Source organism: Nocardia sp. TBRC8007 (assembly GCF_056629435.1).
Genome location: NZ_JBWSOR010000029.1, coordinates 1 through 55,641 on the forward strand (window position 1 = coordinate 1; position 55,641 = coordinate 55,641).

The window sequence follows — 55,641 nt, forward strand, 5'->3', positions numbered from 1 at the left end:
AAGGATCTCGATCGCGGCCAGCGGCAGCACCGGATCCGCGGTGACCTGCGCCAAACATGCTGTGATCGCACCGACGAAACACCGCAGATCATCCATGCAATACAACTGGCTGTCGGCTTCGGCCAGGATCTGCAGATCACTTCCCGAATCCAGGTCGTACGTGATCGCGACAGTCATATCCGCTGCCGGTAACAGCAGAGGACGAAAATCCGCCCACCCACCCGGAAACGACAACACCGGCAGAAACGGCATGATGTTCACAGCCAGACCTGTCACCGCCGGATCCCCACCCACCTGCCCGATATCCCGCCGGATATCAGAAGCATCGTATTTGGCATGCCGTAACACCGACCCGATCTCCTCCCCCACCCGAGAAGCGAAATCATCGAACGCCGACCACGGATCCAATGAAATCCGCAACAGCAAGTTGTTCACCAGCAAACACGGCGTCCACCGCGCCGTGCCCATCCGATTCGCGACCGGAAACTGCACATAGAAATCGCGATTCGATGAAAACGCCCCCGCCGTCACACCGACCGCCGCGGTAAACAGAGCCGGTAACCGCACACCCGTCCTCTCGGCGACTGCCGCCAGACATCGCAACTCACCGACACTCAAAACGGTGCCGTGATGGATCACCCTGTTGCCCCCACCCTGCCCCCGCCCTGGCAGCCGCAACGGCTCTACCGCCGCATCCACATACCCACCCCAGAAATCCCGATCGCGGGCGAACCGCTCCGACTCCCGGTAACGCAACGAACTCTCGTACACGGCCTCGACATCGAGATATCCCGGAGCCGCAGCCTGCTCACCTGACACCGCAGCCGCATACAACTGCAACACCCGATTCCCGAGAATCCCGATACTGGCACCGTCGAAGAGAACATGATGCGCCACAAAATGCAGAAACGCCCGCCGCGCCGACAATCGGATCACATGGACACCGAACAACCGATCCCGCTCTAGATCGAACTGCGTCCGCGACAACTCGTCCATCAGAACATGGGCACGCTCGACCCCGTCAGCCACCCCTTCCAGATCCACCACTACCGGAACCCACTCACCGAACTCTCCCGCCACCAGACGCGGACCATCGGCACCGGCGACCACATTGACTGAGGCTGCCGGTGCCTCCGCCAGCGCCTGACGCGCAGCTTCGCCCAGCAGTCCGAGATCGATCACACTCTCGCAGCGAATATCGAGATAACCCGCCATGTTGAACGGCAGATCGGGATCCAATTGCTGTGACAACCACACCCCGAGCTGATTCGCCGTCAACGGGCAGGAGAAAGAATAAACCTGATCTGCCACAATGAAATACCTCGGTGAGAAGAATTCATCAATAATCCGGATCGACGTGCTGATTCAATTCATAACCACTGAACATTCATAACGACTGAACAGGACCGAGGGGAAATATGAAATCCATAAATTTCCCGCTCGCCGATATCACCATGACACCCGATGCCGCGCAACGCTCGAATGTGAAACCAGTAGAGTTGCATACGGAAATATTCCACTGCCATTTATCTAGAACAATCGAAGCTCTGGCAGCAACAACCTGAAGCGACATGGTAATTCAGCACATTGTTCACGAACCGTAGGCCATAGACCGAATTCCACGCTATTTACTTTTGCGACTCCAGGATATTACGAATGCTTTATTTTTCAAGGTACCATCCAAAGACCGACATTTCCTGATAGAACCCTGATAAAAGCAGAAACTGAGATGATCTCAGCGAGTTGTCGTGTCGCTGGCAGGGCAGGGTGCCGTCAAAGTCAGTTGCAGCAGCACATCTGGATCTGCCAACGCTCACCGACGGCGGCTACGACGGTTCCGGCATCGGCGTGCACACCCCGATCAAGCAACCCACCGACGGCCGAGCCCTCGACCCGGACAACTGTACCTGCAACGCGCTGCTGCGCGGGCTGCGCTGCCTGGGCGAACGCGGATTCGCGATCCGCACCGGCCGCCGGCGCGCCCTGCGCCACTTCACCACCAGCCCCGAGAAGATCGGCGACATCGTCAAGGCCGCACTCGTCCTCACCCATTTCGAATACAAACGGGTCGCACGAAACTTGCTGAGATCACTTCACTGTCCGCCACGCCGGCCAGCAGCATCACCGATCACAAATTCCGGCTGGAGTACCAACCCCACCAGACAACCCCGCTACCCTGGAAGCGAGACCCGCCATCGGGAAATTCTGTGACGGTAGGTCGTAGGAATTATACGACGGTCTGCACTTAGCGAGAAAGGTCCTGCCGAGATGGGATTGAGAGCACTTGCCGTGGCGCCACCAGGGCTTCCATATGGTGCTCTCGGCGAGCGAACGCTCAAAAGTAAGGATCCAGCCAGCCTGTATAATGCTTGTCGAATTGCGGGAAAACTGGCCGCCGAAGGAGTCGGCGCCTGGGGGTATTCCAACTGGAATGTTTCGCGAGTCGACCGGCGCGACTATATGTTCCTGATGAATAGCATGTCGGAGGATCGCTCCAGATACGAGAAACTATTACAGGAGGTCCGACCGAATCTCCTGCTAATGGGTGCAATGACAATGTGCCTGCCGGGGGCAATCGAGTGCGCGAGGATCACGCGGGAGATTCTTGGCCGAAACGTCTGCATCGTACTCGGCGGCCGGCATGCCAGCGAGACTATACGGAGGGTGCCTCGGACGGATCGCTGCTACCATCACACCTCGTCGCCGGTAGCGTTGATGGAGAACAGACATGTCGACCCACTCTTCGATATCGTGGTATCAGGAGAGGGTGAGTACATCATCCCTTGGCTGGGTGAACAAATAGACAAGCTCGAGCGGAACGGCCAGGCCTCGACCAGTGTGGTGGACCTACTACCTGAAGCCTCGACTGTAGAAGGCCGGTGGGTGATGTCCGCAATAGTGGACGGAAATACCCGCGACTGGATCGGCACTACGCCTATCTCTGATCGTGACGGACTGCCTTCTCCCGTCTCCATATTCGGTGCCGGCGGCGCATTCGACGTCTTTCCGGGGACTGTGACAGGACATCTATTCAGCGATAGCGGAAATGGATGTGTCTTCGATTGCGACTTTTGTAGCGAAGGCCGAACAATTACCGGAGGGCTGAAATCGGCCGCAACCTCCGCGCAACGGCTTTTCCGGCAAATGAGTGACATGGTTGCCGTTGCTGAAGAAGACCACGGAATAAGCGCATCCGGATTCGTTGAGGATTCCACACTGCTCGGCGGAAACAAGACGCAGCTCAGAAAGCTGGCAAAGCTGCTCTCCGATGCCGATTTCGATCTCGATTTCGGATGCCAATTCACGATCGATCAAATCCTGAGAACAGGAGACGATATACGGCATCTCGCGCAGGTCGGCCTTTCGTACGTATTCATCGGAATCGAGACCTTTGATCCATCAGTCATCGGGGGTATGAGTAAAGACCAGCCGAGTAGCGAACTCGGCTGGCTAGAGCGCTGCGAACAAGCCATCAAGATGCTGAACAGTGCCGGAATCAGGGTCGGTGCAGCAATCCTGTTCGGGCTCGGAGAGCGCCTCAGCCATCGGGTTTCTCTTCTCGAACAATTGAAAGTATGGCGAGCGCAGTACGGCTCCCCGCAACCGGTAAGCCTCAACTGGGCAACGCAACATCCTCTTTCCAACCATGCATGTAAATATCTATTCCACGAGTGGGGTGTGCCGACAGCGGAGTGGTGTGATGCGTTCCGGAACTTCGGCGAAGCAACCGTCCGCTATCCCGTCCACGGCGTCGAGCCACCGAATCTAGCCGAGATCAACAACCTGAACAGCATGATCGAGAATCTTCTATGACGCATTACGGAGCTCCCACCAATCGCCTGCATGCCCTTACTGAACAGATCTCCGAGCGTGCGGTCAGAGTATGCCGACAGCGTTATACCGGTGAGTGGACCGACAAGGGCACACCTCGATCCATACGCGAAGTACACCGACTGTTCGGACGATCGCCGAGCAGATACCGGCCGTCGAGCGAAGCACTCATACGAAGGATTCTGAAAGACGGCGAAATTCCGCGACTCAACCCAATCGTCGACATTGCGAACGCCTTCTCTGCGATATATAGCCTTCCCATCGGAGTATATGCCGCGAGAGAAATTCAGGGGGATAGTGAACTGCGCGCGGGAAGAGAAGGGGAAGTTCTGCAATCCCTTCGCCGCGCGGACCTCGATATTTCAGGATTTCCAGTGCTTGCCGATCGCGAAGAAATTTTCGGATCCACATACAGCGACTCTGCGAGAACTGCATATGAAGGAATCGGAGCAGGGGCTGCGCTGATCGCTGTCTATGGATTCACGCAGAAGGACGCCACCAAAAATTGCGTCAGCGATATCGCTGACGCCGGATTCGATACACAAGCATTCGATTTGACGGCCCGTGTGCATACCGTGGCAGCCGAGACAAAAGCACAAGTCAGCAAAAGGGAGAAAATTGAATCCCTATGAAAGCGGCGATGGCGACAAGCTGGTCGACGATTCTCTTTACCCTCCTCTGATCGTCGAATACAGAGCCAAAGAGAAGTCCGCCTTGGCCGACCTGGTCGAAAAACACTCTTGGCGCTCTTTGATCGAAGTCGGATGCATGGAAGGCCTCCACGCGGAGTGGGCGGTAGGAGCGGGACTGGACTATGTCGGGGTCGATGTGGTCGAACGTTATGTGCAAGCCGCAAAAGAACAATGGAGTGGGCGCGAGACCGATTACGTCCGGGTACCGAGGTTCTTTCATCTCGATGCGACGAATATCCATACGCTCGAGATCGACACCGAGCCAGCAGTCGGATACTACCCTTTCAACAGCCTGGGGAACATGAGTGAGCCGGTGTCCGCCATCCACGCCATTGCCCGGCTCGGGGCAGATGCAATCGTCACGACATACGCGACCCGTTCTCGCGCCACGGCGGTCAGAATAGATTACTATGCCGCTGCGGGTTTCGATCGACTACAGCGATGCGACACCGCTGAAGGGGTTCGAATCATCGGTAGTGGTGGACTGTCGACGATCGCCTATGACAAGACGTACCTGACTGCAATAGCCAGCGAGGTGTATGAAGATATCGAGGTCATCGACTTTTCGACCGTTGGAGTGCTCTTCCTCATGCGCGGAAGTCGACAACGTGCGCACAAATAAAGGACGCGATAAGAAGTCGAGAGGGCTCTTCCGAGTTAGCCGGGCTCGAGTGGCCTGGCCCTGGATGGCGTCGGCCGTGATCGGCGGGTGCAGGCCCACCATACCCGGTGGCGTTGGTTGTCGGGGTTACGGAATCCGAAAGCGATGCGGCCGATGTGTTCGATGATGCGGTTGCAGCCCTCGCTGTGAGCGTTCGACAGCCCGGTGGTGATGGCGGCGATCATCGGTTCCTGTCATTGTTCGATGGTCTGGGCGAGGTCGTGGATCTCGGGAACTGTGGTGTCGGCGCAGAAGGTATGGAAGTGGTGCGGCATGGTGCGGATCTCGTAGCCGAGACCGCCACGGCAGGCCCAGATGATCTTGTTGTCGCCCTTACCCTCTCCGGTGACGCTGTCGCCGTGATGACGCACCGAGCCGTCCTGCGACATCAGCCGCTCATGGTAGACGACATCGGTCAGCTGATCGCCCCGAAACAGCAGTGCGGCGGCATTCAAGTCGATATCGCCTCCCTATCTACCGCAAGCCTGCCAGGAGAAAAAGCTGTACCGCACGAAAGCGCTCGCGGGCCGGATACGGGAAGCTCAGCGGCATATGCGCGGAACTGTCACTGCGGCAAGCCGACTCACTATGGTCCACAGCGGATTTCTTATCGGCCGGATTGCCGCGATCTCGATTACAGTATGACGCGTTACGACATCCGACCTGGAACGAGTTCGACTATGAATCCGGTAAGTACGCTGGGCCGCAAAGTCTGGCATCGACTGTACGGGGTCAAGCGTTGGATGTACCGTGGCGGTCGACCCGGTATTGTCGCGCGCGTGCTCAACTGGCTCTCCGGTCTGCAGTACTCGGCCGGGGTACTGTCTCCGCACTATGCGGTGACCCTGGAAATAGCGGGCAGGCATACCGGTCGTCCGGTGACGCTGCCCATCGTGTGTCCGGCGTGATCGTGACCAAGCCGAACCCGCCCTGGCCGATCAACGCACCCGCCACCAGAAACAACAACGCCGTGGACAACACCGTTCGCGCGGCCACGCCGGACAGCGACACGCTGACCAGTAGTACCACTCCAAAAGCAAGAACCAGCACCATCGCATCCACCGTTCGCAGTCGAGCCCGATCCGCTGCTTCACATCCATGCCACCGGCCAAGTCCTCCCGGTGCTCCAGAGGCATTGAACCGAAACTGTTGAGGTTTCCTCCAGCCTCATATCACGAACACGTAATGCCCGGACAACGAAGAAGGCAAAAGGCTCATTGTGCAGGAAATTTTCAACTCGCTACCTGTGAGTTTCGAATAAAACCGCAGGTAGGGCCTTCGCTAGCACCAGAATGCCGTATAGACTGGCTGCGGCGTACACCGAGTTCTACCGTGGCCCGCCGACTCCATCGTCACAGCATGATGAGCGCATCCCTCAGTCGGCCGGGCCCGGTCCATATGGCACGAGGGAGAGCGCTGTTGAGCAACACCACGACACGCAGCGTGCCGAAACACTCGAGGACTCGAGCGTAATGAACGGTCGGTCCGGGCGGCAACAGCACGGCACGACCGCACAGAGGGCCGCTTATGCCGAAGCAGGCAGGACATGACCCGCCGCGCCAAGGGACCGGTCGCACGCCGCCTCGGCCCGCTCGGTCGCCCGGCCCGACTCACGGTCGCCGGATTCGCCGCAGTGGACCTGCTCGGCACGCTGCTGCTGACGCTGCCCTTCGCCGCAGAGTCCGGTACGTGGACCGACGTGGTCACCGCTCTGTTCACCGCCACCTCGGCCCTCTGTGTGACCGGGCTCGTCCTGGTCGACACCTCGGCATATTGGTCTCCTTTCGGGGAAGTGGTAGTGCTCGGACTGATCCAGGTCGGCGGACTCGGCATCATGACCGCGGCCTCGCTACTCGGCTTGCTGGTCGCCCGGCGGATGGGCTTGCGCATGCAGCTCATCGCCCAGGCCGAAACGAGAACGCTCCGACTCGGCGAAACCCGCCGGGTCGTGGTGGGTGTCGTTACGATGAGCCTGATCATCGAGGCGACGACCGCGATGGTGCTCATCGCGAACCGCCTCGCCACGGCGGGCGAGTCATTCGGTTCGGCCGTACGCTTCGGTGTCTTCTACGCGATTTCGGCATACAACAACGCCGGGTTCGCTCTGCATGACGACAGTCTCATGCGCTATGCCACCGACGCGTGGACCATTGTGCCGATTATGGTGGCGTTCATCCTGGGTGGCCTCGGTTTCCCGGTCGTGTACGAGGTGGTGCGCGCCATCCGTACCCGGTGGCGCGGCACCCGAATGTCCGGCTGGTCGCTACACACCAAAGTCACCGTGTTCACCTACGCCGGCCTGTCCTTGGCCGGATTCGCCTTGGTGACCACGTTGGAATGGAACAATCCCAGCACGCTCGGCCCACTGTCCCTACCCGGCAAACTGCTCACCGGCGTCTTCCACGGCATCACCCCACGCACCGCAGGCTTCAGCTCCATCGATATAGGCACCACGCATCCGACCACGATGCTCGTCAACGACGTACTGATGTTCATCGGCGGCGGCAGCGCGAGCACCGCAGGCGGCATCAAGGTCACGACCTTCGCGCTGCTGGCATTCGTAATCTATGCCGAGATCCGCGGGCAACCGACGGTTCACGTGATGGGGCGGCGACTGGCTGCCGCGACACAACGTCAGGCCATCACAGTAGCGCTGCTCGCGGTCGCGGTGGTGGTGGCCGCAACCATGCTGCTGCTGCGGCTGACCAGACTTCCGCTCGACGCGGTGCTCTTCGAAGTTGTCTCCGCTTTCGGCACTGTCGGCCTGACCACCGGCATCACCGCAGACCTTCCGACCAGCGGGCATCTGCTGCTGATCGCGATGATGTTCATCGGCCGCGTCGGACCGACCACTCTGGCATCCGCACTCGCTCTGCGTGAGTACGAACGGTACTACGAACTACCGGAGGAGCGACCCATCGTTGGCTAAGACACCGTCCAGAGCATCGCTCGGCAAACCTTCCAACAAACCTCCGAAACACCCGGCAACTCGGGTGGTGGTCATCGGCCTCGGCCGCTTCGGCAGCTCGCTGGCCCGCGAACTGGTCACACACGGCTCCGAAGTGCTCGCGATCGACTCCATACCACGTCTGGTACAGCACTATTCGCACGAGTTCACCCACGTCGCGGTCGCCGACACCACTGATCAAGATGCGCTGGAACAACTCGGGGTTCCCGACTTCTCACACGTGGTCGTCGGGATCGGCGGTGATCTAGAGGCCAGTATCCTCACCACCTCACTGCTGGTCGACTTCGAGATCCCCCATATCTGGGCCAAAGCCACCAGCCGCCAGCACGCCCGCATTCTGGAACGTATCGGCGCCCACCACGTGGTACTGCCGGAGCATGATATGGGCGAACGAATAGCCCATCTGGTAACCGGACGCATGCTCGACTACATCGAGTTCGACGAGGACTATGCGATGGTGCGCACCACCGCGCCGCGCGCAGCCATCGGCATGACACTCACCGAAAGCGGGCTACGCCAGCATTTCAATGTCACTGTTGTCGCTGTCAAACGTCATGACGGCGAATTCACCTATGCCACACCGGATACCATGGTCGTCGATGGCGACCAGTTGATCGTCGCCGGAAGCATCGCCTGCGTCGAATCTTTCGCCGAACTCGCCTGAATCCGCATTGCCCGCTGGGCGGGCAAGAGCAGGAACCATCACTGTCAGCCCAGATACCGACCGAGATAGGGCACTGCTTCGACCGGGTGCTGTGCGTCGATGCCTTCGTTGATGGTGCGGAAATCCCAGCCACCGCCCATGCGGACCACGGCACCCATCACCAACCCGGTAGCAGGTACGCCACTGAGCTCGTAGCGGGTGATCTCGCTACCTGAGGAGCCATCGATCAAGCGGCAGAAGGCATTCCGGATATCGGCGAAGGTATGACCGCTGTAGCAGGTCACCAGGAACAAGACAGTCGAGACCTCAGGCAGGACCCGGGTCAGATCGACAGTGATGATCTCGTTGTCGCCCTTGCCTTCTCCGGTGGTACTGTCACCGTGATGACGCACTGAGCCGTCCTGCGATATCAGCTGCGCGTGGTAGATGACATCGGTCAGCTGATCTCCCCGAAACAACAGTGCGGCGGCGTTCAAGTCGATATCGCCTTCGCTGAACCACTGGCGTGTGGGATCCCAACCCAATGCCATATTGAGATAACCGGTGTCATCACGCAACTCGATGGACAACCTACATTCCCTTCCGCAGAGGCGAAGACAGTACTACTACCACCAACAGCGCCTGACCGACTTCGATACCTACTGCAAGCCTGCCAGGAATCGAAGCCATACCGTGCGAGAGGGTGACAACGTTGCGGTCGGCGCAGTACGCCGAGTGCGCTCCGGCGATCCGACTCGGCCATCCCGCATGTGGCGTCAGGTCGGCATCGGGCCGTAGTAGAGATGGACGACACCATTGTCGTAGGCAGCGTACTCTCGGAGCACGAGCGTGACCGTATCGACGTCGTGGCTCCACAGCCGTTCGCCTTTGCCGAGCACGATCGGATATACGAACAGGTGCGATTCGTCGATCAGTCCAGCCTCGAGCCAGGGATCGCACCAGTGTGCCACTGCCACTGCTATAGATCGTGCCATCGATCTCGTCTTTGAGTTTGCGGATGACGTCCGGGTCGTAGGCGCCGATACGAGTGCTGTTGGCCCATTCCACCTGCGGTTGCCTGACACCGACAACGTATTTCATCGTATCGTTGAAAGAACGGCGCCCCTGGATCGCCCTCGACAGTGCGAGCCGAGCAAGTTAGGAGCGAATATCTCGAACGTTGTGCGGCCGGGCAGGATAGCCTTTGACGCGGAAGTGATCGCACCGATAGTCTCGCCCATCCTCGGATCGAACCCGAAGTCCACGGTCCACGAAGGAGCTTCGTAATACCGACCGGGTCCCGATCGCAGTTCAAACCTGACCGGTCGGCCTACGGCGAGATGTCCTCGTCCAGATGGCTCCAGAGTCGTACGATACGGTGTAGTCAGCAGTAGCATGCGTGAGTATGGACGGTTTCTTGCTGTTCGTGGTGGCGGTCGTTCCGGTGATACTTGTTCCGGCCGGGTTCGCATGTGCGGTAACGCGTGCGCGCCGTCGCGGCATCGGGGGTTCGGTTGTCGGCCCGTTCCAGGAGATGTGGGATCCGGGTGCCGCGCGAACTCGGGTCGAGATCGAAGTGCGCGCCGAGCAGAGAACGCCTGCCCCGGTACCAGGCGACCCGCTGTCTTCTGCCGTTGCGGACGTACGGTCTGATCGCTGACCTGGTCCGGCCGCGACACTGCTGGATATGCGAACCGGCTCGACGAATCAATCGCCGAGCCGGTGGTCACGTGTCTCGCCGGATCACCCGATGACGGAATTCATAATCGTGCCCGCGCTGGTCGCCACCGCACCGCCTGCCATCGCGCTGGCGATCATCTTGGGCGACTGGAGACCACCACCGGTCCATTTCTCCCACGCGAACCTGCCACCGCCATAGGTGATCGCGGTGATACCGGATAGCTGGACCAACCAGGTGAAGTATCGCCCCATCTGCAACAGCTTGTCGGCCAGCGGCGGCGCTTCCGCGGTCGGATCGTCGAATTGCGCGACAACGGTCTCATGTATCGAGGCCAGGATCATACTCACGTTCGTGCTCCTTTTCGCATGCTGAGGTGCTAGTGGAGACAGAATTCGAGAGAAAGGACTGCGTTGCCGGGGCGGCCGGCGCGCTAGGGACGCTACGCACCGACCGCGGACGCCGCTCCAGCGTCCGCAATAGTGGTCTCAACCTGTTTTCCGGGTGATTGCCGCAAGACGCGCGACGGTATCAATTAGACCGTATCCGAATGCGACATTCCCCTCCGACACGCCGCTGCGCGCATAGCTCGGCGTACAGCCACCGGTTCGCGGTCACCGTATCGGTGATCCGTTGTTTCTTCCGTGTAGGTCAGTGCGCTGAGCAGACCGTCAGTCGGCGACTTTCACAACGACTTTGCCGAAGTTACGGCCTTCGAGCATACCGATGAAAGCTTCGGAGGCGGCGGCCAAGCCGGGCACGACATCTTCGAGGTAGCGGACCCGCCCTTCGGCGACCCATTCACCCATATCGCGTAGGAAGTCGGGGTACAGCTCGCGGACGAACTCGGATTGGATGAATCCGCGCACGGTGAGGCTTTTGGTCAGGATGCGACGGTAGTAATCGGGCAGCCTGTCCGGCCCCGGCGCGGTACCGACCGTGTTGTAGTTCGCGACCAAACCGCAGACCGGCACCCGGGCATAGGTGTTCAGCAGCGGGTAGACCGCGTCCGCCACGGCACCGCCGACGTTTTCGAAGTAGACGTCGATACCGCCGGGAACCGCCGCCGCCAACTGCTCGGCGAAATCCGGCGCGCGATGATCGATCGCGGCGTCGAAGCCCAGTTCGTTCAGATAGGCGACTTTACGCGGCCCGCCCGCGATGCCGACAACACGCGCGCCGTCGATCTTGGCGATCTGCCCGACAGCCGAGCCCACCGGCCCGGTCGCGGCGGCGACCACTACTGTCTCACCCGGCTGAGGCTTGCCGATTTCGCGTAGCCCCGCGTACGCCGTGAACCCCGGCATGCCGAGCACTCCGAGTGCTGTCGAGACCGGGATCTTCTCCGGGTCCAGTTTACGGACGCTGCGGGCCTGCACGACGTCATGCGTCTGCCACCCCGAATAGGCCAGCACCACATCACCCTCCGCCAGCGCCGGATCCCGGGATTCGAGTACTTCGGACACCGTGCCGCCGACCATCACCGCACCGATCTCCACCGGGGCGGCATAAGACTCGGCGGAACTCATCCGGCCGCGCATGTATGGATCCAGGGAAAGGTACAGCGTACGCAGCAGCACTTCTCCCTCGGCGGGAGCAGGAATCTCCGCGGTCTCGGTCCGGAAATTCTCCGGGATAGGCGCGCCTTCCGGCCGGGAAGCAAGCACGATTCGCGTCGACTCGACCATGGCGTCCACCCTAGCCGGACAGCGCGGCCGCCAGGTGTTCGCGCTCGATGTACGTTTGCTCAATGTGTGTCTCCAGTGCATGTGTGTCTCCAGTGCGCACTGGGATGATGTTCTCGGCCTCGAGAATGCGGCACCAGGAACTCCGATGCGTTCCGTGGTCAACCGGAGCACAACAGACCGAGACCGAGACCGAGCAGCACTACCGCGATCACCGAATCCAGGATCCGCCAGGCAAGCGGACGAGCGAACAACGGTCCGACCAGCCGAGCGCCGAAACCCAGAGCGGTGAACCAGAGCGCACTGGCCAGCATCGCCCCCGCACCGAGAAACCAACGGTCCGGGCTCGCATAGGTACTGGCGAACGAGCCGAGCAGGATCACGGTATCGAGGTAGACATGCGGGTTGAGCCAGGTCAATGCCAGACAAGTGGTCACCGTCGTACCGAGTGCCGCAGTGGTCCGGACCGATTCGGCGACCAGCGCGGCAGAGCGGAACGCGCGTCGTACAGCTAGGACCGCATAGCCGAGCAGGAACGCTGCTCCAGCATAACGCGCTACGACCAGCACCACCGGAACCGACTCGACGACAACGCCGAACCCTCCGACACCGACCGCGATGAGCGCGATATCCGATATCGCGCACACCACGATCACCGTGCGCACGTGCCTGCCACTGATCCCCTGCCTCAGCACGAAGGCATTCTGTGCACCGATCGCCACGATCAGGGACAGACCGAAGCCCAGCCCGGACGCACTCGCCACCACTGCCGAAGAGAAGCTCATGTCCAGCGACGCTAAGCCGCGCATTACATCAAGACAAGCTAATCTTTCTTAATTAAGATTAGCATTTCTTGATATGGATCTTCAGTTCGACCAGCTTCGCGCCTTCGAGGCCGCGATCACCGAGGGAACGTTCGAGGCCGCGGCGCGGCGGTTGCGCGTCACCCCCTCGGCGATCAGTCAACGAATCAAGGCATTGGAGGAAGCGGCGGGCCGGATTCTTGTACAGCGCGCGAAACCGGTACGGGCCACCGAATCCGGCCGCACGGTTCTTCGATTGGCCAGGCAGATCCAGTTGCTGGCCGGGGATGCCGCCCGTGAACTCGGCGATGATCCCGGTAATAGTCCGGTCCGAGTACCTCTCGCGGTCAACGCCGATTCGTTGGAGACCTGGGTAATCCCCGCACTCGGTCGCGCACCGCGCGGAGTGTGCTTCGAAATCCATCGCGAAGACGAGGAACACACCACGCGGCTGCTGCGCGATGGCACCGTGATGGCGGCGATCACCTCCACCGCACAACCGGTGCAAGGATGCAAAGTCGATCACCTCGGCGCGATCCGCTATCGGCCGATGGCCAGCCCCGAGTTCGCAAACACCTGGTTCGCCGACGGTGCGACCACGCAGTCCTATGCGGACGCTCCGGTAGTGCTCTTCGATCGTAAAGACGACTTACAGGACCGTCTGTTGCGACGCCGCAGCCGCACTCCTCTCGACCCGCCACGCCACTATGTCCCATCGTCCACAGGGTTCGCCGAGGCGGTCCGGTTGGGACTCGGCTGGGGCATGCTGCCAGACCTGCAAACACGAGATGATCACGCCACCGGCCGTCTGGTCTCGATCGATCCCGACGTCGTCATCGACGTCCCATTGTACTGGCAGCAGTGGCGGCTGGAGTCGTCCGCTCTCAGTACTATCGCCGCGACCATAGCCGCAGCAGCGGCAGAAGTACTGCGTTGATTTCGATCGGATGACCTGAGCAACAGCGCGCAGGCGCCGCCGCGACACTCGGCCGTTCACGCACGTTCGGTCCGGCGGCGGCAGCACGTCGCGGGGTAGCTTGGAGCGCAGCACACCGACCACAGATCCAGCTGCGTCTTACGCCTGATCACACCCGCTCAGGGAGTCCACTTGGCCCTATATCGTCACCCGTACTGTTCCCGCCTCCGCAGTGCTTGCGCTACTGCCGCCATGGCATGCGTGCTGCTGACCGGCAGCGCGGCCGAGGTGACCGCACGCCCGATCGGTCCCTACGACGTAGGCGGAGCGATCGAAGCCGAATACGACCGAGCCGGCGGGCACGCGTTCTTCGGCGACCCCGTCACCCCCGAATCCGCCGCCGCCCGCGGTGGCCGCTACCAGGCCTTCCAGCGTGATTGCTCCATCTACTGGCACCCGGACACCGGAGCGCATCAAATCGGTGGCGCCATCCGCAGCAAATGGGGTGATCTCGGCTACGAGGGCGGGCCGCTCGGCTATCCGGTCACGCGAGAAATAGCGACACCGTCGAAGTCTGGCCGCTACAACGTTTTTCAAGGCGGCTCCATCTATTGGTCGATCGGCACCGCAGCGCATCAGATCGGTGGCGCGATCCGGGACAAGTGGGGCTCCTACGGCTGGGAGAGCAGCCCGCTGGGCTTCCCCATCACCGACGAAACCCCCGCACGCACAGACAACGGCCGCGACAATCTCTTCGAAGGCGGTGCCATCTACTGGTCACCCGCCACGGGCGCCCACGTCGTCTGGGGAGCTATCCGAGGAAGCTGGGAGGCCGCGGGGGCCGAATCCGGTCGTTACGGCTACCCCACCAGCGATGAATACAATGTCGCCGCAGGCAAAGCCCAAGACTTCCAAGGTGGCCGCATCACCTGGCGTCCCTGAACTATATCGCCGTCCAGCGGCATTCCGGCCGGATCGATGGCGCAGTCGACAAGCCCTCGATTCGACGCCGATTCATACAATTCGGCTCGGCGCCACCGGTGGCCCTACCCCGAGGTAGGGCCGCCGTGGCCGAACCGGCCGGTGCCCGAGTCGATCCTCAGACCCCGACCTCGACCGGGATACTGCCATATCGCGGCAACCGCGTCAGATCAGCGAGCAACCAATCGGTACGTGCATGCGCTCGTGCATCGGCATGGACGACGCGTGGCCATATATCACTCGAAAAGCACGGTAGAGAAGCGCTTTTGTATAACAATTCGACATCGACATTTCTCGACCGATGTCGAATTGTTATCTGAATTCGACCGACGCCCTTCCGGATCCCTCTCGCCGACAAGGAATTTCATATACGGAGTGACAAACATATTCTCGCCCTGAGATTTTCATAACAGCTGAGGGGCGCATCCATCTCGGGGCGGATGCTTTCCGTAGGAAGATGCCCGCGTAGAACGCGGATACCACCTGCTCAGCGCATCTCCTTTCGCGGCCACTCGGCACTACATGATTCGGTGTGCCCTTGCGGCGCGACGCCACTGTCGTACCGCTCTGGTTCGAACTCGCCCGGCCGGTCGCGGCGGGACGGATCCCACGCCATCGCCGCCGACGACCCAGCCAACAAGGTGACGACGATGGTTGCCACAACTGCGTACAGCACTGATCTCCACTCTCCCGATAACCGAATCGTCACCGCGCGTTCATTTTGTATAGTCAACGCGCACAATTTATTTCACGCCAAACGATAGTAGAAAGCCTACGCGCGCACAGCATGTCGAGATCGACGACACATTTGCTGACCGGATCGGCGTCGGACCGGATCGCTCCTGCGAAAACCTGCGGACATACGGACGGAATCACCGGAATCGAGCATCCTTGGAGCTACCGTTCTCGGTTATGGACGACATCGAACTACAGCCGCCGAACGTCGCCTCCGCCAAGCACACAGGCTTGATACTGGACGTCGCTTCCCTCGACATCCATAATCCTCTCGCCAGCCCCGGCGAAATCACCTACCCGTATATCCGCTGCACCGATCATCGAATCCTGCGCCTGCCCGAACCACTGCACCGGTGGGCGACCGAAACTATAGCGCTGAACCACGCCAAACGCGCCGTCGGCGCGCCGCCGCTATTCCCCGGACAAGTCGAGTTCGGCATCCTCGATGGAGCTATGTACGCCGAGGTGCTCTGAAAAACGACGAATCCGGACCGGACCCAATCGTGCCGAGTCGGCGCGATCACTCGGAACAGCTACTCAGCGGACCAGCCGAACATCGCCAGCTCCTGTCTCGATGTCCGATACGCCGGCAGTACCAAGAACGACCACGCCCGCACCGACCCTGCGTTGGGCAGCGACTGCCCACATCGCCACACCTCAGTGACAGCGCCCGCTGAGCCCGGCACCGACGCCGCGCCACGGGCACACCGCGACACCACGGGATCGATTCCAGCCGGCCCCGCACGCCGAAACGGAATACCTCGACCACTCGCTGAGGCATGATGGAAGAAGCACACAGTCAATCGGATGAACGACACAGGATCCACGAGATGGCATCGCGCCATTCCCTCTCCCGGCGACGAGCCGCACTGGAACAAGAGTGGTCCCGATGGATACCCACCGGAACACCACAGAGCGATCCCACAGTGCGCAGTGAGGTCGCCCAGTCCTGGCTCCGGTCGCTGCGCACTGTTGATCCGGCGCGCGAGTACGCACCCCCTGCCGCAGCTGACATAGCCGCTCGCTGGGCCGAGTCCCCGCTGCGCGCACCGGTATCCGAACTCGGCGGCCATCTGCGTAACATCACCGAGGATGCGGGCTTCGTCGCGGCGATCACCGACGAGACCGGCACTATTCTGTGGTCGCACGGCAGTCCGATCATGCGTCGCCGCGCCGAGCAAGTGAACTTCGCCCCTGGCGGACGGTGGGACGAAGCGCATATGGGCACGAACGCATTGTCTTTGACACTGCGTACCGAACAGCCACATACCGTGTTCTCCGCCGAGCATCTGGTGGCTGTCCTGCATGGATGGGTCTGTTACTGCGCGCCGATCCGCGCGATGGACGGGCGGCAACTCGGCGTATTCGATCTGTCCACCACCTGGGACCGCGCCCACCCGTTGACCATGTCCACTGTGGCCGCTCTGGTCACTGCGATCGAAACCACCATGCGTCACCGAATAGACGCACCGCCCGGGGTCCGGCTGACCTGTCTCGGCGGCGGCTACTTGACCCGCGGCGGGGCACCCGTGCGGTTACGCCCCCGGCATGTGGAAATCTTGGCCTTGCTGGCACTCGAACCCGAGGGATTCACCCACGAACGTCTGCACTTCGCCGTGTACGGGGATCGCCCGGTCGGCACGAGCACCCTCAAATCCGAGATATCTTACCTGCGGCGTGCGACCGGCGGCGGGATCACCAACCGGGTCTATCGGCTGCTGAGCCCGCTGTCCTGTGACGCGGTCGACGTACTCGCCGCACTGGCGGCCGGCGACACCGCCACAGCCGTCGAACTGTATCGCGGTCCCCTGCTCCCCGAGTCGAACACACCGGGGATCGTGCAGTGGCGCGAGTATCTCGAGGTCGGTGTGCGGACCGCGGTGCTGTCCAGTGGGATTGCCGAGCACGCGCTGCGCTACGGCGAGCGCGCACCCCACGACATCGAGATCCACGAACACGCACTCCGCCTGCTACCCACAGATGACGGCCGACGCGCCCTCGCGGCGGCCCGGCTGCACAGCGCGCTCCGAAGCTGAATTCCCACCTGGCGTGATCCCATGTCGTGCGCCTCAACGTTTTCTCAACCTACGCACGGCATAGTGATCCGCATCACGACGGAGTCGCCGCGCGCTGCACGGTCGAAACCAATTGAGGAGTCATCCGCCATGAACTACACAAAGCCGGGAACCGAAGGCAGCCTTACCGAATTCGCCACGCGCTATGAGAACTTCATCGGCGGCGAATGGACCGCTCCCGTCGAGGGCCGCTACTTCGAGAATCCCTCCCCAGTGGATGGACAGACATTCTGCGAGGTGGCACGCTCCTCGGCCGCTGATATCGATCTCGCCTTGGATGCCGCGCACCGAGCGGCCGATGCGTGGGGTGCCACCCCGGCCGCCGAACGCGCCAGTCTGCTCAACAAGATCGCCGACCGGATCGAGGACAACCTCGATTCTCTGGCGGTCGCCGAGACCTGGGAAAACGGCAAGCCGATCCGGGAATCGCTGACTGCCGACCTACCACTGGCAGTCGATCACTTCCGCTACTTCGCCGGCGTGCTCCGCGCCCAGGAAGGCAGTATCAGCGAGGTCGACGCGGATACCATCGCCTATCACTTCCACGAGCCGCTCGGAGTGGTCGGGCAGATCATTCCGTGGAACTTCCCTATCCTGATGGCTGCCTGGAAGCTCGCACCCGCGCTGGCCGCGGGAAATACGGTGGTGCTCAAACCCGCTGAGCAGACTCCGGTCTCGATCTTGAAGGTAGTCGAACTGGTCGCCGATCTGCTGCCGCCGGGTGTGCTCAATGTGGTCAACGGCTTCGGCGTGGAGGCAGGCAAGCCGCTGGCGAGCAGTCCGAGGGTGGCCAAGGTCGCCTTCACCGGCGAGACCACCACCGGCAGGCTGATCATGCAGTACGCCAGCGAGAACATCATCCCCGTCACACTTGAACTGGGCGGGAAGAGTCCCAATATCTTCCTGCCCGATGTCATGGCCGCCGACGACGCCTTCTTGGACAAAGCCGTGGAGGGCTTCGTGATGTTCGCGCTCAACCAGGGCGAGGTGTGCACATGCCCCTCCCGCGCTTTGATCCACTCGTCGATCTACGACGATTTCATCGCCAGGTGCGTCGAACGGACCGAGGCGATCCGAAGCGGCGATCCGCTGGACGATAACACCATGATCGGCGCCCAGGCCAGCAATGACCAGTACGAGAAGATCATGTCCTACATCGACATCGGCCGCAGGGAAGGCGCGCAGGTACTCACCGGTGGCGGTCCGCGCAAGGTGGCGGAATACCCCGATGGCTACTACGTGGAGCCGACGATCTTCCGTGGGCACAACGACATGCGGATCTTCCAGGAGGAGATCTTCGGACCGGTGGTGTCGGTAACCACGTTCGATTCCATCGACGAGGCACTGAAGCTCGCCAACGAGACCCTCTACGGCCTCGGGGCCGGTGTGTGGACCCGGGATATCAACGCCGCCTACCGGCTCGGCAGGCGGATCAAGGCGGGCAGGGTCTGGACCAATTGCTATCACGCGTATCCCGCGCACGCCGCCTTCGGCGGTTACAAGAAGTCCGGTATCGGACGCGAAAACCACCGCATGATGCTCGACCACTACCAGCAGACCAAGAACCTGCTGGTCAGCTACTCCCCGGACAAGCTAGGGCTCTTCTGATGCCCGATCCAGTCCACCGAGTCGAACTCACTGAGCGGGCAGCGGTGTTGCTGCGCACTCTGATCGAGCGACATGGCCCGGTCATGTTCCATCAGTCCGGCGGCTGCTGCGACGGCAGTTCGCCGATGTGCTACCCACGTGGCGAGTTCAGGGTCGGTGCGTCGGACGTGCTGCTCGGGCACCTAGAGGGGGGAACTCCGTTCTGGATGAGCGCGGATCAGTACGAGTACTGGCACCATACCCACCTCACCGTTGATGTGGTGCCGGGGCGGGGCGGAGGTTTCTCCCTGGAAGCACCCGAGGGGGTGCGCTTTCTGATCCGTTCGCGGTTGCTCACCGACGAGGAGCTGGCCGCGCTCGCCGCGAAGCCACCACCCACCGGGGCGGATCCACCTCCCTGAACAGTCCCGGATACGGTCTGAAAGACCTTCGGATATGACTGCCCACTGAATTATCACCTCAGTGGGCAGTGCGCCCAGATCATCGGGCGATACCACTACGCGAGAGCAATGCCGTCCAGCAGCGAGCAGATCAGAGCACTGGGTGCTTCAGGACGTGGTGCCTGCGGGTGGTTAAGGTGCGGCGGTGGATAGAGCGGAATTCGTCGAGCGCGGTGCTTCCATCGCCGATCGTCTGCTGACCCCCCAAGCGCAACCACCTTGGTGGCTGGTGGCAGCGAGCGCGGTGGCAGCACTCGTACTGGTGGGCTACCACCCGATCTGGCGACTTGCGCGCAATATCGTCACCATCGCGCATGAAGGCGGGCATGCGCTGGCCGCACTCCTGACCGGCAGGAAACTCACCGGTATTCGGGTGCACTCGGATACTTCAGGCCTCACGGTGTCGAGCGGAAAACCTTATGGCCTCGGGATGATCCTCACTACTATGGCGGGATACCCGACACCGTCGATACTCGGGCTCGGGTTCGCCGCGTTGCTCGGAGCGAGCCGTATCACGCTGCTGCTCTGGACCGCTATCGCGCTGCTCGCCATGTTGCTGATCAAGATCAGAAACCTCTATGGTGCCCTCACGGTGGTTGGGCTCGAAGCGGTGGTCTTCCTCGTATCTTGGTTCGGCACCGACACGCTGCAAGCAGGTTTCGCGTATCTGGGCACCTGGTTCCTGTTGTTCGCGGGGGTACGGCCGGTGGTAGAGCTGCAACGCGGACGGTCCAGACAGCAGCATTCCCGCTATCACCAGATCGACTCCGATGCCGATCAGCTCGCTCGGCTCACCCGGCTGCCCGGATTACTGTGGGTAATTGTATTCGGCGCGATAGCGGTGGGCGCGCTGCTACTGGGCGCGAGATTACTCGTCGCCGACCTCACCGGCGTCTGCTCGCCCGCTTCATACCCTGATTCCTGCACCACGACGCGCTGATCGGCGCGACCGCGCAGCGAGGCAGGATGTTCCCATGAAACTGCGTATCTTCACCGAGCCACACCAGGGTGCGAGCTATGACACGCTACTGACTGTCGCGAAGGCCACCGAGGAATTGGGCTTCGACGCATTCTTCCGCTCCGACCACTACCTGGCCATGGGCAATTCCGACGGCCTACCCGGACCCACCGACGCCTGGATCACACTGGCCGGGCTGGCCAGGGAAACCACACGGATTCGGTTGGGCACACTCGTTACCGCGGCCACCTTCCGGCTACCAGGCCCATTGGCCATCCAGGTGGCCCAAGTAGACCAGATGTCGGGCGGACGGACGGAATTCGGCCTGGGTACCGGCTGGTTCGCTGAAGAGCACACCGCGTACGGCATCCCCTTCCCCACCGACAAGTTCGCCAGACTCGAAGAACAGCTGGCGATCATTACGGGACTGTGGGCGACCGAGCCCGGCGGCACCTTCAGCTATGCCGGCGCGCACTATCGGCTCACCGACTCCCCCGCGCTGGCTAAGCCGAAGCAGAATCCGATGCCGTTGCTGATCGGCGGTCTGGGTACCGTCCGCACTCCGCGACTGGCCGCACAGTACGCGACCGAGTTCAACATCCCGTTCGCATCAGTCGAGGACAGCGCGCGGCAGTTCGATCGGGTCCGTGCCGCCGCGGTGGCATGCGGCCGCGGCGCCGAGGACCTGGTTTACTCCAACGCCCTGGTGGTGTGCGTCGGCACGACCGAAGCAGAAGTGGCACGCCGCGCCGCGGCAATCGGCCGCGAGGTGGACGAGCTGAAGGTCAACGGCCTGGCCGGTTCGCCCGCTGAGGTGGTGGACAAGATCGGCACATACACCGCGATCGGCTGCCAGCGCATCTATCTACAGCTGTTGGACCTGTCCGACCTCGATCATCTGGAGCTGATCGCCGCGCAGGTGCTGTCACAGCTCTGAGCTGCCCTTGTTCGTCGTCCCGGCGCATTACATGCGTTACCTGACACGGACGACGCAGGCAGAGCCGGCCGGCACGGCAACCGAGTTCGACTGCCGACTGCCCCTGTGAGCAGCATCACTTACTGATTAATTGTGCACAATATAGTTGTTCTCTATATTCATACGAGTGACCGATCGCCATACTGTCGACGAGCTGCTGTGTTTTCAGCTCTACACAGCATCCCGGGTCATGACTGCGGTCTACCGTCCCAAGTTGAAGCGAATCGGACTCACATATCCGCAATATCTGGTGATGCTGACATTGTGGGAACGCGACGGACGCAGCGTCGGCGATGTCTGCCATGCGCTCGACCTGGACTCCGGCACACTCTCCCCGCTACTCAAACGCCTGGAGGCGATGGGCCTGGTCGAGCGGCGACGGGCCGTGGACGACGAACGTCGTGTCGATATCCAGCTCACCGAACATGGACGCGCGTTACACGCTGAGGCGGGGGGCATCCCGGCCGAAATGGCCAAGGCTGCCGGCCTGCCCATGGAGGAACTTCTCGCGTTGCGCAACACCCTGCAGCGGTTGACGCAATCGCTGATGTCCCAACTGAACGAAGGAGACTAACCATGCAGATCCGCTACACCGCCGAAGCCCTGGCCAGCGGCGACGGACGCAACGGCCACGCGCGCACCACCGACGGCAAGATCGACGTGGATCTGTCCATCCCCGAGGAAATGGGCGGCACCGGCACAGGCACAAACCCCGAGCAGCTTTTCGCGGCAGGCTACGCGGCGTGCTTCCATTCGGCGCTGCGCCTGGTCGGTGAACAAGTCGGGGCGAATATCGATGATTCCGCGGTCGGCGCGAAGGTCGGCATCGGCCCGAACGATACCGGCGGGTTCGGACTGGCAGTTACCCTGGAAGTCTCGCTTCCTCATCTGCCCGAGGAGGATGCCCGAGCGCTCGCCGACAAGGCACACCAGGTGTGTCCCTATTCCAACGCGACCCGGAACAACATCGATGTCGAGGTTCTTGTCGCCGTGGACTGATCCGGGAAGGAGCGGATATGCGTGCGGTAGTTTTCGAGAAATATGGCGAACCGAGGGATGTGCTCACCCTAGCCGAGCGGCCGGTGACAGACCCCGGACCGGGCGAAGTACGAGTCGCGCTGATCCTCTCACCGATTCACCACCACGACTTGGAGATCGTACGTGGCCTCTACGGATACAAACCCGCTCTGCCCTCCGTCCCCGGCACCGAAGCAGTTGTCCGGATCAAAGCGGTAGGTCCTGGCGTCACCCACCTGACGGTCGGCCAGCGTGGAGCACTCAACCGGGATCAGCACGTATGGGCCGAACAATTCGTATGCCCCGCCTGGCGGGTGGTCGCAGTGCCGGACACGGTTCCCGACGAAACCGCAGCCCAAGTGCTCCTCATGCCATGGAGCGCGCGGGCGTTGGTCGATCACCTCGATCTACGGTCCGGTGACTGGCTGATGATCAACGCCGCCAACGGCGCGATCGGCAAGCTGGTCAACCTATTCGCCCGGCGGCGCGGGCTACATGTGCTGAACCTTGTGCGCAGACCCACCGCAGTCGCGGCGATGCGTGAACTCGGATACGATCCGGTGCTCGACACCGAAAGCCCGGGCTGGGTGGATCAGGTCGAGGCCTCGACCTCGGGTGCGTTGATCACACGAGCCATCGACCAGTTGGGCGGTCGCGCCGCAGACGAGGAATTGATGCTGCTCGCCCCGGGCGGTCGACTGATCTCCTTCGGTCAGTTGACGGGGGAGCCGATGTCGATCAACTCCGGCACCCTCATCTTCAAGCAGGCAGTAGTCGAGGGCTTCTGGATCAACAAGTCGAACGAGAGGCTCGGCCGCACGCGAATCATCCAGATGGCCGAAGAACTGGTCGAACTCGCGGCCCAGGGCGAGTTGCAGAGTGACTTCGAAGCCGTATATCCGATGGAGTCCGTGTCCGAGGCGGTGGTCGCCGCCGAGACTTCGGGCCGCAACGCCAAGATCGCGCTGCGTGCTCAACCCTCCTGAGCGATGTCGAGTACGGCCATCGCGGCGTTGTGTCCGGGGATGCCACTGACCCCGCCGCCCCGGACAGCCCCTGCACCACACAGGAATATGTTGCGGTGACCGGTCGACACACCCCACCTGACAGCAGGATCGGCCCGATCGGCGCCCTCCGGGAGATAGGGGAAAGCCAGGTCTTGGTGGAAGATATGCCCACCAGGCAATCCGACCTCACGCTCGAGTTCGGGCGGAGTCTTGGCCTCCAGACAGAGCTCACCATGCTCGTCAGTCGCCATACAGTCGACGATAGATTCGGCCAATACCGAATCCAATTGCGCTAGTGTCGCTTTCACTGCATCCTTCTTCGATCTCTCCGGATCGGCGGCGAACAGTTCCGCTTTCATGTGCAAACCGAACAGGGTAAGGGTGTGCGCGCCCCGCGCAGCCAAGGCAGGCGCCAAGATCGTCGGATCGGTCAATGTGTGGCAGTAGATTTCGGCCGGTGGCGCGGAGGGGATACGACCGCTCGCCGCTTTGCCATAGGCGTGATCGAGCTGGGTGTAGGACTCACCGATGTGGAAAGTCCCGGCGAACGCCTCGCGCGGGTCGGTATGCGCATCACGCAGGCGCGGCAATCTACGCAACAACATGTTCATCTTCAGCTGCGCCCCCTCTGGCTTCGGCGGGAATGGATCGCCGAGCAACTCCGCAAGCAGATACGGCGCCACGTTCACCAACACATGACGGGCACCAACTCTGCCATCTGAAAATCCGACTTCCGCTGCGATTCCGTCGGTTTCGATACTCGTCACCTCGCATTCGGTGACAATCCGCGCACCAGCGGAACGCGCGGCCGCGACCAATGCGTCGGTGAGCGCGCCCATACCACCGACCGGTACATCCCATTGCCCGGTGCCACCGCCGATCACATGATAGAGAAAACAACGATTCTGGCGCAGCGACGGATCATGTGCATGGGTGAAAGTGCCGATCAATGCGTCAGTGAGCACCACGCCGCGCACGATGTCATTATCGAAGAACGACTCGATCATCTCCCCCAAGGGCCGCTCGAAGAGCGCTTCCCAGAGCGCCGGCTCGGCGACAATTTCCCGCAACTCGGTTTCGGACGGCAGCGGCTGCGTCAAAGTCGGGAATACCCGGCGCGCCAAATACCCAGTGGCGCTATAAAATCGCTGCCACGCGAGAAATTCTCGAACAGACCCGGTGAGCCGCGCGAAGCTCGCCTCAGTCCGCCCTTTCTCCGCGGAGATCAGCAGCCCTCCCGCATCGACCGGAGTATAGGACGAAACCGACCTGTGCCGAGTCACGAACCTCAGCCCCAGATCGTCCACTATCGACTGCGGCAGCAAACTCACCAGATACGAGTACCGCGACAACCGAGCATCGGCACCGGGAAAAATCCGGGCCGACACGGCGGCACCGCCCACATACCGCCGCCGCTCCAACACCAGTACCGACCGCCCGGCCCTGGCCAAATACGCAGCGGCCACCAAGCCATTGTGACCGCCCCCGACAATCACGACGTCATAGGAAGAGCGAACCGGCGTCATACGTCTTCCCTAGCATAGATCCGATCGGCATCGCGCCCGAGCGATACACAAGCCGAAACCGATATCCACGATTCCGCATCCGACGCACGCGTCGTACATCGGTCCGAACAGCACCGACACATTCGACCATACAGTTACCCTGTAGCTATCGATTCTCTATTTGTCCAGCAGGAAACGCGCAAGCGCTCACCCACAAGGCACACCCCGTGTGCCCGTATTCCAACGCGACCCGCGGCAATATCGGCCTCGAGACACAGTCGCCGTGGACTGAGCAAGAAGGAGTGGATATGCGTGCTGTAATCATCGAGCAATTCGGCGAACCGAGGGACGTGCTCACTCTCGCCGAGCGACCGTTACCGGAACCTGAAAAGGGCGAAGTACAGCTCGAGCTGATTCTCTCGCCGGTCCATCACCACGATCTGGAGATCATGCGCGGTCTCTACGGATACAGGCTCGCACTGCCCGCTGTTCCCGGTACTGAGGCGGTCGCCCGGATCACCGCGCTGGGGCCCGGCGGCGTCGGCGATCTCTCGGTCGGCCAGCGGGTCGCGGTTTATCACGATGGCGTGTGGGCCGAGCGCTTCGTATGCCCGGGCTGGAAAGTTTATCCGGTGCCGGACACAGTGCCCGACGAAATCGCGGCTCAGATACTCGTCATGCCATCGAGCGCGATGGTGCTGGTCGACAGCCTCGGCCTGCGGTCGGGCGACTGGCTGATGATCAACGCCGCCAACGGCGTGATCGGCAGGTTGGTCAATGTCTTTGCCCGGCGCCGCGGTCTGCGTGTGCTCAACCTGGTGCGCGGACCCGCCTCGGTAGCGGCCCTGCGTGAACTCGGATACGAGCCTGTACTCGACACCGAGAGCCCTGACTGGATGGACCAGGTCGAGACCGCGACCTCTGGTGCATTGATCACCCGGGCCATCGACCAGGTAGGTGGCAGCGCCGCGGCCGACCAGCTGACCTTGCTGGCACCCGAAGGTGAACTGTTTTCCTTCGGTCAGTTGTCAGCCGAGCCGGTACCGCTCAATGTGGGCACGCTCATTTTCAAACAGGCTACGATCAAAGGGTTCTGGGCCGCTAAACAAGTCGAGCGAAAGGGCCCCCAGAATACCCAGCGGATGGCCCTCGAACTGTTCGCAATGGCGACCCGCGGCAAGATTCCGCTGAGCATCGAGACCGTCTATCCGCTGGAGTCCGTAACGGAGGCCGCGATCGCCGCCGAGACATCGGGACGCAATGCCAAGGTCGCGTTAAAGGCTTCATCCGCCTGAGCGAGACCGAACAGAAAAGAGACAGATTCCCCCATGACCGGAACGGGAATGGTCACCTGGCCGCTCCCGGTCTGGGTATGGCCACGGACGGCAATGTTTCGGGCTGAGGCAGCTCGCAGGCGCCGGAGGGAGTAGTGGCGGATGGACCAGCATGAGATGGTCTCGTTGGGGATCGGTGAACAGCGTGAGCTGTTGGCGCGGGGAACTCTGTCGGCGCGGCAGCTCGTCGAAGCGACACTCGACAAGATCGATGCCACCGAAGAACTCGGTGCCTTCACTCGCGTGTTACGTACGGAAGCCAGGGCATCGGCTGTCGAACGTGATCGGGAGCAGGTCGCGGGCGATGCCGTGGGCCCCTTGCACGGTATTCCGATCGCGGTGAAAGACGAGTACGACGTCGCTGGTGTGGTAACCACCTTCGGCACTCGTGCGAACTCGACGCCCGCGGCGGCGGACGCCGAATTGGTGCGCAGGCTGCGTGCGGCTGGAGCGATCATCATCGGTAAAACCACGATGTCGGAGTTCGGACAGTGGCCGTTCACCGAGACCACCACTTTCGGGACGACTCGCAACCCATGGGATCCCACCCGCTCCACCGGCGGGTCGAGCGGCGGGTCGGCCGCTGCGGTGGCTGCCGGGCTGGTACCCGCCGCGATCGGTGGCGACAGCGGCGGCTCGATCCGGATTCCGGCGGCATGTTGCGGGCTGTTCGGCCTCAAACCGCAACGCGGGCGCGTGCCCATGGCCCCGAACAAACACCTGTGGGAAGCGCTGGGCGTCGCAGGACCACTCACCCACGGTGTGCTGGACTCGGCTGTTGTTTACGACGTCCTTCGCGGCAACACTCCCACCGACCGGTTCCGGGCGCCAGATCCGGCGATATCGTTCGAGACGGCGGCCCGTGGACCGACTCGGCCATTGCTGATCGGTTACAGCATGAAATCTCCTACACCGCTGGTGAGACTCGATCCTATGCATGCGCGAGCTGTCCGCGAGACCGCGGATCTTCTGCGGGATCTGGGGCATGCGGTAATGGAGACAGACCCGGAATATCCGGAATCGACCCATGCGTTCTTTCCACAGTTCTATGCAGGCGTGCGTGCCGAAATAGCCGAGATGGACCATCCGGAGCTAGTCGAACGCCGTACCAAACAGACGGCCGCGCTGGGTGTATGGACGTGCGGCAGCGTGGTCGAATGGGCGATACGGCGGGGAGAAGTGCTGGCAGACAAGGTAGATCGGATCTTCGCGGAGTACGATCTACTACTCACCCCGACCATCGCGATACGCCCGCCATTGCTGGGGGTACTCGACGGGGCGGACACAGTACGCGCGCAGCTCACTTCTCTTCCGATGGTCGCCTATACCGCGCTGTGGAACGTCACCGGGCATCCAGCAGCCGCCCTGCCCGTGGGCATCGGAGAAGACGGACTCCCCTTGTCGGTTCAGTTGGTCGGTCCTACGAACGGTGAGACCACAATCCTCCCGGTGGCCGCACAACTCGAGCAAGCACGTCCGTCTCCCCGACTGCGCACCTGACCCTGTTACCCGAGCAACCGAGGAATATTCACAAAACCCCCCTGTTCAGCGAACAAAGTTCAGTACTGTCGATATATGCGCAGGACCGATGCAGCGAGCGGGACCGCCGAGCCTGGCCACCCGCCCGCAGACACCGTGCTCGACGATATCGACCGGACCCTACTCGACCATCTGGCCAGAGACGGACGCATGACGAACAACGCGCTGGCCGCCGCCGCAGGGATCGCGCCTTCGACCTGCCTGGGACGGGTACGGGCATTGGTGCAGCACGGTGTCATTCGCGGATTCCATGCCGACATCTCCCCAGCGGCGCTGGGCCGCAGCCTGCAGGCCATGATCGCAGTGCGCCTACGTGCGAGTGCGCGTGGACAACTGGCCCGGTTCGGCGAGCACATATCGGCATTGGAGGGTGTACTCAATGTGTACTTCATCGCGGGCGCTGATGACTATCTGGTGCACATCGCCACCGCGAATACCGACGAGCTGCGCGCATTCGTGCTGAGTCACCTCAATTCTCACCCAGCAGTCGCCTCGACCGAGACCATTCTCATCTTCGAGCATATGCGCCCACGACCGGGCACCGCCTGACGAGCGCTGCTGGATACCTCACACGGCCAAGCTGTGCGCTGGGTAACCGTGCGCCTGGGCCACCGCCTCCGACAGGAGCGCACCGTGATGGGTACTCAGCCCTGCTGCCAAGCCGGGATCAGCGGCCACCGCGTCCCGCCATCCGTGCTCCGCGATCGAAACGACATACGGCAATGTGGCATTGGTGAGCGCGATCGTCGAGGTATGCGGCACCGAACCGGGCATGTTCCCCACGCAATAGAACATCGTCTCATGTACCTGGTAGGCCGGTTCCGCGTGCGTGGTGGGCCGCGAGTCCTCAAAGCAACCGCCTTGGTCGATCGCGATATCGACGAGTACGGCACCCGGCTTCATCTGCGAGACCAGTTCATTGGACACCAAAGTCGGAGCCTTGGCGCCAGGCACAAGCACCGCGCCGATCACCAGGTCCGCCTCCCGCACTGCGGCCTCCACCTCGAACTTATTGGACATGATCGTGCGCACGCGACCGCCATACTGCGCATCGACCTCGCGTAGCCTCGCGATGTTCAGGTCCAGGACAGTGACATCGGCACGCATGCCATAAGCCACCGCTAGCGCGTTGCCGCCCGCGACACCTCCACCGAGCACGGCGACCTTAGCCGGCCTAGTACCCGGCACACCGCCCATCAACACCCCACGGCCACCAGCACTGCGCATCAGGTGATAGGCGCCCGCCTGCGCGGCCAGCCTGCCCGCGACCTCACTCATCGGCGCGAGCAACGGCAGCGAACCATCACGACCGGTCACCGTTTCGTAGGCGATGGCAGTGGTGCCGGAAGACAGCAATGCGTCGGTGCACTCCTGCGAGGCGGCCAAGTGCAGATAAGTGAACAGCACCTGATCCGCGCGCAGACGGCCGTACTCCTCGGGCACCGGCTCCTTCACTTTGAGTATCAGATCGGCGGTTGCCCAGACTTCGTCGGGGGTATCGAGTATGTGCGCGCCCATAACGGTGTACGCCTCGTCCGGAAAAGCCGAACCTCGACCGGCGCCTGTCTCCAGGTACACCTCATGACCACTCGAGACGAGTTCATGCACGCCGGCCGGCGTGCATGCCACGCGATACTCGTGGTTTTTGACCTCGCGGGGGATTCCGATCCTCATCTGTACTCCGATCGTCAGCGGACGACTACACAATCTGTCCGGGATGATTTGCGGTCATCCTGAAGTATGAATTTCATGCGAAATGATGTCTACAAAAATGAATATAATTCATTTATTCATCGAAATTTATCGAAATATGCGAATAATCTGGATTCTTCGGACCCTGATCCGCAGCATCTTCGACACCGATCGCGCTGGGCGGGTCATCTCCGCCCAACCGCCTCGGCGGGACGACCCGCCGCCACCCATGGAACGCATGGTGTGTCGGGTTCATCGGCAGAACACCACTGGCGTGGCAATGCGGCGTATCCGCTGGGCGGCGGTGCCGCCACGATGTTCTCGGTACCGTGCCCGCACTGCCCATCGGCGGCCCGGTGTCGATCGCTACAGATGTCGCATGCTGCGACCGGTGGCATTGACCGATACGATCGGATCTCCGATACCCGCATTCGAGCACCCGGCAGCTCCTCGCTGACAACGGGGCGATACTGCGCGCCGCCACATTCGGACCGGCAATATCCGTGGCAGCAGGCACCTGAAAGAACCGTCGCAACCACGCTACGGACAGCACGGAGCACGTCATTCGGCGATAGCCTTACCGCAGGTTCCGTGAGCGGCACAGGCTGCGCCCGCACCGCTCACGGACTGGACGTCGTGGTCGAACACACTGGCATGCCTGAACGACGTCGGGCCCTACCTGTTCGCCGCCACGTGGGTGAGATATACGCGAGAAACCCGCTGGTTACGGCAGAACCCAGGACGTTCTTCGATTGCCTGCGCTGTGGTCTCGCAGGCAGCAGCTGAGTGCCTAGCTCTGGTGCTACACGACTACCGGATCCGACCTCGGATCTGATCCGCACCAGATCGCAGACGAGCCGCTCAATTCTTCGGCGTCAGCAGAACCAGCGGAATCTCCCGTGTGGTCTTTGTCTGGTAGTCGGCGTAACCCGAATAGGCACTGGTGACCTTCGGCCATAAACTCGCCCGCTCCTCATCAGTCGCCACTCGAGCTGTCATGGGTGCTTTCGGACCGTTTCGTACCGAGACGACAACGTCTGGATTGTCACGCAGATTCAGAAACCATGCCGGATGGATCGGATCGCCTCCGCGTGAGGCGACAACGACATAGGTATCGCCATCGACAATCGGAGCGGTGAGCATGACCGCATGCGGTCGACCGGATTTGCGCCCAATGGTCGTGAGCTCGAGTGACGGCATACCCGCGATCCGATCGCCCAGCTTTCCGAAGCTGATCTTCAGCAAGGCGCGATGCCCTGTGTTCATTACCTTCAGCATGAAATTCGAGGGCATAACCATCCTCACAATCGTCTCTATACATGACCCAGCGTGGCAGCTCCGTCTCCAGAACACGGCCACTCGGACTGTACCGGACGCGCAGCACGGTGCCCTGTTCTGTGAATGCCGTTACAAGAGAACAGAATCCCCCACTCAATGCTCAGTGCGCGGACCATCCCGACCATCGCGTGACATCGATGGCGATCACCGGTCCTCTCGGTGGCTGGTCCTGGTATACCGGATAGCGGTCGGTCAATCGGCGCTTCGCGGCATCGGCCTCGGCGGCATCGGTAATACGAGCTTCACCGTCAGCCCGCGCCCACCACAGGTAAGTCCAATCGTCGCTGTAGTGGTCGGCTAACACGGCGACTGCCGGGTTCACCGCGATATTGGCCAACCGACGCAACGCAGTGGTCGTCTTCGGCTTCGCATCGATACTGGTGTAGATCACTTCACCGACGACAACGAAGACAATCGGAACCAGGTGCGGACGCGCCGTGGCCGAAATAGTCGCCAACCGTGCGACCGTACTGATCGCGAATCGCTTGCGGGCCTCCATGGAATCCAGTCGCATACCTGTCTCCTCAATGTCTGCACTCAGGGAAGCAGGGATCGCGCCCGTTCCCTCCCCTAGGCATCCGGACATTTGCCATGAAATCACGGCGATCGACTACTCCCACGCTACGGTCTAGTGCATGTTTGGCCCCTCAACAGGCAATATCGCCAGAAGGAAGGCGGTCGTGGACATCGATATCACAACCCGGCTGAACTTAGCGTTCGAGATGTGGGAGCGAGCACACGGGCGCCCGCTGGCCGATGACACGGTCACGTCATGGTTGTCCGCCGCCGGGTACGACCTGGCACCCGGCTACCTGGCGCAGGTACGGCGTGGACAGGCCACCGCGCTCCCCGAGCGGGCCCGTGCCGGGCTCGCTCACGTTTTCGGCCTCGACCCCAGATATTTCGGTTTCGACCCCGGCTCCGATCAAACCGCAGACGCGGAAGTAATCGCGCATCTGGATAATTCAGCTCTGCGTCGTCTCGGACAAGCCGTGAACGGTCTCTCTTTGCGCACCCTGCTCTACCTCGAATCCTTCGCCGATATCCTCCGCCAAGCCGACGGACTGCCTCCCCGCGAGCAAACCGCGCAACTCTGACCGACCAACCCAGCAGAACGTTTTCGCCCCCCCGGATCGAGCAATCGGGCGGGCCTGCCTCACTTCCGGCACCGCGGCGGCACTACCCCACCATCCGGTACACCCTGCCGAATCCGCCGCGGCGGCCGGGCTCCGTAGCACAACCCCGATATCGGCTTTCCACCTGGGACAAGCCGCTCGATACAGTGGGCCGGTGATTCACACAGCCGCGTTGGCCCATATCCGGGACCGACGCCTGCTACAGGCACGCTCGGTCGGTAAAGACGTCTTCTATATGGCCGGCGGCAAAATCGACCCAGAGGAGACACCCGAGGCCGCGTTGCGCCGTGAGGTGCGTGAGGAACTCGATGTCGGCGTGATATCGCTCAGCGAACTCGGGGTATTCCAGGCAATGGCATACGGACATCCCCCGGGCACCCGACTACATATGACCTGCTTCACCGCAGTGATCGATGGCGAGCCGCGACCGGCAGGCGAGATCGCCGAGCTGCGATACTTCACCGTGCGCGAGTACGCTGCCATGGATCATGTCGCTCCCGGCTCGATGTTGGTCTTTCGCAGACTCCACGAACTCGACGCAGTCGACTGGTAGCCGCGGATACCGATGATGAAACGTGGGCGACCGCACCACACATACTGAGCAACCACAAAACAACACACCAGATGACGCACCTGTGCGAGGATCGGTACCGGCACCGGTGTGCGCATACGGATCATCCACCGGGTTCGACTCGACAAGCTGCCGACAATCCCGAGCAGCTGACTGCAGCCATCGCAGCGAATGACGCGAGCAGGATTCTCCACCACCTACAGGAGAGGCAGATGGTATTCACCAGAAGCGTCAGTGGAATTGCCGCTACAGCAGTCGTACTGTTGATCACTGCGGCATGTGGGTCCGGCAGCGACACGGAATCGACAACCACGATCACCTCGACGCCATCGATGACCTCGACCAATACAGACGCGGGCGAACTGCGTAGCAGTATCGCCACGACGGTCTCCTCTGTCGTGAACTCTGCCCTGAACACCGCGCAGCAAATGATCCAGGATGCGATCAATGCGGCACTGTCCGCGGCACCCATCACCTTCGACGACGGCAGTTCAGACCTCAGCTCGGCTGATACCGCCGCCATCAGAGCGGTGGCGCTCGCGCTGAAAGGGAACGACGCCAAGATAGAGATCAAAACCTACGCCCGGAAGTCGGACAATGATGCCGCCGAATCTCTGGCCGAGGCCCGTGGCAACAACATCGTGGCCGAACTCGAATCCGCTGGAATCGACAAAAAGCGAATCAACGTAAAGGCCGAGGGCAACCCAGAAACGTCAGACGTCAAGGTCAACGAGGCGCGGGTTTCGGTGGTCGCGGGATAACTGGGTAGCTGCACCTCTGACAACGCCGATCGGGCCGAGCCGGGAATCACCGCTGCGGGCGCAGACGACCATGTGACCACAGGCGCCCGCAGCGATAACCGTTCTAAACCGTGGGCTCCAAGTAGACCGGTAGCCTGGCATGGCCGTTGGAGATGAAGCTGGACACGGTGCCGAGGTCGGCAGGGTCGGCGGCGAGACGCATGTTCGGGAAACGCTGGAAAATGCCGGGCAAGGCGATCTCGGCTTCCAACCGGGCCAATGGCGCCCCTAGGCAATGGTGCGCCCCATAGCCGAAGGCCAAGTGCTCTTTACTCGGCCGCCGTATATCGAATTCGTCGGCGGTCGGGCCGTGGAGTTCAGGATCCCGGTTGGCTGCGGCGTAGGCCGCGAGGATCGGTTCTCCCTTGGCGATCCGAATGCCATCGACCTCGATATCATCGACGGCGAAGCGCAGCGGCAGGTTCGCCACCGGCGACTCGAACCGCAACGTCTCTTCGATCAGGTCAGTCCAGGCCACATCTCCCGAAGTCACTTCGTCGCGCTGGGTTGTACGAGTCAACAGCGCGAAAATCGCCTGGTCGAGCAGGTTCACCGTGGTCTCGTGCCCAGCGCTGATCACGAGCAGCAGTGTATCGATCAACTCCTGTTCGGTCAGCTGCGAGCCATCGTCCTCAGCACGGTACGAGATCAGCAAGCTGGTCATGTCGTCGCCCGGCTCCGCGCGGCGGTGGGCGACGAGTTCTCCGAGGATCCGGTACATCTCCATGTAGTTGGCCTGCGACTCCTCCGGTCCGAGCGAAGTGTCGAAGATGCCGTCGACGCATGTGCGCAAGCCGGCGTTCAGAGATTCCGGAACACCCATCAGAGCGCTGATGACCTGGATCGGCAGCGGGTAGGCGAACTTCTCCCGCAGGTCTACCGCTTCACCCGCCGGTGTTGCCGCGAGCTCGGCGAGCAGATCCGTAGTGATCTGCTCGACCATCGGCCGCATAGCCTGCGTACGGCGGTGCGTGAACGCGGGCGCGATCAGCTTGCGCAGCCTGCGATGATCGGCGCCATAGGCGGTGAACATATTGTCCACCGCCACCCACAGGAACAGCGGCCAATCCGGGGGGATCTCCCCATTGATGAAATCCGGCCAATGCTGCTTGGCACTTTTCGACACCCTGGGGTCGGCCAGCAGTTGCTTGAGGATGCCTGCATCGGTGACCGCCCAAGCTCGTACGCCGCCGGGCAGCTCGACGAGTGCGATCGGTCCCTGTGCGCGGATGCGAGCTGCTTCTCCCTGTATGTTGGTACCCATCGGGTCGAGCACCAAGGGTTTCAGGTCCATACGAATCTCCTTAGAACACATTCAGCGGAGGCGATTTCGGGAAAACAACAGGCAGGGAGACCAGGGCACGGTGGAAAGGACCCGGTCGCCAGGTCAATTGGGCGGGTGTGACAGCCAAACTCAACTCGGGCAACGCATCGAGAAGTTGGTCGATGGCGTCCTGGACCACCAAGTAGGCGGCAGAACGAGCCGGGCAGGCGTGCGGCCCGACGCTCCACGCCAGATGCGCCCGGTTATCTGTCCGCTCCCCGACACCGATCGCGGGATCGTTGTTGCAGCCTGACATGCTGATCACGACCGGCTGGTGTGCGGGCAACCACACACCGTCGATGAGGATCGGCTGCTTCGGGTAACTGATACAGTAATTGGCCAGCGGTGGGTCGTTGAACAGCACCTCATCGAGAGCATCGCGAGTGGAAAGGCTTCCGCCGAGAAAGCTTCCCGCGAAGCGGCCGTCGGTGAGCATCAGCAACAGTGTGTTGGTGATCAGATTCTGTTGCGGCTCGATACCGGCACCGTAGAGAGTGACCAGCTGGTGAATCATCTCCACATCCTCCAACTCGGCAGGGTGGAGCAATAGCCGGGAGGTAACGTCGTCGCCCGGCTCTTTTCGTTTCAGCTGCACCAGATCGAACAGCGCATCGGTGAGCATCGCGTTGCCTTTGTCCGCGTTGATGCCTTCGAAGATGGCGGCCATACCGGTCGCAACCTGCTGTCCGATATCCGGTGGGCAGCCGATCATGGCGTTGAGCACCGAGAAAGTGAGCGGAAACGCGTACTGACTGACCAGATCCGCCGCACCGTCCTGGCAGAAGGCATTGATCAGTGGGACAGCGACCTTTTCCACAATACTGTGCAAGGCGTGCAAATCGATTTCGGCGATACTCGCCACATTCGCCTGCCGGTAACGCATGTGTTCCAGCCCCGCGCTGCGCAGCGCGTTCGGCCGCCATTCCATCATCGGCAGAATCGGGCACTCGCCGGGGATGTTCTTCTGCCAAGTACGCGGGTCGGCGGGAAAGTGCTCGGGGTCGTTGAGAATGCGTAACGCGGTGTGGTAACCGATTACCAACGTGGCGGGCACATTCGGTGCCAGCTCCACCGGAACGAGCGAGCCGTACTTGCGGCGCATCTCACGATAGGCCCGGTGCGGATCCGCGGCATACTCCTCCGAATACAGCGCATAACGTGGTCCGGCCGTGTCTATCGGTGAGCCGTGCTGGGCGGGAAAGCCGTTCGCAAACGCTGAGGTGGATGGCGAGAAATGTGGCGTGGTCACAAGAAGAGACTCCAGAGGGGAATGAACATTCGACGAGCGTGGTCGATGCGCGGCTCTGCGCCTCGCTCAGGTGCGTCAAGTCGATATGGATGTATCGGATTCCAGGTCGAATCGGCACATATTGCAATGGACGTGGGTACTGCCCGACCCGCGAGTAGATTGTCTCCCTTCTGTATCGGTGGAGGGCTTCCCCCATAACCCGGCACCGGATCCAGCAAGGATGTCGGCAGACCTGGAACGGTCCGGGACATTGCGCGATGGGGATTGCGGAATGTGACTGGATAGCTCGATCAGAATGCTCGGAAACCTGCTGAACAATGATCCGAACCATTCGGCATGCGGAGCGCGCGAGAAGAACTGATCACCGGTACCGTGAACACCGCACGTGCCGATTCCACCGCCGCGAACGAGTTATGGCATGTCAACGACGAGACTCCTTACGGTGGAACAAGAATTCGACAAGTGTGATCAACGAACGCAGGCATGTGCCTCGGTCGCGCGCATCCAGTGATGTCAGCGGGGTGTCCGGTTCCAGATCGAGGGCATCACGAACCTCGTCGATCGGGTATTGCCATGCCCCTTCGAATTGGTTGACAGCAACTGAGTACGGGACGCCACGTTCTTCGAGAACCGAGAGAACCTCATCGGATTTCTCGATGCGGCGGGTATCGACCAGCACGAGCGCACCGAGTGCGCCCTTGGCGAGTTCCTCCCACAAAGGGACGAACCGCTGCTGGCCAGGTGTACCGAACAGGTAGAGCGCGAGTGTCGGGCTGAGCGTGATCCGGCCGAAGTCCATAGCGACGGTAGTCTGCGCTTTGCCGGGTAAGCCGACCATGTCGTCGACGCCGACACTGGCTTCAGTGATGGTCTCCTCGGTGCGCAGCGGCTTGATCTCCGAGACGCTGCTGACGAACGTGGTCTTGCCCACACCGAAATTGCCTGCCACCAACAGCTTCACCGAGCGGGTCACGGTCTCCGGCACATAGTCGACGGTCCGATCAGACGGCGAGAGCACGGAGCCCATTGAGTACCTCCTCCAGCAGAGCGATCTCCGGCAAGGATTCGGCCGGGGTCGGGGTGACCAAATGCCCGCTGTCCATGAGATCGGACGCGATGATCTTCACGACGGATGGCGGCAGATCGAGGTATGCAGCGATCTCGGCGATCGAAAGCGCACCTCGGCGACTGCACAGCGTCATGACCCGGCGCGCGTCGGATGAGGCGCCAGGAAACGGATCTTTGGCAGTCAGAACCAAAGTGACCAAGTCCAGCTCGCGAGTGGGGCGTGTACGCCCCCCGGTACGCACATAAGCCCGAACCAAGTCCGGATCGCGACGATGTTTGCTCATGACATCACCACATCAACGCTCGGCGCCGTGCTACCCGGCGGGGTGGCGCCTTCGACTCGCTCGCTGTGCTCGATCATGGCATTCCGCTACCGTCTATGCGCCTGCGCGGCTGGCTGCTCAGCTCACGTCCGACTCGACCGGCCAGCTCGTTCATCCGGTGCGCGATGAGGCCCACATCGATATCGGAGGTAGTCGCGACGCCGAGCAGCGCGCCTTCCCCTGCCGCGGTGATGAGGATCATCCCTTGGTCGTACTCGGTGATGTTCTGCCGCACGCCGTTATAGGCATCGCCGCAGAACTCACCGAGTGCTTTACCGAGCGAACGCAAACCGGAGGCGGCGGCAGCAAAGCGTTCCGCCTCGTCGCGAGTGATTCCCGTAGAGTGCGCGATTCGCAATCCGTCGTCGGACAGCAGGACCGAGAACCGCACACCAGAGATATTGAGATCTTCGAGTAGCCAGCCCAGTTTGTTACTGCTGTCGGTCACGGGTGTGGCCATCAGGATGTCATCCCTTCCGTGTCATCGGATGCGGCGGCGCGGCCGCGCTTGGAGCCTGTATGCCATGCTGCGGCGATCTCAGGGCGAGCCATGCCCGATTCGGCACGCGGACCGACCGGAGCCAAAGCGACCGTCCGTCGTCGTCGCTTGGGGAGGCCTCCGCTGGTGATCTCGTGCACCGACAGCTCCTGCTCCTCGTTGCCCGACCGCGCGCTCGACGCATCGGGAGCGGCCACGATCGGCTCTGCTTGTGCCTCGCTCACTGGTGCGACCTCCTGGATGTTCTGCGGACTGACCAGCAGCGACTCCGGGATATATACCATCGCGCGCATACCGCCGTAGACGTTCGGTCCGTCGATGTAAACGGTGAAGCCATAACGGCGAGCCAGCGCGGCGACACCAGGGAAACCGACTTTCGGTGACGGACCGAGCTGGTGGATGTCAACGGGCCTCTCCTGTGCGAGCACCTGGCGGGCCTCCTCCATCTGCTCGGCATTCATCCGCACACCCGCGTCGTCGATGATGACGGTGACACCATGGTGCCCCTCCTGGAAGCTGACGTCCACATAGGAAGTCGGCGGAGAGTACCGCAATGCGTTGTCCAACAGAGTCGCCAGAGTATGCACGAGCGGTTCCACCGCGCGGCTGGTCACAACACGATCGAGCTGGTTGGGCCGCACCCGCAGATATTCGCGGACCCGACCGATAGCGCCACCGACTACGTCGGTCAAGGACTGCGCAGGCCAACGCCGACCGGGCAAACCACCACAGACGATCACGTAGGACTGCGCCTGACGGATCATCTGCTGCACAGTGTGATCGATGCGAGTAAGCGTCTCGTACACCTGATCGTCGCGATGTTCACGCAACGCGGCGCTCACCACCTGGCTGACATCGGCGCCGAGACTGACCACGGAGGTGCCGAACGAGCGGACCGCCGCGCTGGTCGCCTGCCGTGCCGCAGCAGAAACCTCGACGCGAGCAGCCTCTTCGGCGGCTTTGATCGCCCGCTTCGCTTCGTTGTCGGCGAATTCTCTGGTTTCCGCACGCATCAGACTCAGATCATCGACGTATCGCTCACAGATCCAGTGCAGGTACCGCACCGACCGCGAATCCTCCATACCCGCCTGCACCTCCACCGGAGGCACCCGAGGCTCGAACCTGCGTATCGCATCGGCGACCTCGGGGAGCGTAGTGGTGACAAACCGCTCCAGCGTATCTTCCGTCGCACGCTGTTCCCTGGTCAGAGCCTCGAGCTCGGCTCGCTGAGCCCTGGCGTACCGCACTGCGTAGAGCGCCCCCACTATGGCGATCACCAAAGCGGCGGCAAGGATCCATGAAAGCGCCACAGCCATATCTTGATTCATCAGTTCTTTCGTCGTTGACTGGTCTCGAGGAATTCGGCCCTCCGCTGTTCTGCTTCGCTCGCCTTCCTCGCCTGCCGACCGTGAACGGACCGATTGATCGGGTCCACGTCGGGTACCGGAACCCCGCATCGACCAGCACTCCGCCCGAGCGCCTACCACACAATGGTCACAGGACAGGCGATTACATGTGAATCACCGTCCGTGTGGATCATGTCCAACGGCGACCAGAACCCGACTATTCGCACAGTAGCAGCATTCCATCGAAGTCTCTTCAGAACTTCTCATCACCACCAGGTTTCCTCGAATTGGGCGGATGACCATTACAGGCTCCGACTCGATCGGGCAGCGCCGGATACCATGCGCCCATGGCAAAGCTGAAGGTATCGGTCGACGTCCCGATCTCCCCAGAGGAGGCCTGGTCACACACCTCCGATCTCGCTGAACTCGGCACGTGGCTGACCATGCACGAAGCATGGCGCGGCACCGTCCCCACCGAATTGAGCGTCGGTACACAATTAGTGGGCATCGCCTCTGTCAAGGGCTTGCGCAACCGGATTACCTGGACGGTACGAGCCGCGCAACCACCCCATCGCCTACATTTGACCGGCGTGGGCAAGGGAGGCACCAAACTGGGCCTGCAACTGATCGTCACCCCGAAAAGCTCGGGTTCGCAAGTCGCCATAGACATGGAACTCGGTGGCGCACCGCTGTTCGGGCCGATCGGCTCTGGTGTCGCCCGTGCTGTCCGAGGCGATATCGAACGATCTCTCGATCGCTTCATCGCCCGCTACACCTGACCGTGCGGTCCTGAATCGCTCGCAAGGCGGCGGGTGGCAACGATTTTCGGGTTCACAATCGCACTGCCGTGGGCGCGAAGCTGGATATGTCCCGGAAAAACCTGGTGAGCAGATGTCCACGAAGCATATCTGGCTATATGTACACTGCATCCGCCTCTTCGGCGGCTTTCGGATCCGCCGACTTGGTTTGCGGCAGGAAGAAAGCCGAGATCAACACAATCCCTGTCAGCGCGATCATACCGATCGGGTCGAGCAACATCGGTACACCGAGCACAGCCATCACGTGGCCGATTCGCTGCGAACCAGCGGCGTGGGTCATGATCGTAATGCCCAGCGGCATGAGCAGGCCGTCGCCGAGACCCTGGATCATGCAGAATGCGATGAGTGATTCGATATTCCACGCCGCGATGGCGTAGCTCGTGTCGAATAAGTATCCGGAGATAGAGCCACCGGTTAAGCGTGACGCTTCCCACACATTCGCACCGGATACTTTGCCGCTTCCTTCAGCGGATACCGGAGCCACCTCCGCCACATGCCAACCGGCAACGCGATCGGCGAGGGCGCTCAGCGCTGCCCGCTTCTCAGCAACAGTTGCTATAGTCGCCTCACTGTGCGGTTATCCGGTCGGTTTCGGCGTGTTGACACCGCGGCAACACTATTTGTTGCGGTGTTGCTGATTGTGCCGATAATCCACTGTATCCTGGCTGGTAATGAGGCGCACGCTCCCGCACTGACGATCGTGGCTACACGACAATTCGAACCGGTCGTGGCAGAGATTCCCTTCCGTGGGATGGCCGATTCACTGGACCGCGAGTGCGTACCGCACCCCACCCACTACATCGCACAGTCCATACTTCCTGGCGGCTGGAAGCTGGCGGCACCGTTGCTGCTTGCACTCAGCGCGCTCGTGACCTTCGCCGCAGCGTCGGCTACCTCGGCCACCGTCTGCGGAGTACGGGGTCCACCACTCGCCGCAGGCCGGGTCACTCTGGTCTTGCTCTGTATCGCCCGGTGCTGATCGGCAGGCGCCAGGCCGGCTCCACTTATCCGCCGGCCGGTGTCCGCTGCTCATGCACACCACTACCGCCGTTCAGCGGTTCCGATACAGAAAGCGACAATCATGACCAAGGTCATGCTCGACACATTCAGCGATCCCGCAGCAGCATTGATCGGGGCGCCGATAGCCAGCCGGTACCCACATGGGCTGGTCGGCAATACCCCAGTGCTATGGATCGGAGCGCCACTCGCTCCCGTAGGGCGGGGGTTCTGGGCCAAACTCGAAGGGCTCAACCCTGGAGGGATGAAGGACCGTCCCGCGCTGCACATGGTGCGCAGCGCAACAGATCGCGGCGAACTGGAGCCGGGTGCGCGGATCGTGGAATCCACCAGCGGCACCTTGGGTTTGGGGCTGGCACTCGCGGGAATGGTCCAGCATCATCCGGTGACCGTGGTGTCCGACCCGGGACTGGAGCCGATCATCGCGCGCATGCTCACGGCCTACGGAACAAAAATCGATCTGGTGACCGAACCGCACCCGATCGGAGGCTGGCAGCAGGCCCGACGCGATCGGGTGACCAAGTTGCTCGCGGCCGAGCCCGATGCGTGGTGTCCAGACCAGTACGACAACCCGGATAATGTCGAGGGCTACACATCGCTGGCATTCGAACTGGTCGAACAACTGGGCGGCGTGGATGTGCTGGTATGCGCGGTCGGCACAGGAGGTAGCTCCGCGGGTGTCGCGCGGGTGCTTCGACGATTCAATCCGGAGTTGCGGTTGATCGGTGTGGACACCGTGTTCTCGGCGATTTTCGGACAACCAGCGGGCCCACGGCTGATGCGCGGGCTTGGGTCGAGCATTTACCCGGTCAATGTGGACTACGAGGCCTTCGACGAAGTCCACTGGGTAGCCCCTTCCGAGGCAGTGTGGGCATGCCGCACGCTAGCCGCGACACACCACGCCACCGGTGGCTGGAGCGTCGGCGCGGTCGGGTTGGTCGCGGGGTGGGCGGCACGCGTGTTCGATACCGATACCAGAATCGCGACGATCTTCCCGGACGGCCCACACCGCTATTTCGACACGATCTATAACGATGATTACTGCGCCGAGCACGGGCTACTCGACACCGATCCGCCGGTCGAACCGAATACGATCGCCTATCCCGTCCAACAGGTGGCGCACTCCTGGACCCGTTGCACCACCGTGATCGATCCCAGGAATATCACTCGCACCCCCGAGCCTGCACTGTGACCGTAGTACGGAAGTTCAGTGGTTTCGCCCCTGCCACCCGACTGTTGATGATCAACCAGTTCGGCATCAACCTCGGTTTCTATATGTTGATGCCGTACCTGGCCGGGTATCTGTCCGGTCCGCTCGGGCTGGCGGCATGGGCGGTAGGACTGACACTGGGCGTGCGCAACTTCTCCCAGCAGGGGATGTTCCTGATCGGTGGCACGCTGGCCGACCGGCTGGGCTACAAACCCTTGATCGTCACGGGCTGCCTGCTGCGCACTGGTGGTTTCGCCTTGCTGGCGTTCGCTACCTCGCTGCCGGGATTGCTGCTGGCCTCTGCAGCGACAGGTTTCGCCGGAGCACTGTTCAACCCCGCTGTACGCGCCTATCTGGCCGCCGATACCGGCGAACGCCGGATCGAAGCCTTCGCAGTATTCAACATGTTCTATCAAGCAGGCATTCTCGCCGGCCCACTGGTCGGCCTGGCCTTGCTGACCATCGATTTCACGGTGACCGCAGGTGCGGCAGCGGCGGTGTTCGCGGCCCTGACGGTGGCACAGCTGTTCGCGCTGCCATCCCGGCGCGCCGAGAAACCCGCTGAGCGGCCCTCCGTACTAGGCGAATGGCGGACAGTGGCTACCAATCGCCGGTTTGTCTGGTTCTCCGTGGCAATGATCGGCTCTTACATACTGTCGTTCCAGATATACCTCGCGTTGCCGCTGCAGGCGGAGTTCATCGCCGGATCGCAGTCGCAGGCCTTGGTATCGGCGCTGTTCGTGGTGTCCGGGGTGGTGGCCATCGCTGGACAACTGCGTATTACAGCGTGGTTGCGGGCCAATTGGGGCACAAACCGAAGTCTGGTTGTCGGCATAGTGATTCTCGCGGCCTCCTTCCTGCCCCTGACGGTGATCCCCGATCCCCATCGCCTCGGCACGCTGGCCGCAGTCATCGCACTGTTGACCGGCGCCGCGATACTGGCGGTCGGCACTGCGGCCGTTTTCCCATTCGAAATGGATACCGTCGTCGCCTTATCCGGAAGGAAACTGGTGGCGACGCACTACGGGTTCTACAACACTGTGGTCGGCATCGGAATCCTCATGGGCAACCTGACTACCGGCGCTATCGTCGGCGCCGCCCGCAACGCTGGGGCGGACTGGGCGATCTGGGCAGGCCTCGGCGTCATCGGCGCCATCGCGGCGTTCGCGGTGCGCCGATTGGAGAGCACGCAAGTCGATGCCGATACATACGCAGGCGACTCGAACTCTCCGCAGGAAGGTCAGGAAGGACGCCCGGCACCGGAAGATTCCCCAGAAGTCGAGCGCGCGACGGTTGCTCTCACCAGGCGGGCGGGAGCGCACCGACTGTAATGACCTCCGTGGTGGCATCCGCGCCGTCACACCACGTATATGCCACCGCTTCCACCAGTCGGTACCCAACTCACCGGCTTGCGCGAGCAGCCAGGGCCGATTATCGACAGATGAACAGTGAATTCAGCGCGTATGTCGAGACCAGAAGTCGCAATTGTGTCGAATACCAAAATCCAGGGACACGGTGCTGCCGGTCGATCGCATGATCAGCGCCGGGCCATCCTGACCATGTCCGGTAGACACAGGCCAGGCAGGCCACACGGGTGAGCCGGGGCTATTCGGGTCTGCGGTGTGAGCGAAAGTCGTCCACCACCGCTGCATCTGCCTGGCGAAATCAGCCGATCGGCCGGTCCACGGCATCGGTATCCCCATCAAACTGCTGAACAGATAAAACAGTTCAGCGGTGTGGAAAGCGCCCGGCAACAAAACATTGGCATCGCCGAATGGCGCCTGGTCGAATTCGTACTGCCACAGAGGATTCCCGAAGTCGCGAGCAACCCGGCTGGTGAGCAGCGTGGGACAGGCGAACAAACCGTCGGTGATCACCGCGGATTGCGCGGCTGCAGGCGATGGATATCGCGCAAGGGGGTATTCGGCGAGTATGTGGTCGGCGTGGACGCCGAATGATCGGCGGATATAGCTCTCATAGCTCTCGGCATCCGGGACGTGACCACGCCCATAGTCGGATGCCACAACGAGCAGCGTCCCTTCATCGCTGTTGGTTCCGATGAGCAAGGGAATCTTTCGATCGGCTCGACCCAGCGCGGCATCGAGTGTCCGGGTTACGACGACACCATCGATGCTGGGGATCCAGAGCGGGGTCTCCTGGTCGGGAGAGGCACTCGCCGACTTCAGCAGCTTCGCCGCGGGCAACGAACGCAGACAGACCAATCGTGTTGCCGGATCGCCGCATCCGAGGCCCTCGGCATAACGCTCCGAGCGGGCAGTGGCAGCGCCGCGGCTACTGGGGACCACAAAGGTTTTCGTACAAGAACCGCTTTGGACGATGGCTTTATGGTAAAGACCATCAGAAGCAGGAGCCGCGAAATGTGTGCAAACGCTTCCACCACCGGCCGATTCGCCGAAGATCGTAACGCGCGCCGGATCGCCGCCGAAAACCGGGGCATTGTCGCGTACCCACCGCAGAGCGGCTTGTTGGTCCTGAATGGCTACTGTTCCCGTAGCTCCACCGGACTCAGCAGCCAATTCCGGCAGCGCCATGAATCCGAACGGTCCGAGCCGATAGTTGGGGATGGCCACGATGACGTCGCCTTCGGCGACCATCCGGCTGGGTGCGTCATACTGGCTATTGGTGCCGTTGGTGTAGCCCCCACCATGGAAGAACACCATGACCGGCAGTCGTCTGTCGCCGACGCCATCGGGCACATACAGGTCAATGCTCAGACAGTCTTCGCTCATGGGGCCAACCAGCGGAAGTACAGGAATGTACTCGTTCTGCGGACAACTGGGCCCATGACCGGTGGCAGGCCGTACACCGGACCACGGCGGTACTGGACGCGGCGGTCTGAATCGCGCTGCGCCTCCGGTGGTCGCGGCGAAAGGGATTCCCAAGTACTTGATGATTCCGTCCGCGGCGAAGCCTGCGATCGCGCCACCAGTCACTTCTACGGTGAGCGCCGGCGATGCGGACACGGGCCCTGGCACACCCACAACCATGAGGCCAGTAGCCACCAGCACGGATATCGCTGTTCGTATGATCGAGCGAATCATTGCGGCCCAACACCTCCGCTGTGGTCGCTACGGTCGACGGCAACGAATTCGTTGGTATCGCCGGGCGGCGATGACCGACGTTCGAACAGCTGGGCATCGGCATGACCGGACTCCGGCAATGGCACGAATCGAAAGCCGCGCTAACCTTCTCTCCTGACAACCACTAGAAACAACCAAGCCTGCCATCAGCCACAACTACCATCAACTCCGGTCACGAATGCTTCAGGATACTGAGCAAGCGATATGGCATCTCGGACAGATGCTACAACGCTGCCGAACGTATCGACGGACACATCACCGTCATCGGCATCATCTGGTTGCGACCGTATCTATCGAGTGACAAAAGCACAGTGAAACCTCCTCCGGAACGCTATGGCGCCCACTGTGGGCGAGAGCACGCCCCGACGCCGGTGCCCTCAATACGGCGGCCGCTCGGCGGAGCACGGGCCGGTGATCGTAGCCGAGGCCAGCGCGACGGACAGGCAGCGCAACTCACCGGGGATCAGTACCGACCGGATCGCCCCCTGAAAGGATTCCAGTATCACACCGTCGGACCACCGCACGTCGTAGTGATACCAACAACGACCGAAGCTTCTACCGCGCTCGATATCACGTTCTGTGCGGACAGCAAGCTCAGTCAACGCGGCAGCCACCTGACTCGGCTCGCCGGTGCTGGCAATCTTCCACCACACCCTGTCGAAGTAGCCCGGCTCAGAGATCTCGATCCGGTAGAGCAGTGGTGTACCTACGGTATCGGAGGCGGTCATACCGCTCAGACTGCCCCAAAACAGACTGAGCGGACGGATGAAACGCCGGACGCACGCAGAGCCATTCCGCACCGTCCGGAAAACCACAGGCCCCCTACTGGCCATACCACCACGTATCCCGCCGCCTGCCGAACTCGCCACCGCACGAACTGCTATATCTCGATGCGGTCCACCAGCCAGCGAGGGCCGACCACCCGTGCCCCGAGTGCCTCCACACGATCGCGGAGTTCTCGATCCGCCGTTACCACGGTGATCAAACGATCACCGTCCTCCGCAATAGCCGCGGCCACCACATCAACGATCGCTTCATCACCAGAACCGTCTGCCCGCACCACGCGCAGATTATCCAGTCCCGAACCCTCTTTCCCGGCAACCGCGGCCTTCGCGGCTCCCTCGAGCACCATTACCACCTCATCCAACCAACTGAGGCGTTTCTGCAGCCTCGCCACCTCCATAAGCAATCGCCGGGCCGCACCAGAGCGATCACGCCACCATCCGTCGGGCCGTGAACCGACAACATTCGCAGCATCCACCACAATCAGTCGCATACCGCCACCCGACACTTCCGACCTCCTTCCACACGGAGAACTGGCCTGAACCGACCCCAGCTCCATTCGGCTGTCCGGGCCATAGGTTCACCGAACTCCGCATCAACTACAACAACCTTCATCGTGCCCCGCAGATATCCCCGAGGAAATACCGCTCCTACCCGAGGCGTACCGTTGCGAATGCGCTTTGACTTGGCGATTCGCCCACTCGCCTGATCGTGCGGTAATCTTTCTGAGCGCCGGAACGATCGGCGCGACGGGCTGTGGCGCAGTTTGGTAGCGCACTTGACTGGGGGTCAAGTGGTCGCAGGTTCAAATCCTGTCAGCCCGACACAGAGGAAACCCCCTCCGAACAGTACCGGAAGGGGTTTCCTGCTATCTAGCTATCTGGAGACTTGGGACCACTTTGGGACCAGGGCCGCCCTCGAGGTGTTGTGACAGCCTCTTGCCGTCGTCGCGCAACGCCTCCATATCCGGGTGCAGGTATCGCTGGGTGATCCGGGGATCGGTGTGGCCGGCGATCCGTTGCAACCGGTGCAGCGGTACTCCGGCGTCGGCGAACCAGGTCAGTCCGGTGTGCCACAAATCGTGGCGCCGGAGATATTCGTAGCCCAGCTGCGCGACGACCTCATCCCAGTGCGTCGCCTTCCGCAGAACCCCGGTCGCGATCCGACCACCCCGCGGCCCGACGAACAATCGGGCGTTCATGAACACTTCTCGCCAGTCGGCGTCCTTCGCATCCCGTAGAGCAGGGTCGGAATCCACGCGAGCACGAGCGGCGTTGATCCGGCGCAGAATCACCGGCTGTATCTTCGCGATGAGCGGAATGGTCCGCGCGCGTTTGCCTTTTGTGCCCTTGTCGAGCATTCCACCAGGGCCGGGGGTGGTCTGGCGCCGCAGCGTCCACACCCACTGCTCGGTGTCGATGTCGCGGACCCGGCACCCGGACACCTCACCGATACGAGTGGCTGTGCAGGCGGCGAACACGACCGCGTCACCCCACCCTTGATAGTGGCCGGCCGAAGCCTCGACAAGCGCCGCGGCAAGCTGTTGCAGCGTCGCCCAATCCGGCAGCGCCAGCGCCCGCGGATTGTCGAGTTCGTCCTCGTGCCGTGCGAGTTGACGTTGCCACCCGCCGACATCGACACGGTTACGGTCGATGACCTCATCTCGCACGGCCTGGTTCAACACACGTGCCAACGCCGCAAGCGTGTTCTTGATGGTGGACTCACCGCACCCGTCGGCGATCCACGCGGACACGGCCCGGTCGGCCAAGCCGGTCGTGATCATCGTGACCGGAAGATGCCCGAGCATCGGCACGATCCTGAGCCGCCAGCCCGCGCGGTACGGGTCGAGTGTCTTGGGCTCCACACCGCGCATCGCGGCATCCCAATGCACCTTCCCGTACTCCGCCAAAGTGGCCGTCGCGGTCTTCGGATCAACGCCACGAGCGGCGGCCTGCTCGATACGTTCGATCCACGACTCCGCCTCCTCACGGGTGGCGAACGACTCCGACTTGGATGCACGGCGCTTCGTCGCCGGGTCGGCCCAACGCACCCGCGCGCGATGCGCGCCGACCTTCCCACGGAACTCGATATCACCGCGTATCGAGACCCCGAGCGGGATCACCTGCACTCGCCCGTCCATCACGCCGCCGCCGGATCGATGCGTTTGTTTCTCAGGTAAGAGATCAGATCGGCACCGCTGTAGCGGATCACCCGGTCGGATACCTGCACGAACGGGGGCCCTTGGAGCGGATGTGCGGTGCGCCAGCGGCGCAGGCTGGACGCGTCCAATTTGAGCAGTACCGCAACCTCTTCGGTCGTGTACCACTCCGACGGCAGAATCTGTACCTCATCTTTCATGGATCGCCCCCTTCCTATCGAAGTGATGCTCTCTGACTACGGTTTCCCGAGTGTGGTTCCGGTTGGACGCCTGGTTCCAGTCGACGGTCTCGCGGGAGGTCCGCATGCACCAGGTCGAGGGATGCTACCTGCCGTATCGGGCACATCAGGCCGCTGCGCAGGCGCGGTCGCGGCCGAAGCGGTCCAAATTGGTGACCGATCAGGCGTTACGATCCAAGGTGGAAAAGGGGCTGGAGCAGCGATTCTCACCTGAACAGATCGCGGGCCGGCTCCGCAAGGACTTCCCCGACGACGAAAGTATGCGGGTGAGCCACGAAACGATCTATCAGGCCCTGTACTTCCAGGCACGCGGCGGACTCAAACGCGAAGTACAGCAAGCACTTCGGTCCGGAAGAACCAGGCGCAAGCCGCAGCGTCGACCCGATCAACGCACGGCACGGTTCGTCGATAACATGATCATGATCAGCGAGCGGCCCGCTGAGGTCGACGACCGTGCCGTGCCCGGACACTGGGAAGGTGATTTGGTGCGCCACAAGGCGCTGCATTACCGAGCGGAGGTAAGACCTGCGCAGTTGTGCTGTCGCAGCAGCATAACGAATCTGGGGGCAGCCCGAGCCGGGAGACGCCGGTGAGGGTGACAAGCAGCCCCGACAACGACGAGACGGGCCAGCACTACCGGATGGTCCGGGTCCGGCAAGCAAGAGGAGAAGGTATACGCGAGGAACCAGTGTTCTAACGCCTCTCGAGACTCCCGCCCGCTCCAAACCCGGTGGATTCGGGCTGGTCTGCGATGCGCACCAACACCTTTTGCGGGTGTTGGGAACTCCGGGATCGGTTTAGGACGCCGGTTCCGGAGGCCACGGTGAATGCCTGCGGCGTAGCCGTGGCGATATCGCAGGGGCATAGCTGGGCACCTCACTCCTCGATCGGTGTGCAGTGAACGTGGGAACCGCTGTGCGGTTCCCAACCGGCGATCTCCGACCAGGAGCGCCGGTTCGGGTTGATGCGTCGTCAGTCGAGGGCTGTGGTGGGGCGGAGGGGCCGTAGTAGTCCGAGCGAGGGAAAGCCTCGTACATGGCGAAGGGCCCCAGCGGCTTCGACGTAGTGAGCGAGTAGAGAAGGAGGCACTGGTAAATACCGGTGAGCTGTCATGGCCCGATCCCGATCGGGCGGTATGGCGGGTACGACAGATGCAACGCAAGCCCCACCACTGGGCGGTCACCGATTCTGGCCGCCTGTTCGATGACGTGTTCAACCTCGTCCATCATCCGGATTTCCTCACCGTCGCGTGGGAACGGGTGCAGGGAAACAAGGGTGCTCGCTCGGCCGGTGTCGACCGGCTGGCACCGGCATCCATCGTTGGGGATCAGGAGATCGTGACGTTTCTGGGCCAGGTCCGAGAGCAGGTGAAGGCTCGGACGTTCACACCACTTCCGGTGCGGGGGGAGACTCATTCCCAAACCGGGAAGCGGCAAGCTCAGGCGACTCGATATCCCTACCGCAATGGTTGCTCGAGCGGCACAAGCGAATCACATGGGCGGAGCTCTACCGGAGGTTTCTGACCGGCAGGCCAGGAAACCGTCCGGCAGCAGACGGGATCGTCATGTTCGACACCACCACCATCACGGTCACCCACTATCGATGGCGGGCGAACAACATCCCCACACCATGGTCAGGCACAGCGGGAACGACCGTTCCCGCATAGCAGTAGCAATCCGTGGAGCGCCGGACGCGATGAGAGTCGCACGTCCGGTGCGGAGGGCGGGCCGAGGAAACGAACCAGGAGCAATCCTGGCACCGCGCCCCGGTCCGACCCCTACATCACCGGCACGGCGAATCAGTCCGCTATCGGCACTTTGGTCGAGCGCACGACCCGATGCACGATGCTGGTCCACCTGCCCGGTCTGGACTCGGCTATCGGGATAGTGCGACGCTCATCGCGGTGGCCATGGTCGCGATCCTGCTGGCGCACAGGTTCACCCCGGTCTCCGGTGTGCTGCTGTTCTGGCTGGCGTTCGTGCTGACCCGCCCGCTCGGCGCGACCGCCGGTGACCTGCTGTCGAAACCGCACAACAGCGGCGGTCTCGGATTCGGCACCTAGGGCACCAGCGCGGTGCTGCTGCTCATCTTGTGTGCGGGTGTCGCCTACAGCCAGCGGACGCTGTCGGCGCGGCGGGCGCCGGACGAATCTCGTGAATCCACCGGCTCAACGAGCCGACCGTAGCAGCGAAATCCATTGCGCACCAGACGAAAAAGCCACCACCCACGCCGGTTGTGTCCGCGCTTCACCTGCTGACTATGAGGGTGATGACGGCGGTCGTGCCACCGGCGGAGTTGCCGGTCAGGCACACCGATCCATCGTGTGCGGTAATGATTTCCGCGACGATCGCCAGCCCGAGTCCGGTGCCGCCGCTACCGCGGCCACGATCCTGTTGCAGCCGGAAGAAGCGGTCGAAGACGCGCGTGCGATCGTCCGCGGGAATGCCGGGCCCGTCGTCGGCGATCTCGATACGGGCGGTGTCCACGTCGCCGATGAGCCGGACAGCGACGGTCGAGGCAGCGTAGCGGACGGCATTGTCGAGCAGGTTGCCGACCGCTCGCGCCAGCTGCGCGGGATCACCTTGGACGCGGGCCGGTCGCAGCTCCGCGGTGATCGTGATCGCTCCCGATCGCTGACGGTGCCGGGAGATTTCGGCGGCGACGATATCGTCGAGGTCGACATCGATTGCCCGGTGCGGCAATCCACGCTCATCGGCGCGTGCCAGCAGCAGCAGATCGTCGATGAGCGCGCGCATGCGCTCGACCTCGGGAATCAGCGTGGTCCGCACCAGTGCGGCGTCGAACAGCTCTGGGCGCGCCACACCCACATCGAGCGCGGCGGCCATCGACGTCAAGGGACTGCGCAATTCGTGCGAGGCGTCCCCGACGAATCGGATCTGGGCTTCATGGCCGGACTGCAGACGCGCCAGCATCTCGTTCATGGTGACCGCGAGCGCGGCGATCTCGTCGCGCTGGCGCGGCACCGGCACCCGCTCGGTCAGATCGGCGCTGCTGATGGCCTCCACCCGCCGCCGAATCGTCTCGACCGAGCCCAGCGACCGGCCCACGAGCAGATAGGTGGTGCTCGCGGCGATCACGACTACGAACGGCGTCCCGATACCGACCAGGGAGAGAACGAGTTTGACGGTGTCCTCGATGGCTTCGTGGTCCATCGCCACCACCACCGTGTACCGGCCGCCCACCCCGTCGACGCTCGCGGTGGTCAAGCGCAGTCCGGTGTCCGGGGCGATCGGATCGGCGTTGCGGACCACGCGACCGGGTTCGGGCTGTGACGCGGTGAGCGGCTCGGCCGAGCCGTCGGTGGAGGTCGCGACAATGCGACCACCCGCGCCGATCACCTGGACAGCGGTGAGACTACGGTCGGTGGCCAGTAAGCTGCGGTCGAGTTCGGCGGGGGTATCGAAACGCAGCTGGCTGGTGACCTCCCGGACCCGTGCGGCCCCGACGTTGTCGGCGGCGATGGTGAGCGACCGGTAGAGGAACGCCACCAGCGCCAGCGCGCAGACACCCAGCCCGACCGCGACCGCGACCGCGACGATGAGCGCGGACCGCACCCGCAGCCCCCAGTCACCAGGCCGCGGCAGGGGCCGAATCCGCATCATGCACGCCCTACTTTCTTGTCTTGGGTTCGGACTGGTCATTCGTAAGATCGGGGAACCCAGGGGCTCCGGGTATGGCTGTCATGACGTCGCCGTCCGATGGCTGGAAAGGCTTGGCCGCCCGGAGTCCCGCGACGACCCGACCGCTAATTGGGATATGCGACTCGATCGCTGTGTAGGGCAAAGCTGGCGTGGTCGTCTGCTGGGCTGTGAACACCCGACGAGCAGCCGGAGGTGACCGTGCCCCGGATCTGGGCCGGAGTGGACATCGGCAAAGAACACCACCACTGTGTGGTGATCGACACCGACGGAAAACGGCTGCTCTCGCGTCGGGTCCTCAATGATGAGACGGCGCTGCTGAAACTGATCGGCGAGGTCTTGGCGATCGACGAAGACGTGCTGTGGGCAGTCGATCTCAACCATGGTGGTGCCGCGCTGTTGATCGGGATGCTCCTGGCTCATGAGCAGCCGATGGTCTATATCACCGGGCTGGCCGTGCACCGCGCCTCGGCGACCTATCGGGGCGAGGCGAAGACCGATGCGAAAGACGCGTTCGTGATCGCCGACCAGGCCCGCATGCGCCGGGACCTGGGTCCGCTGTGGCCCGGCGACGAGGTCGCCGTGGATCTGCGGACGCTGACGACTTACCGCACTGATCTGGTCTGCGACCGGACCCGTCAGATCAATCGGCTGCGGGCTCAACTGCTGGAGATCTTCCCGGCACTCGAGCGGGGGCTGGAGCTGACCAACAAGGGCCCGATAGTGCTGCTGACCGACTTCCAGACCTCGGCGGCGATCCGCCGCAGCGGTGCCAAACGGATCGAGACATGGCTGCGTAACCGCAAAGTGCGCGGTGCCGCAGACCTCGCCAAGACGGCGGTCGAGGCCGCTGAAGCTCAGCTCACCGCGTTGCCGGGTGAGAAGCTGGCTTCCTCGATAGTGGTCCGCCTGGCGAAGGGGGTGATGGCCCTCGATGAACAGATCGCCGAGATCGACGCTCTGATCGAGGCTCGGTTTCGCGAGCACCCGCACGCCGAGGTGATCCTCAGCCTGCCCGGTATGGGCAGGCAGTTGGGTGCGGTGTTCCTCGCCGCCACCGGCGGCGATATGGATGCTTTCGGTAGTGCCGACCGACTCGCCGGATATGCCGGCCTGGCCCCGACTCCACGCGACTCCGGCCGGGTCACCGGCAATCTCCGACGGCCTCGCCGCTTCCACCGCGGATTGCTCAACGCGATGTATCTGTCGGCGTTGTCGAGCCTGCAGAACTGCTCTGCCTCCAAGGAGTATTACCGGCGCAAACGTGCTGAGGGGAAAGGTCACAAGCAGGCGCTGCTGGCGCTCGCGCGCCGCCGAATCAACGTCTTGTGGGCCATGATCCGTGACGGAGCGCGCTACCAAGCCGCGCCACCTGCTACCGCGGCGGCTTGACATCGGCGTCAGGGCTTGACATCAGCATTGGGAAGCCTTTCGCCGTAATCGAGGATCGGTCGAGGATGCCGATCGGGCGGACGACCGCCCGATCGGATCGAGGACTCAGTACCCGCGCCCGCCCAAAGTCTCGGCACCATTGTGATCAGGGCGCACGGGCTTGCCGCGATCCGCCCCGCCCGCGAGGTCCACCGGATCCATGCCCCCGCCACCGTGATGACGATCGGCGAGTCCGGGGAAATCGGGGGTGTCGCCCGGCTCGGGAATGTCCACACCGTCAGGCGTGTCACCGGGTTCCGGGGAGTCCGTGGCGGCCGGTGGTCGCGGCGCGGGAGCCGCGTTGGCGACGGCGATCGCACCGCCGATCGTTCCCGCCGCGAGGATCGCGGTCACGGCGGCCATGAGCTTTCGGTTCCTGGGCATCATCGTCCTTTCGAGATTCGGTTGTTCGACTGCCGGACCACCGTGCCCCGCCCCGGCTGTGATTCCGCTGTGCCCGCCTGAGAGTCGGCACAGCCGAGGTGTCGCCGCCCGCACTCAGAGTTTCCACAGGTGCACCGCGCCACCATCGGGATGCGGTGAACCGGAACTGCCCCACGTGATGCGATCGAGGCGGTCCGAGGCGAAGGGAGCAGCAATGAATCGGTCCTCATCGAGCAGGACGGGAAGCGTCATCGGAATGGCGGCCGGGCTGGTGCTGACTGTCAACAGTCTGGTGACAGCCTGTGGCGGCAACACGCCCGGGACTACTCCGGCCCCCGCTACTGGCATTGATCACCGTCGGCGCCGCTGCGGCACGAGCCGCGCGCCGCCCGACTCTCGGTCTGGTTCGGGAGCTGTGACGACCTCGCCCGACGCCTGCCGCCCGGACCCGGTGCGGCGTGCCAAGCCGCTCGACGCGCGGGCCGAACGTTCGACCCATCCGCCCACGACCAGCGACCCGCCCAGTACGACCAGCGCTCCCAGCAACACACCGCCGACGACATCGGTCAGCCAGTGCACACCGAGATACAACCTGGTCAGCGCGACCACACCGACGAAGACGCCCCAGGCGAGCATGCCCCCGCCCCGCCACAACCGACTGCTGTCGGCGGTGCCGTAGACCACCAGCGTCGCCCCTGCCAGCGCTGCGACGCCGGTGGTGTGACCCGACGGGTAGGAGAAATCCGTTTCGGTGATCAGCCTGGTGAGCACCGGCGGGCGATCACGAGCCACCACGACCTTGGTCAGCGTGCTCGCCACGTCCGCGGTCGCCACTAGCACGAGCAACGCCACCGCGGGAACCAGCGACCGGCGACGCCAGGCGATCAACCCCGACAGCAGCACTCCCAGCAAGACGGTGCCCCCCGGACTGCCGATATCGGTGACGATCAACGCCGCCCGCGTCCAACCCGGTGAACGGTGCTCAATGAACCAGCGCAGCGTCGCCTCGTCCGCGCCGATCAGCCAACCCGACCGTGACACCTGAACGCTCAGGACGACGAACATCGCCGCCACCGCCACCACCCGCGCCAACCGCCAGCCGAATGCCGACGCGTCCCCGCCGCGATGCCACCACCGCTGCGCGACGAGCGATCCGACGATCACCACCCCGCACGCCACACCCACGCCGATCGCTATCTCGGCGGTCGACTGCTCGTTCTGGATCTCGAGAATCAGGTCGTGGATCAAGTCGGTCGTCGCGGACATGTCCGCAAGTGTCACCGCACCGCACTGTGAGAATCCTGAGAGCGAGTCGGCGACACAGGCCGGAACGGCTGTAATGGACCACACTGGAACCGACAGGAGGTGCTAACCGGATGCGAGTCCTGGTGGTCGACGACGAGGAACGACTGGCCGAGACCCTGCGACGGGGCTTGACCGCCG

At 62.4% G+C, this 55,641-nt stretch carries 58 protein-coding genes, 1 tRNA gene and 5 pseudogenes (1 of these 64 only partly in view); 35 read left to right on the plus strand and 29 right to left on the minus strand.

The window, feature by feature from the left end:
* A partial coding sequence (locus tag ACX4ZE_RS17860; protein WP_480274594.1) for a condensation domain-containing protein occupies positions 1–1,311 on the minus strand: 1,311 nt, incomplete at its 3' end.
* Positions 1,312–1,767: 456 nt separating this feature from the next.
* On the opposite strand from ACX4ZE_RS17860, the gene ACX4ZE_RS17865 reads away from it, so the two are divergent.
* Genes ACX4ZE_RS17865 through ACX4ZE_RS17880 form a run of 4 tightly spaced genes read left to right on the plus strand, consistent with a single transcriptional unit; the run spans position 1,768 to position 5,145 of the window.
* Positions 1,768–2,211 carry a hypothetical protein gene (locus ACX4ZE_RS17865; RefSeq protein WP_480274595.1) on the plus strand — a complete coding sequence of 148 codons (444 nt, stop codon included), beginning with the start codon at positions 1,768–1,770 and terminating at the stop codon, positions 2,209–2,211.
* Between the two features lie 57 nt (positions 2,212–2,268).
* On the plus strand, positions 2,269–3,813 hold the full coding sequence (locus ACX4ZE_RS17870) for a B12-binding domain/radical SAM domain-containing protein (RefSeq protein WP_480274596.1): 1,545 nt from the start codon (positions 2,269–2,271) through the stop codon (positions 3,811–3,813).
* Positions 3,810–4,463, plus strand: coding sequence for a phenylalanine--tRNA ligase beta subunit-related protein (locus tag ACX4ZE_RS17875; RefSeq protein ID WP_480274597.1), 654 nt, complete (start codon positions 3,810–3,812; stop codon positions 4,461–4,463). Before ACX4ZE_RS17870 ends, ACX4ZE_RS17875 begins: the two co-directional genes overlap by 4 nt.
* A complete protein-coding gene (locus tag ACX4ZE_RS17880) occupies positions 4,450–5,145 on the plus strand; it encodes a class I SAM-dependent methyltransferase (RefSeq protein ID WP_480274598.1) in 696 nt (231 codons plus the stop codon). Before ACX4ZE_RS17875 ends, ACX4ZE_RS17880 begins: the two co-directional genes overlap by 14 nt.
* A 35-nt stretch (positions 5,146–5,180) precedes the next feature.
* Here ACX4ZE_RS17880 and ACX4ZE_RS17885 read toward each other — a convergent pair.
* Both ACX4ZE_RS17885 and ACX4ZE_RS17890 read right to left on the minus strand, forming a co-directional pair.
* Positions 5,181–5,495: pseudogene (locus tag ACX4ZE_RS17885) on the minus strand (transposase); the annotation flags it as partial.
* A 15-nt stretch (positions 5,496–5,510) separates the two neighbouring features.
* Positions 5,511–5,639: pseudogene (locus ACX4ZE_RS17890) on the minus strand (TerD family protein); the annotation flags it as partial.
* A gap of 225 nt (positions 5,640–5,864) precedes the next feature.
* Here ACX4ZE_RS17890 and ACX4ZE_RS17895 point away from each other — a divergent pair.
* The 3 genes from ACX4ZE_RS17895 (at position 5,865) to ACX4ZE_RS17905 (ending at position 8,816) form a co-directional block, all read left to right on the plus strand.
* Positions 5,865–6,092 carry a hypothetical protein gene (locus tag ACX4ZE_RS17895; protein ID WP_480274599.1) on the plus strand — a complete coding sequence of 76 codons (228 nt, stop codon included), beginning with the start codon at positions 5,865–5,867 and terminating at the stop codon, positions 6,090–6,092.
* A 638-nt stretch (positions 6,093–6,730) separates the two neighbouring features.
* Complete coding sequence (locus ACX4ZE_RS17900; protein ID WP_480274600.1) at positions 6,731–8,113, plus strand: TrkH family potassium uptake protein; 1,383 nt, start codon at positions 6,731–6,733, stop codon at positions 8,111–8,113.
* Between the two features lie 64 nt (positions 8,114–8,177).
* Positions 8,178–8,816 (plus strand): potassium channel family protein, encoded by a 639-nt coding sequence (locus ACX4ZE_RS17905; RefSeq protein WP_480274650.1) that lies wholly within the window; start codon positions 8,178–8,180, stop codon positions 8,814–8,816.
* A gap of 44 nt (positions 8,817–8,860) precedes the next feature.
* Here ACX4ZE_RS17905 and ACX4ZE_RS17910 read toward each other — a convergent pair whose 3' ends face one another.
* Positions 8,861–9,385, minus strand: a complete 525-nt coding sequence (locus ACX4ZE_RS17910; protein WP_480274601.1) for a TerD family protein — start codon at positions 9,383–9,385, stop codon at positions 8,861–8,863.
* 186 nt (positions 9,386–9,571) lie between these two features.
* A complete protein-coding gene (locus tag ACX4ZE_RS17915; protein WP_480274602.1) occupies positions 9,572–9,772 on the minus strand; it encodes a dihydrofolate reductase family protein in 201 nt (66 codons plus the stop codon).
* A gap of 428 nt (positions 9,773–10,200) precedes the next feature.
* Here ACX4ZE_RS17915 and ACX4ZE_RS17920 point away from each other — a divergent pair, with 428 nt between their 5' ends.
* The gene (locus ACX4ZE_RS17920; protein ID WP_480274603.1) at positions 10,201–10,455 is read left to right on the plus strand and encodes a hypothetical protein; all 255 of its coding nucleotides are present in this window, start codon (positions 10,201–10,203) and stop codon (positions 10,453–10,455) included.
* A gap of 83 nt (positions 10,456–10,538) precedes the next feature.
* On the opposite strand, the gene ACX4ZE_RS17925 is transcribed toward ACX4ZE_RS17920, so the two are convergent.
* The 3 genes from ACX4ZE_RS17925 to ACX4ZE_RS17935 all read right to left on the minus strand — a co-directional run bounded on the left by ACX4ZE_RS17925 (position 10,539) and on the right by ACX4ZE_RS17935 (position 12,943).
* Complete coding sequence (locus tag ACX4ZE_RS17925; protein ID WP_480274651.1) at positions 10,539–10,817, minus strand: hypothetical protein; 279 nt, start codon at positions 10,815–10,817, stop codon at positions 10,539–10,541.
* A 327-nt stretch (positions 10,818–11,144) separates the two neighbouring features.
* A complete protein-coding gene (locus ACX4ZE_RS17930; protein ID WP_480274604.1) occupies positions 11,145–12,161 on the minus strand; it encodes an NADP-dependent oxidoreductase in 1,017 nt (338 codons plus the stop codon).
* Positions 12,162–12,319: 158 nt separating this feature from the next.
* A complete protein-coding gene (locus ACX4ZE_RS17935) occupies positions 12,320–12,943 on the minus strand; it encodes a LysE/ArgO family amino acid transporter (protein WP_480274605.1) in 624 nt (207 codons plus the stop codon).
* Positions 12,944–13,016: 73 nt separating this feature from the next.
* Between ACX4ZE_RS17935 and ACX4ZE_RS17940 the strand changes: the two genes are divergently transcribed.
* Both ACX4ZE_RS17940 and ACX4ZE_RS17945 read left to right on the plus strand, forming a co-directional pair.
* The gene (locus tag ACX4ZE_RS17940; protein ID WP_480274606.1) at positions 13,017–13,898 is read left to right on the plus strand and encodes a LysR family transcriptional regulator ArgP; all 882 of its coding nucleotides are present in this window, start codon (positions 13,017–13,019) and stop codon (positions 13,896–13,898) included.
* A gap of 231 nt (positions 13,899–14,129) precedes the next feature.
* Entirely contained in the window at positions 14,130–14,819 is a 690-nt protein-coding gene (locus ACX4ZE_RS17945) for an LGFP repeat-containing protein (RefSeq protein ID WP_480274607.1), read from the plus strand.
* A 526-nt stretch (positions 14,820–15,345) separates the two neighbouring features.
* Here the strand turns inward: ACX4ZE_RS17945 and ACX4ZE_RS17950 are convergent.
* Complete coding sequence (locus ACX4ZE_RS17950) at positions 15,346–15,534, minus strand: hypothetical protein (protein WP_480274608.1); 189 nt, start codon at positions 15,532–15,534, stop codon at positions 15,346–15,348.
* 236 nt (positions 15,535–15,770) lie between these two features.
* Between ACX4ZE_RS17950 and ACX4ZE_RS17955 the strand changes: the two genes are divergently transcribed.
* The 9 genes from ACX4ZE_RS17955 (at position 15,771) to ACX4ZE_RS17995 (ending at position 23,653) form a co-directional block, all read left to right on the plus strand.
* Positions 15,771–16,067: a hypothetical protein gene (locus ACX4ZE_RS17955; protein WP_480274609.1), complete on the plus strand. Its 297-nt coding sequence runs from the start codon at positions 15,771–15,773 to the stop codon at positions 16,065–16,067.
* A gap of 356 nt (positions 16,068–16,423) precedes the next feature.
* Complete coding sequence (locus ACX4ZE_RS17960; protein ID WP_480274610.1) at positions 16,424–17,629, plus strand: transcriptional regulator; 1,206 nt, start codon at positions 16,424–16,426, stop codon at positions 17,627–17,629.
* Positions 17,630–17,758: 129 nt separating this feature from the next.
* Positions 17,759–19,276: an acetaldehyde dehydrogenase ExaC gene (exaC, locus tag ACX4ZE_RS17965; protein ID WP_480274611.1), complete on the plus strand. Its 1,518-nt coding sequence runs from the start codon at positions 17,759–17,761 to the stop codon at positions 19,274–19,276.
* On the plus strand, positions 19,276–19,677 hold the full coding sequence (locus ACX4ZE_RS17970) for a DUF779 domain-containing protein (protein WP_480274612.1): 402 nt from the start codon (positions 19,276–19,278) through the stop codon (positions 19,675–19,677). The genes exaC and ACX4ZE_RS17970 overlap by 1 nt, the downstream gene beginning before the upstream one ends.
* 184 nt (positions 19,678–19,861) lie before the next feature.
* A complete protein-coding gene (locus ACX4ZE_RS17975) occupies positions 19,862–20,656 on the plus strand; it encodes a M50 family metallopeptidase (protein ID WP_480274613.1) in 795 nt (264 codons plus the stop codon).
* Between the two features lie 34 nt (positions 20,657–20,690).
* Entirely contained in the window at positions 20,691–21,611 is a 921-nt protein-coding gene (locus tag ACX4ZE_RS17980) for an LLM class F420-dependent oxidoreductase (protein WP_480274614.1), read from the plus strand.
* Positions 21,612–21,777: 166 nt separating this feature from the next.
* Positions 21,778–22,224: a MarR family winged helix-turn-helix transcriptional regulator gene (locus ACX4ZE_RS17985; RefSeq protein ID WP_480274615.1), complete on the plus strand. Its 447-nt coding sequence runs from the start codon at positions 21,778–21,780 to the stop codon at positions 22,222–22,224.
* Positions 22,225–22,226: 2 nt separating this feature from the next.
* Positions 22,227–22,649 carry an organic hydroperoxide resistance protein gene (locus ACX4ZE_RS17990; RefSeq protein WP_480274616.1) on the plus strand — a complete coding sequence of 141 codons (423 nt, stop codon included), beginning with the start codon at positions 22,227–22,229 and terminating at the stop codon, positions 22,647–22,649.
* A 17-nt stretch (positions 22,650–22,666) separates the two neighbouring features.
* On the plus strand, positions 22,667–23,653 hold the full coding sequence (locus ACX4ZE_RS17995; protein ID WP_480274617.1) for a zinc-binding dehydrogenase: 987 nt from the start codon (positions 22,667–22,669) through the stop codon (positions 23,651–23,653).
* Here ACX4ZE_RS17995 and ACX4ZE_RS18000 read toward each other — a convergent pair.
* A complete protein-coding gene (locus ACX4ZE_RS18000) occupies positions 23,641–25,200 on the minus strand; it encodes a phytoene desaturase family protein (protein ID WP_480274618.1) in 1,560 nt (519 codons plus the stop codon). The genes ACX4ZE_RS17995 and ACX4ZE_RS18000 overlap by 13 nt on opposite strands.
* A gap of 287 nt (positions 25,201–25,487) precedes the next feature.
* Here ACX4ZE_RS18000 and ACX4ZE_RS18005 point away from each other — a divergent pair, with 287 nt between their 5' ends.
* The 3 genes from ACX4ZE_RS18005 (at position 25,488) to ACX4ZE_RS18015 (ending at position 28,601) form a co-directional block, all read left to right on the plus strand.
* Positions 25,488–26,474, plus strand: coding sequence for a zinc-binding dehydrogenase (locus ACX4ZE_RS18005; protein ID WP_480274619.1), 987 nt, complete (start codon positions 25,488–25,490; stop codon positions 26,472–26,474).
* 141 nt (positions 26,475–26,615) lie between these two features.
* A complete protein-coding gene (locus tag ACX4ZE_RS18010) occupies positions 26,616–28,013 on the plus strand; it encodes an amidase (protein WP_480274620.1) in 1,398 nt (465 codons plus the stop codon).
* A gap of 75 nt (positions 28,014–28,088) precedes the next feature.
* On the plus strand, positions 28,089–28,601 hold the full coding sequence (locus tag ACX4ZE_RS18015; RefSeq protein ID WP_480274621.1) for an Lrp/AsnC family transcriptional regulator: 513 nt from the start codon (positions 28,089–28,091) through the stop codon (positions 28,599–28,601).
* An 18-nt stretch (positions 28,602–28,619) separates the two neighbouring features.
* Here the strand turns inward: ACX4ZE_RS18015 and ald are convergent, their stop codons facing one another.
* The 3 genes from ald to ACX4ZE_RS18030 form a co-directional block, all read right to left on the minus strand.
* Entirely contained in the window at positions 28,620–29,726 is a 1,107-nt protein-coding gene (ald, locus tag ACX4ZE_RS18020) for an alanine dehydrogenase (RefSeq protein WP_480274622.1), read from the minus strand.
* An 879-nt stretch (positions 29,727–30,605) separates the two neighbouring features.
* Complete coding sequence (locus tag ACX4ZE_RS18025; protein ID WP_480274623.1) at positions 30,606–31,037, minus strand: nitroreductase family deazaflavin-dependent oxidoreductase; 432 nt, start codon at positions 31,035–31,037, stop codon at positions 30,606–30,608.
* Between the two features lie 145 nt (positions 31,038–31,182).
* On the minus strand, positions 31,183–31,596 hold the full coding sequence (locus ACX4ZE_RS18030) for a TIGR03668 family PPOX class F420-dependent oxidoreductase (RefSeq protein WP_480274624.1): 414 nt from the start codon (positions 31,594–31,596) through the stop codon (positions 31,183–31,185).
* Between the two features lie 166 nt (positions 31,597–31,762).
* Between ACX4ZE_RS18030 and ACX4ZE_RS18035 the strand changes: the two genes are divergently transcribed.
* The 3 genes from ACX4ZE_RS18035 to ACX4ZE_RS18045 all read left to right on the plus strand — a co-directional run bounded on the left by ACX4ZE_RS18035 (position 31,763) and on the right by ACX4ZE_RS18045 (position 33,550).
* Complete coding sequence (locus tag ACX4ZE_RS18035; protein ID WP_480274625.1) at positions 31,763–32,179, plus strand: hypothetical protein; 417 nt, start codon at positions 31,763–31,765, stop codon at positions 32,177–32,179.
* Between the two features lie 193 nt (positions 32,180–32,372).
* Positions 32,373–32,771, plus strand: coding sequence for an NUDIX hydrolase (locus ACX4ZE_RS18040; protein ID WP_480274626.1), 399 nt, complete (start codon positions 32,373–32,375; stop codon positions 32,769–32,771).
* A 230-nt stretch (positions 32,772–33,001) separates the two neighbouring features.
* The gene (locus tag ACX4ZE_RS18045) at positions 33,002–33,550 is read left to right on the plus strand and encodes an OmpA family protein (RefSeq protein WP_480274627.1); all 549 of its coding nucleotides are present in this window, start codon (positions 33,002–33,004) and stop codon (positions 33,548–33,550) included.
* A gap of 103 nt (positions 33,551–33,653) precedes the next feature.
* On the opposite strand, the gene ACX4ZE_RS18050 is transcribed toward ACX4ZE_RS18045, so the two are convergent.
* From ACX4ZE_RS18050 to ACX4ZE_RS18075, 6 genes are all read right to left on the minus strand, one after another.
* The gene (locus ACX4ZE_RS18050; RefSeq protein ID WP_480274628.1) at positions 33,654–34,883 is read right to left on the minus strand and encodes a cytochrome P450 family protein; all 1,230 of its coding nucleotides are present in this window, start codon (positions 34,881–34,883) and stop codon (positions 33,654–33,656) included.
* Between the two features lie 10 nt (positions 34,884–34,893).
* Positions 34,894–36,162, minus strand: a complete 1,269-nt coding sequence (locus tag ACX4ZE_RS18055; protein ID WP_480274629.1) for a cytochrome P450 — start codon at positions 36,160–36,162, stop codon at positions 34,894–34,896.
* Positions 36,163–36,583: 421 nt separating this feature from the next.
* The gene (locus tag ACX4ZE_RS18060; protein WP_480274630.1) at positions 36,584–37,189 is read right to left on the minus strand and encodes a GTP-binding protein; all 606 of its coding nucleotides are present in this window, start codon (positions 37,187–37,189) and stop codon (positions 36,584–36,586) included.
* Positions 37,164–37,514 carry a DUF742 domain-containing protein gene (locus ACX4ZE_RS18065; RefSeq protein WP_480274631.1) on the minus strand — a complete coding sequence of 117 codons (351 nt, stop codon included), beginning with the start codon at positions 37,512–37,514 and terminating at the stop codon, positions 37,164–37,166. The genes ACX4ZE_RS18060 and ACX4ZE_RS18065 overlap by 26 nt, the downstream gene beginning before the upstream one ends.
* A gap of 73 nt (positions 37,515–37,587) precedes the next feature.
* On the minus strand, positions 37,588–38,013 hold the full coding sequence (locus tag ACX4ZE_RS18070; protein ID WP_480274632.1) for a roadblock/LC7 domain-containing protein: 426 nt from the start codon (positions 38,011–38,013) through the stop codon (positions 37,588–37,590).
* Positions 38,013–39,380 carry an ATP-binding protein gene (locus ACX4ZE_RS18075; RefSeq protein WP_480274633.1) on the minus strand — a complete coding sequence of 456 codons (1,368 nt, stop codon included), beginning with the start codon at positions 39,378–39,380 and terminating at the stop codon, positions 38,013–38,015. Before ACX4ZE_RS18075 ends, ACX4ZE_RS18070 begins: the two co-directional genes overlap by 1 nt.
* 365 nt (positions 39,381–39,745) lie before the next feature.
* Here ACX4ZE_RS18075 and ACX4ZE_RS18080 point away from each other — a divergent pair, with 365 nt between their 5' ends.
* Complete coding sequence (locus tag ACX4ZE_RS18080; RefSeq protein WP_480274634.1) at positions 39,746–40,177, plus strand: type II toxin-antitoxin system Rv0910 family toxin; 432 nt, start codon at positions 39,746–39,748, stop codon at positions 40,175–40,177.
* 202 nt (positions 40,178–40,379) lie between these two features.
* Here the strand turns inward: ACX4ZE_RS18080 and ACX4ZE_RS18085 are convergent.
* A pseudogene (locus tag ACX4ZE_RS18085) lies at positions 40,380–40,580 on the minus strand (MFS transporter); the annotation flags it as partial.
* A gap of 129 nt (positions 40,581–40,709) precedes the next feature.
* On the opposite strand from ACX4ZE_RS18085, the gene lpqS reads away from it, so the two are divergent.
* The 3 genes from lpqS to ACX4ZE_RS18100 all read left to right on the plus strand — a co-directional run bounded on the left by lpqS (position 40,710) and on the right by ACX4ZE_RS18100 (position 43,774).
* The gene (gene lpqS, locus ACX4ZE_RS18090) at positions 40,710–41,195 is read left to right on the plus strand and encodes a putative copper homeostasis (lipo)protein LpqS (protein WP_480274635.1); all 486 of its coding nucleotides are present in this window, start codon (positions 40,710–40,712) and stop codon (positions 41,193–41,195) included.
* 102 nt (positions 41,196–41,297) lie between these two features.
* Positions 41,298–42,425 (plus strand): PLP-dependent cysteine synthase family protein, encoded by a 1,128-nt coding sequence (locus tag ACX4ZE_RS18095; RefSeq protein ID WP_480274636.1) that lies wholly within the window; start codon positions 41,298–41,300, stop codon positions 42,423–42,425.
* Positions 42,422–43,774 carry an MDR family MFS transporter gene (locus ACX4ZE_RS18100; RefSeq protein ID WP_480274637.1) on the plus strand — a complete coding sequence of 451 codons (1,353 nt, stop codon included), beginning with the start codon at positions 42,422–42,424 and terminating at the stop codon, positions 43,772–43,774. The genes ACX4ZE_RS18095 and ACX4ZE_RS18100 overlap by 4 nt, the downstream gene beginning before the upstream one ends.
* Positions 43,775–43,897: 123 nt before the next feature.
* Here the strand turns inward: ACX4ZE_RS18100 and ACX4ZE_RS18105 are convergent, their stop codons facing one another.
* The 3 genes from ACX4ZE_RS18105 to ACX4ZE_RS18115 all read right to left on the minus strand — a co-directional run bounded on the left by ACX4ZE_RS18105 (position 43,898) and on the right by ACX4ZE_RS18115 (position 46,820).
* Entirely contained in the window at positions 43,898–45,505 is a 1,608-nt protein-coding gene (locus ACX4ZE_RS18105; RefSeq protein ID WP_480274638.1) for a carboxylesterase/lipase family protein, read from the minus strand.
* A 416-nt stretch (positions 45,506–45,921) separates the two neighbouring features.
* Positions 45,922–46,272 carry a hypothetical protein gene (locus tag ACX4ZE_RS18110; RefSeq protein WP_480274639.1) on the minus strand — a complete coding sequence of 117 codons (351 nt, stop codon included), beginning with the start codon at positions 46,270–46,272 and terminating at the stop codon, positions 45,922–45,924.
* Between the two features lie 152 nt (positions 46,273–46,424).
* Positions 46,425–46,820: a PIN domain-containing protein gene (locus tag ACX4ZE_RS18115; protein WP_480274652.1), complete on the minus strand. Its 396-nt coding sequence runs from the start codon at positions 46,818–46,820 to the stop codon at positions 46,425–46,427.
* Between the two features lie 257 nt (positions 46,821–47,077).
* Between ACX4ZE_RS18115 and ACX4ZE_RS18120 the strand changes: the two genes are divergently transcribed.
* Positions 47,078–47,151, plus strand: a tRNA-Pro gene (locus tag ACX4ZE_RS18120).
* Positions 47,152–47,195: 44 nt separating this feature from the next.
* Here the strand turns inward: ACX4ZE_RS18120 and ACX4ZE_RS18125 are convergent.
* Both ACX4ZE_RS18125 and ACX4ZE_RS18130 read right to left on the minus strand, forming a co-directional pair.
* Positions 47,196–48,467, minus strand: coding sequence for a site-specific integrase (locus ACX4ZE_RS18125; protein ID WP_480274640.1), 1,272 nt, complete (start codon positions 48,465–48,467; stop codon positions 47,196–47,198).
* Positions 48,467–48,685: a helix-turn-helix domain-containing protein gene (locus ACX4ZE_RS18130; RefSeq protein ID WP_480274641.1), complete on the minus strand. Its 219-nt coding sequence runs from the start codon at positions 48,683–48,685 to the stop codon at positions 48,467–48,469. The genes ACX4ZE_RS18125 and ACX4ZE_RS18130 overlap by 1 nt, the downstream gene beginning before the upstream one ends.
* Before the next feature lie 80 nt (positions 48,686–48,765).
* On the opposite strand from ACX4ZE_RS18130, the pseudogene ACX4ZE_RS18135 reads away from it, so the two are divergent.
* The 3 genes and pseudogenes from ACX4ZE_RS18135 to ACX4ZE_RS18145 all read left to right on the plus strand — a co-directional run.
* Positions 48,766–49,212: pseudogene (locus ACX4ZE_RS18135) on the plus strand (IS30 family transposase); the annotation flags it as partial.
* A gap of 663 nt (positions 49,213–49,875) precedes the next feature.
* Positions 49,876–50,247 carry a hypothetical protein gene (locus ACX4ZE_RS18140; protein WP_480274642.1) on the plus strand — a complete coding sequence of 124 codons (372 nt, stop codon included), beginning with the start codon at positions 49,876–49,878 and terminating at the stop codon, positions 50,245–50,247.
* 341 nt (positions 50,248–50,588) lie between these two features.
* A pseudogene (locus ACX4ZE_RS18145) lies at positions 50,589–50,783 on the plus strand (hypothetical protein); the annotation flags it as partial.
* A gap of 187 nt (positions 50,784–50,970) precedes the next feature.
* Here ACX4ZE_RS18145 and ACX4ZE_RS18150 read toward each other — a convergent pair.
* The gene (locus ACX4ZE_RS18150; protein WP_480274643.1) at positions 50,971–52,347 is read right to left on the minus strand and encodes a HAMP domain-containing sensor histidine kinase; all 1,377 of its coding nucleotides are present in this window, start codon (positions 52,345–52,347) and stop codon (positions 50,971–50,973) included.
* A 231-nt stretch (positions 52,348–52,578) separates the two neighbouring features.
* Between ACX4ZE_RS18150 and ACX4ZE_RS18155 the strand changes: the two genes are divergently transcribed.
* The gene (locus ACX4ZE_RS18155; protein WP_480274644.1) at positions 52,579–53,775 is read left to right on the plus strand and encodes an IS110 family RNA-guided transposase; all 1,197 of its coding nucleotides are present in this window, start codon (positions 52,579–52,581) and stop codon (positions 53,773–53,775) included.
* A 105-nt stretch (positions 53,776–53,880) separates the two neighbouring features.
* Here ACX4ZE_RS18155 and ACX4ZE_RS18160 read toward each other — a convergent pair whose 3' ends face one another.
* The 3 genes from ACX4ZE_RS18160 to ACX4ZE_RS18170 all read right to left on the minus strand — a co-directional run bounded on the left by ACX4ZE_RS18160 (position 53,881) and on the right by ACX4ZE_RS18170 (position 55,464).
* Complete coding sequence (locus ACX4ZE_RS18160; protein WP_480274645.1) at positions 53,881–54,177, minus strand: hypothetical protein; 297 nt, start codon at positions 54,175–54,177, stop codon at positions 53,881–53,883.
* 135 nt (positions 54,178–54,312) lie between these two features.
* A complete protein-coding gene (locus tag ACX4ZE_RS18165) occupies positions 54,313–54,546 on the minus strand; it encodes a hypothetical protein (RefSeq protein ID WP_480274646.1) in 234 nt (77 codons plus the stop codon).
* A 3-nt stretch (positions 54,547–54,549) separates the two neighbouring features.
* Positions 54,550–55,464, minus strand: coding sequence for a phosphatase PAP2 family protein (locus ACX4ZE_RS18170; protein ID WP_480274647.1), 915 nt, complete (start codon positions 55,462–55,464; stop codon positions 54,550–54,552).
* 110 nt (positions 55,465–55,574) lie between these two features.
* Between ACX4ZE_RS18170 and ACX4ZE_RS18175 the strand changes: the two genes are divergently transcribed.
* Positions 55,575–55,641 carry the beginning of a response regulator transcription factor gene (locus ACX4ZE_RS18175; protein ID WP_480274648.1) on the plus strand. Its footprint extends 608 nt past the window's final position, so the window shows 67 of its 675 coding nt (coding positions 1–67); its start codon is at positions 55,575–55,577; its stop codon lies beyond the right edge, outside the window.

Excerpts from the sequence above, each read along its gene's own strand:
- ACX4ZE_RS17870 (WP_480274596.1), top strand. The coding sequence starts at position 2,269 with ATGGGATTGAGAGCACTTGCCGTGGCGCCACCAGGGCTTCCATATGGT.
- ACX4ZE_RS17875 (WP_480274597.1), top strand. The coding sequence starts at position 3,810 with ATGACGCATTACGGAGCTCCCACCAATCGCCTGCATGCCCTTACTGAA.
- ACX4ZE_RS17895 (WP_480274599.1), top strand. The coding sequence starts at position 5,865 with ATGAATCCGGTAAGTACGCTGGGCCGCAAAGTCTGGCATCGACTGTAC.
- ACX4ZE_RS17900 (WP_480274600.1), top strand. The coding sequence starts at position 6,731 with ATGACCCGCCGCGCCAAGGGACCGGTCGCACGCCGCCTCGGCCCGCTC.
- ACX4ZE_RS17920 (WP_480274603.1), top strand. The coding sequence starts at position 10,201 with ATGGACGGTTTCTTGCTGTTCGTGGTGGCGGTCGTTCCGGTGATACTT.
- ACX4ZE_RS17925 (WP_480274651.1), bottom strand. The coding sequence starts at position 10,817 with ATGATCCTGGCCTCGATACATGAGACCGTTGTCGCGCAATTCGACGAT.
- ACX4ZE_RS17930 (WP_480274604.1), bottom strand. The coding sequence starts at position 12,161 with ATGGTCGAGTCGACGCGAATCGTGCTTGCTTCCCGGCCGGAAGGCGCG.
- ACX4ZE_RS17935 (WP_480274605.1), bottom strand. The coding sequence starts at position 12,943 with ATGAGCTTCTCTTCGGCAGTGGTGGCGAGTGCGTCCGGGCTGGGCTTC.
- ACX4ZE_RS17940 (WP_480274606.1), top strand. The coding sequence starts at position 13,017 with ATGGATCTTCAGTTCGACCAGCTTCGCGCCTTCGAGGCCGCGATCACC.
- ACX4ZE_RS17945 (WP_480274607.1), top strand. The coding sequence starts at position 14,130 with ATGGCATGCGTGCTGCTGACCGGCAGCGCGGCCGAGGTGACCGCACGC.
- ACX4ZE_RS17955 (WP_480274609.1), top strand. The coding sequence starts at position 15,771 with ATGGACGACATCGAACTACAGCCGCCGAACGTCGCCTCCGCCAAGCAC.
- ACX4ZE_RS17960 (WP_480274610.1), top strand. The coding sequence starts at position 16,424 with ATGGCATCGCGCCATTCCCTCTCCCGGCGACGAGCCGCACTGGAACAA.
- exaC (WP_480274611.1), top strand. The coding sequence starts at position 17,759 with ATGAACTACACAAAGCCGGGAACCGAAGGCAGCCTTACCGAATTCGCC.
- ACX4ZE_RS17970 (WP_480274612.1), top strand. The coding sequence starts at position 19,276 with ATGCCCGATCCAGTCCACCGAGTCGAACTCACTGAGCGGGCAGCGGTG.
- ACX4ZE_RS17980 (WP_480274614.1), top strand. The coding sequence starts at position 20,691 with ATGAAACTGCGTATCTTCACCGAGCCACACCAGGGTGCGAGCTATGAC.
- ACX4ZE_RS17990 (WP_480274616.1), top strand. The coding sequence starts at position 22,227 with ATGCAGATCCGCTACACCGCCGAAGCCCTGGCCAGCGGCGACGGACGC.
- ACX4ZE_RS17995 (WP_480274617.1), top strand. The coding sequence starts at position 22,667 with ATGCGTGCGGTAGTTTTCGAGAAATATGGCGAACCGAGGGATGTGCTC.
- ACX4ZE_RS18000 (WP_480274618.1), bottom strand. The coding sequence starts at position 25,200 with ATGACGCCGGTTCGCTCTTCCTATGACGTCGTGATTGTCGGGGGCGGT.
- ACX4ZE_RS18005 (WP_480274619.1), top strand. The coding sequence starts at position 25,488 with ATGCGTGCTGTAATCATCGAGCAATTCGGCGAACCGAGGGACGTGCTC.
- ACX4ZE_RS18010 (WP_480274620.1), top strand. The coding sequence starts at position 26,616 with ATGGACCAGCATGAGATGGTCTCGTTGGGGATCGGTGAACAGCGTGAG.
- ACX4ZE_RS18015 (WP_480274621.1), top strand. The coding sequence starts at position 28,089 with ATGCGCAGGACCGATGCAGCGAGCGGGACCGCCGAGCCTGGCCACCCG.
- ald (WP_480274622.1), bottom strand. The coding sequence starts at position 29,726 with ATGAGGATCGGAATCCCCCGCGAGGTCAAAAACCACGAGTATCGCGTG.
- ACX4ZE_RS18025 (WP_480274623.1), bottom strand. The coding sequence starts at position 31,037 with ATGCCCTCGAATTTCATGCTGAAGGTAATGAACACAGGGCATCGCGCC.
- ACX4ZE_RS18030 (WP_480274624.1), bottom strand. The coding sequence starts at position 31,596 with ATGCGACTGGATTCCATGGAGGCCCGCAAGCGATTCGCGATCAGTACG.
- ACX4ZE_RS18045 (WP_480274627.1), top strand. The coding sequence starts at position 33,002 with ATGGTATTCACCAGAAGCGTCAGTGGAATTGCCGCTACAGCAGTCGTA.
- ACX4ZE_RS18050 (WP_480274628.1), bottom strand. The coding sequence starts at position 34,883 with ATGGACCTGAAACCCTTGGTGCTCGACCCGATGGGTACCAACATACAG.
- ACX4ZE_RS18060 (WP_480274630.1), bottom strand. The coding sequence starts at position 37,189 with ATGGGCTCCGTGCTCTCGCCGTCTGATCGGACCGTCGACTATGTGCCG.
- ACX4ZE_RS18065 (WP_480274631.1), bottom strand. The coding sequence starts at position 37,514 with ATGAGCAAACATCGTCGCGATCCGGACTTGGTTCGGGCTTATGTGCGT.
- ACX4ZE_RS18070 (WP_480274632.1), bottom strand. The coding sequence starts at position 38,013 with ATGGCCACACCCGTGACCGACAGCAGTAACAAACTGGGCTGGCTACTC.
- ACX4ZE_RS18075 (WP_480274633.1), bottom strand. The coding sequence starts at position 39,380 with ATGAATCAAGATATGGCTGTGGCGCTTTCATGGATCCTTGCCGCCGCT.
- ACX4ZE_RS18080 (WP_480274634.1), top strand. The coding sequence starts at position 39,746 with ATGGCAAAGCTGAAGGTATCGGTCGACGTCCCGATCTCCCCAGAGGAG.
- lpqS (WP_480274635.1), top strand. The coding sequence starts at position 40,710 with ATGCCAACCGGCAACGCGATCGGCGAGGGCGCTCAGCGCTGCCCGCTT.
- ACX4ZE_RS18095 (WP_480274636.1), top strand. The coding sequence starts at position 41,298 with ATGACCAAGGTCATGCTCGACACATTCAGCGATCCCGCAGCAGCATTG.
- ACX4ZE_RS18105 (WP_480274638.1), bottom strand. The coding sequence starts at position 45,505 with ATGATTCGCTCGATCATACGAACAGCGATATCCGTGCTGGTGGCTACT.
- ACX4ZE_RS18110 (WP_480274639.1), bottom strand. The coding sequence starts at position 46,272 with ATGACCGCCTCCGATACCGTAGGTACACCACTGCTCTACCGGATCGAG.
- ACX4ZE_RS18115 (WP_480274652.1), bottom strand. The coding sequence starts at position 46,820 with ATGCGACTGATTGTGGTGGATGCTGCGAATGTTGTCGGTTCACGGCCC.
- ACX4ZE_RS18125 (WP_480274640.1), bottom strand. The coding sequence starts at position 48,467 with ATGGACGGGCGAGTGCAGGTGATCCCGCTCGGGGTCTCGATACGCGGT.
- ACX4ZE_RS18130 (WP_480274641.1), bottom strand. The coding sequence starts at position 48,685 with ATGAAAGATGAGGTACAGATTCTGCCGTCGGAGTGGTACACGACCGAA.
- ACX4ZE_RS18140 (WP_480274642.1), top strand. The coding sequence starts at position 49,876 with ATGCAACGCAAGCCCCACCACTGGGCGGTCACCGATTCTGGCCGCCTG.
- ACX4ZE_RS18150 (WP_480274643.1), bottom strand. The coding sequence starts at position 52,347 with ATGATGCGGATTCGGCCCCTGCCGCGGCCTGGTGACTGGGGGCTGCGG.
- ACX4ZE_RS18160 (WP_480274645.1), bottom strand. The coding sequence starts at position 54,177 with ATGGCCGCCGTGACCGCGATCCTCGCGGCGGGAACGATCGGCGGTGCG.
- ACX4ZE_RS18165 (WP_480274646.1), bottom strand. The coding sequence starts at position 54,546 with ATGCCAGTAGCGGGGGCCGGAGTAGTCCCGGGCGTGTTGCCGCCACAG.
- ACX4ZE_RS18170 (WP_480274647.1), bottom strand. The coding sequence starts at position 55,464 with ATGTCCGCGACGACCGACTTGATCCACGACCTGATTCTCGAGATCCAG.